The 54674-nt window shown below is 58.4% G+C and carries 57 protein-coding genes and 4 pseudogenes (2 of these 61 cut by a window edge); 27 read left to right on the top strand and 34 right to left on the bottom strand.

Annotation, left to right across the window (positions count from 1 at the left end; genetic code table 11):
- On the top strand, positions 1–662 hold the 3' portion of the coding sequence (locus tag ACZ9EJ_RS26985; protein ID WP_046627001.1) for a LysR family transcriptional regulator. The gene continues 238 nt to the left of window position 1, outside the view; the window shows 662 of its 900 coding nt (coding positions 239–900); the start codon falls outside the window, past its left edge; its stop codon occupies positions 660–662.
- Between the two features lie 18 nt (positions 663–680).
- On the opposite strand, the gene ACZ9EJ_RS26980 is transcribed toward ACZ9EJ_RS26985, so the two are convergent.
- Genes ACZ9EJ_RS26980 through ACZ9EJ_RS26970 form a run of 3 tightly spaced genes read right to left on the bottom strand, consistent with a single transcriptional unit; the run spans position 681 to position 1699 of the window.
- Complete coding sequence (locus ACZ9EJ_RS26980; protein WP_046641782.1) at positions 681–1151, bottom strand: GNAT family N-acetyltransferase; 471 nt, start codon at positions 1149–1151, stop codon at positions 681–683.
- Between the two features lie 37 nt (positions 1152–1188).
- A complete protein-coding gene (locus tag ACZ9EJ_RS26975; protein ID WP_251090788.1) occupies positions 1189–1470 on the bottom strand; it encodes a hypothetical protein in 282 nt (93 codons plus the stop codon).
- Positions 1448–1699 carry a hypothetical protein gene (locus tag ACZ9EJ_RS26970; protein ID WP_046626997.1) on the bottom strand — a complete coding sequence of 84 codons (252 nt, stop codon included), beginning with the start codon at positions 1697–1699 and terminating at the stop codon, positions 1448–1450. Before ACZ9EJ_RS26970 ends, ACZ9EJ_RS26975 begins: the two co-directional genes overlap by 23 nt.
- Positions 1700–2450: 751 nt before the next feature.
- On the opposite strand from ACZ9EJ_RS26970, the gene ACZ9EJ_RS26965 reads away from it, so the two are divergent.
- Positions 2451–2669, top strand: a complete 219-nt coding sequence (locus ACZ9EJ_RS26965) for a hypothetical protein (RefSeq protein WP_080953992.1) — start codon at positions 2451–2453, stop codon at positions 2667–2669.
- Positions 2670–2674: 5 nt separating this feature from the next.
- The gene (locus ACZ9EJ_RS26960) at positions 2675–2878 is read left to right on the top strand and encodes a hypothetical protein (protein ID WP_046626995.1); all 204 of its coding nucleotides are present in this window, start codon (positions 2675–2677) and stop codon (positions 2876–2878) included.
- 269 nt (positions 2879–3147) lie between these two features.
- Here ACZ9EJ_RS26960 and ACZ9EJ_RS26955 read toward each other — a convergent pair whose 3' ends face one another.
- The 3 genes and pseudogenes from ACZ9EJ_RS26955 to ACZ9EJ_RS26945 form a co-directional block, all read right to left on the bottom strand.
- On the bottom strand, positions 3148–3495 hold the full coding sequence (locus ACZ9EJ_RS26955; RefSeq protein WP_046641781.1) for a hypothetical protein: 348 nt from the start codon (positions 3493–3495) through the stop codon (positions 3148–3150).
- A 90-nt stretch (positions 3496–3585) separates the two neighbouring features.
- Positions 3586–3927: pseudogene (locus tag ACZ9EJ_RS26950) on the bottom strand (transposase); the annotation flags it as partial.
- Between the two features lie 179 nt (positions 3928–4106).
- Complete coding sequence (locus ACZ9EJ_RS26945; protein WP_255736673.1) at positions 4107–4232, bottom strand: hypothetical protein; 126 nt, start codon at positions 4230–4232, stop codon at positions 4107–4109.
- A 1498-nt stretch (positions 4233–5730) separates the two neighbouring features.
- Between ACZ9EJ_RS26945 and ACZ9EJ_RS26940 the strand changes: the two are divergent.
- Positions 5731–6057 (top strand): annotated as a pseudogene (locus ACZ9EJ_RS26940) (kinase); the annotation flags it as partial.
- A 28-nt stretch (positions 6058–6085) separates the two neighbouring features.
- Here ACZ9EJ_RS26940 and ACZ9EJ_RS26935 read toward each other — a convergent pair.
- The 5 genes from ACZ9EJ_RS26935 to ACZ9EJ_RS26915 form a co-directional block, all read right to left on the bottom strand.
- Positions 6086–6352 (bottom strand): hypothetical protein, encoded by a 267-nt coding sequence (locus tag ACZ9EJ_RS26935; protein WP_046626981.1) that lies wholly within the window; start codon positions 6350–6352, stop codon positions 6086–6088.
- Positions 6349–7170, bottom strand: coding sequence for a DUF7256 domain-containing protein (locus ACZ9EJ_RS26930; protein ID WP_052753976.1), 822 nt, complete (start codon positions 7168–7170; stop codon positions 6349–6351). The genes ACZ9EJ_RS26935 and ACZ9EJ_RS26930 overlap by 4 nt, the downstream gene beginning before the upstream one ends.
- Positions 7171–7352: 182 nt before the next feature.
- Positions 7353–8726: an ISNCY family transposase gene (locus ACZ9EJ_RS26925; RefSeq protein WP_046626979.1), complete on the bottom strand. Its 1374-nt coding sequence runs from the start codon at positions 8724–8726 to the stop codon at positions 7353–7355.
- Between the two features lie 119 nt (positions 8727–8845).
- Positions 8846–9856: an IS30 family transposase gene (locus tag ACZ9EJ_RS26920; RefSeq protein ID WP_046626977.1), complete on the bottom strand. Its 1011-nt coding sequence runs from the start codon at positions 9854–9856 to the stop codon at positions 8846–8848.
- Positions 9857–10071: 215 nt separating this feature from the next.
- Complete coding sequence (locus ACZ9EJ_RS26915) at positions 10072–10305, bottom strand: hypothetical protein (RefSeq protein WP_255736672.1); 234 nt, start codon at positions 10303–10305, stop codon at positions 10072–10074.
- A 680-nt stretch (positions 10306–10985) separates the two neighbouring features.
- Here ACZ9EJ_RS26915 and ACZ9EJ_RS26910 point away from each other — a divergent pair.
- The 3 genes from ACZ9EJ_RS26910 to ACZ9EJ_RS26900 all read left to right on the top strand — a co-directional run bounded on the left by ACZ9EJ_RS26910 (position 10986) and on the right by ACZ9EJ_RS26900 (position 13416).
- Positions 10986–11204 carry a hypothetical protein gene (locus ACZ9EJ_RS26910; RefSeq protein ID WP_046641861.1) on the top strand — a complete coding sequence of 73 codons (219 nt, stop codon included), beginning with the start codon at positions 10986–10988 and terminating at the stop codon, positions 11202–11204.
- A 153-nt stretch (positions 11205–11357) separates the two neighbouring features.
- On the top strand, positions 11358–12089 hold the full coding sequence (locus tag ACZ9EJ_RS26905) for a carboxylesterase family protein (RefSeq protein WP_046626973.1): 732 nt from the start codon (positions 11358–11360) through the stop codon (positions 12087–12089).
- A gap of 70 nt (positions 12090–12159) precedes the next feature.
- Positions 12160–13416 (top strand): cation:proton antiporter, encoded by a 1257-nt coding sequence (locus tag ACZ9EJ_RS26900; protein ID WP_255742478.1) that lies wholly within the window; start codon positions 12160–12162, stop codon positions 13414–13416.
- A gap of 92 nt (positions 13417–13508) precedes the next feature.
- Here ACZ9EJ_RS26900 and ACZ9EJ_RS26895 read toward each other — a convergent pair whose 3' ends face one another.
- On the bottom strand, positions 13509–14498 hold the full coding sequence (locus tag ACZ9EJ_RS26895; RefSeq protein ID WP_046626969.1) for a Bug family tripartite tricarboxylate transporter substrate binding protein: 990 nt from the start codon (positions 14496–14498) through the stop codon (positions 13509–13511).
- Positions 14499–14648: 150 nt separating this feature from the next.
- Between ACZ9EJ_RS26895 and ACZ9EJ_RS26890 the strand changes: the two genes are divergently transcribed.
- From ACZ9EJ_RS26890 to ACZ9EJ_RS26880, 3 genes and pseudogenes are all read left to right on the top strand, one after another.
- Positions 14649–15593: a cysteine peptidase family C39 domain-containing protein gene (locus tag ACZ9EJ_RS26890; RefSeq protein WP_046641863.1), complete on the top strand. Its 945-nt coding sequence runs from the start codon at positions 14649–14651 to the stop codon at positions 15591–15593.
- Between the two features lie 6 nt (positions 15594–15599).
- Positions 15600–15833 (top strand): annotated as a pseudogene (locus ACZ9EJ_RS26885) (hypothetical protein); the annotation flags it as partial.
- Positions 15834–16439: 606 nt separating this feature from the next.
- A pseudogene (locus ACZ9EJ_RS26880) lies at positions 16440–16814 on the top strand (IS110 family transposase); the annotation flags it as partial.
- A 227-nt stretch (positions 16815–17041) separates the two neighbouring features.
- Here ACZ9EJ_RS26880 and ACZ9EJ_RS26875 read toward each other — a convergent pair.
- The 4 genes from ACZ9EJ_RS26875 to ACZ9EJ_RS26860 form a co-directional block, all read right to left on the bottom strand.
- Positions 17042–18541, bottom strand: a complete 1500-nt coding sequence (locus tag ACZ9EJ_RS26875; protein ID WP_046641865.1) for an HAL/PAL/TAL family ammonia-lyase — start codon at positions 18539–18541, stop codon at positions 17042–17044.
- Complete coding sequence (locus ACZ9EJ_RS26870) at positions 18534–19364, bottom strand: quaternary amine ABC transporter ATP-binding protein (RefSeq protein ID WP_052753975.1); 831 nt, start codon at positions 19362–19364, stop codon at positions 18534–18536. Before ACZ9EJ_RS26870 ends, ACZ9EJ_RS26875 begins: the two co-directional genes overlap by 8 nt.
- Positions 19357–20214 carry an ABC transporter permease gene (locus ACZ9EJ_RS26865; RefSeq protein WP_046626961.1) on the bottom strand — a complete coding sequence of 286 codons (858 nt, stop codon included), beginning with the start codon at positions 20212–20214 and terminating at the stop codon, positions 19357–19359. The genes ACZ9EJ_RS26870 and ACZ9EJ_RS26865 overlap by 8 nt, the downstream gene beginning before the upstream one ends.
- Before the next feature lie 99 nt (positions 20215–20313).
- Positions 20314–21351, bottom strand: a complete 1038-nt coding sequence (locus ACZ9EJ_RS26860; RefSeq protein ID WP_046641866.1) for an ABC transporter substrate-binding protein — start codon at positions 21349–21351, stop codon at positions 20314–20316.
- Positions 21352–22078: 727 nt separating this feature from the next.
- On the opposite strand from ACZ9EJ_RS26860, the gene hutC reads away from it, so the two are divergent.
- Entirely contained in the window at positions 22079–22813 is a 735-nt protein-coding gene (hutC, locus tag ACZ9EJ_RS26855) for a histidine utilization repressor (protein ID WP_046626957.1), read from the top strand.
- Between the two features lie 170 nt (positions 22814–22983).
- Here hutC and ACZ9EJ_RS26850 read toward each other — a convergent pair whose 3' ends face one another.
- The 7 genes from ACZ9EJ_RS26850 to ACZ9EJ_RS26820 all read right to left on the bottom strand — a co-directional run bounded on the left by ACZ9EJ_RS26850 (position 22984) and on the right by ACZ9EJ_RS26820 (position 29080).
- A complete protein-coding gene (locus ACZ9EJ_RS26850; protein ID WP_046626955.1) occupies positions 22984–23238 on the bottom strand; it encodes a hypothetical protein in 255 nt (84 codons plus the stop codon).
- A 436-nt stretch (positions 23239–23674) separates the two neighbouring features.
- Positions 23675–23848: a hypothetical protein gene (locus tag ACZ9EJ_RS26845; RefSeq protein WP_255736670.1), complete on the bottom strand. Its 174-nt coding sequence runs from the start codon at positions 23846–23848 to the stop codon at positions 23675–23677.
- An 849-nt stretch (positions 23849–24697) separates the two neighbouring features.
- Positions 24698–25393 carry a TfuA-like protein gene (locus tag ACZ9EJ_RS26840; RefSeq protein ID WP_046641867.1) on the bottom strand — a complete coding sequence of 232 codons (696 nt, stop codon included), beginning with the start codon at positions 25391–25393 and terminating at the stop codon, positions 24698–24700.
- Entirely contained in the window at positions 25390–26541 is a 1152-nt protein-coding gene (locus ACZ9EJ_RS26835) for a YcaO-like family protein (protein WP_046626949.1), read from the bottom strand. The genes ACZ9EJ_RS26840 and ACZ9EJ_RS26835 overlap by 4 nt, the downstream gene beginning before the upstream one ends.
- Positions 26542–26560: 19 nt before the next feature.
- Positions 26561–26779 (bottom strand): hypothetical protein, encoded by a 219-nt coding sequence (locus tag ACZ9EJ_RS26830; protein ID WP_046626947.1) that lies wholly within the window; start codon positions 26777–26779, stop codon positions 26561–26563.
- A gap of 33 nt (positions 26780–26812) precedes the next feature.
- A complete protein-coding gene (locus tag ACZ9EJ_RS26825) occupies positions 26813–28624 on the bottom strand; it encodes a hypothetical protein (protein WP_046626945.1) in 1812 nt (603 codons plus the stop codon).
- A gap of 12 nt (positions 28625–28636) precedes the next feature.
- The gene (locus ACZ9EJ_RS26820) at positions 28637–29080 is read right to left on the bottom strand and encodes a helix-turn-helix domain-containing protein (RefSeq protein WP_046626943.1); all 444 of its coding nucleotides are present in this window, start codon (positions 29078–29080) and stop codon (positions 28637–28639) included.
- A gap of 1462 nt (positions 29081–30542) precedes the next feature.
- Between ACZ9EJ_RS26820 and ACZ9EJ_RS26815 the strand changes: the two genes are divergently transcribed.
- From ACZ9EJ_RS26815 to ACZ9EJ_RS26790, 6 genes are all read left to right on the top strand, one after another.
- Positions 30543–31454, top strand: coding sequence for a LysR substrate-binding domain-containing protein (locus tag ACZ9EJ_RS26815; RefSeq protein WP_046641868.1), 912 nt, complete (start codon positions 30543–30545; stop codon positions 31452–31454).
- Positions 31455–31897: 443 nt separating this feature from the next.
- Positions 31898–32929: an ABC transporter substrate-binding protein gene (locus tag ACZ9EJ_RS26810; protein ID WP_251090543.1), complete on the top strand. Its 1032-nt coding sequence runs from the start codon at positions 31898–31900 to the stop codon at positions 32927–32929.
- 70 nt (positions 32930–32999) lie between these two features.
- A complete protein-coding gene (locus tag ACZ9EJ_RS26805; RefSeq protein ID WP_046641870.1) occupies positions 33000–34100 on the top strand; it encodes an ABC transporter ATP-binding protein in 1101 nt (366 codons plus the stop codon).
- Entirely contained in the window at positions 34100–35917 is a 1818-nt protein-coding gene (locus tag ACZ9EJ_RS26800) for an ABC transporter permease subunit (RefSeq protein WP_052764682.1), read from the top strand. The genes ACZ9EJ_RS26805 and ACZ9EJ_RS26800 overlap by 1 nt, the downstream gene beginning before the upstream one ends.
- A complete protein-coding gene (locus ACZ9EJ_RS26795; RefSeq protein WP_251090542.1) occupies positions 35904–36992 on the top strand; it encodes a succinylglutamate desuccinylase/aspartoacylase family protein in 1089 nt (362 codons plus the stop codon). The genes ACZ9EJ_RS26800 and ACZ9EJ_RS26795 overlap by 14 nt, the downstream gene beginning before the upstream one ends.
- A gap of 4 nt (positions 36993–36996) precedes the next feature.
- Positions 36997–38160: a threonine synthase gene (locus ACZ9EJ_RS26790; protein WP_046641871.1), complete on the top strand. Its 1164-nt coding sequence runs from the start codon at positions 36997–36999 to the stop codon at positions 38158–38160.
- 73 nt (positions 38161–38233) lie between these two features.
- On the opposite strand, the gene ACZ9EJ_RS26785 is transcribed toward ACZ9EJ_RS26790, so the two are convergent.
- The gene (locus ACZ9EJ_RS26785; RefSeq protein ID WP_046641872.1) at positions 38234–38518 is read right to left on the bottom strand and encodes a DUF6894 family protein; all 285 of its coding nucleotides are present in this window, start codon (positions 38516–38518) and stop codon (positions 38234–38236) included.
- A gap of 188 nt (positions 38519–38706) precedes the next feature.
- On the opposite strand from ACZ9EJ_RS26785, the gene ACZ9EJ_RS26780 reads away from it, so the two are divergent.
- Entirely contained in the window at positions 38707–39174 is a 468-nt protein-coding gene (locus ACZ9EJ_RS26780; protein WP_052764683.1) for a GNAT family N-acetyltransferase, read from the top strand.
- A 167-nt stretch (positions 39175–39341) separates the two neighbouring features.
- Here the strand turns inward: ACZ9EJ_RS26780 and ACZ9EJ_RS26775 are convergent, their stop codons facing one another.
- From ACZ9EJ_RS26775 to ACZ9EJ_RS26765, 3 genes are all read right to left on the bottom strand, one after another.
- Entirely contained in the window at positions 39342–40547 is a 1206-nt protein-coding gene (locus ACZ9EJ_RS26775; protein ID WP_046641873.1) for an ATP-grasp domain-containing protein, read from the bottom strand.
- A gap of 68 nt (positions 40548–40615) precedes the next feature.
- A complete protein-coding gene (locus ACZ9EJ_RS26770) occupies positions 40616–41638 on the bottom strand; it encodes a pyridoxal-phosphate dependent enzyme (protein ID WP_046641874.1) in 1023 nt (340 codons plus the stop codon).
- A gap of 26 nt (positions 41639–41664) precedes the next feature.
- Positions 41665–42546, bottom strand: a complete 882-nt coding sequence (locus ACZ9EJ_RS26765) for a GHMP family kinase ATP-binding protein (protein ID WP_052764684.1) — start codon at positions 42544–42546, stop codon at positions 41665–41667.
- A 41-nt stretch (positions 42547–42587) separates the two neighbouring features.
- Between ACZ9EJ_RS26765 and ACZ9EJ_RS26760 the strand changes: the two genes are divergently transcribed.
- The gene (locus ACZ9EJ_RS26760; RefSeq protein WP_255736667.1) at positions 42588–43637 is read left to right on the top strand and encodes a winged helix-turn-helix transcriptional regulator; all 1050 of its coding nucleotides are present in this window, start codon (positions 42588–42590) and stop codon (positions 43635–43637) included.
- A gap of 283 nt (positions 43638–43920) precedes the next feature.
- Here ACZ9EJ_RS26760 and ACZ9EJ_RS26755 read toward each other — a convergent pair whose 3' ends face one another.
- Positions 43921–44622, bottom strand: coding sequence for an autoinducer binding domain-containing protein (locus tag ACZ9EJ_RS26755; RefSeq protein ID WP_052764685.1), 702 nt, complete (start codon positions 44620–44622; stop codon positions 43921–43923).
- Positions 44623–44715: 93 nt separating this feature from the next.
- Positions 44716–45420: an autoinducer binding domain-containing protein gene (locus tag ACZ9EJ_RS26750; RefSeq protein WP_080955826.1), complete on the bottom strand. Its 705-nt coding sequence runs from the start codon at positions 45418–45420 to the stop codon at positions 44716–44718.
- Between the two features lie 248 nt (positions 45421–45668).
- Here ACZ9EJ_RS26750 and traI point away from each other — a divergent pair, with 248 nt between their 5' ends.
- Together traI and ACZ9EJ_RS26740 are read left to right on the top strand one after the other, a co-directional pair.
- A complete protein-coding gene (gene traI / locus ACZ9EJ_RS26745; RefSeq protein WP_080955830.1) occupies positions 45669–46373 on the top strand; it encodes an acyl-homoserine-lactone synthase in 705 nt (234 codons plus the stop codon).
- 522 nt (positions 46374–46895) lie between these two features.
- Positions 46896–47411, top strand: a complete 516-nt coding sequence (locus ACZ9EJ_RS26740; protein WP_255736666.1) for an HAD family hydrolase — start codon at positions 46896–46898, stop codon at positions 47409–47411.
- An 11-nt stretch (positions 47412–47422) separates the two neighbouring features.
- Here the strand turns inward: ACZ9EJ_RS26740 and ACZ9EJ_RS26735 are convergent, their stop codons facing one another.
- From ACZ9EJ_RS26735 to ACZ9EJ_RS26715, 5 genes are all read right to left on the bottom strand, one after another.
- Positions 47423–49183 carry a relaxase/mobilization nuclease domain-containing protein gene (locus ACZ9EJ_RS26735; RefSeq protein WP_255736665.1) on the bottom strand — a complete coding sequence of 587 codons (1761 nt, stop codon included), beginning with the start codon at positions 49181–49183 and terminating at the stop codon, positions 47423–47425.
- Between the two features lie 229 nt (positions 49184–49412).
- Positions 49413–49787 carry a hypothetical protein gene (locus ACZ9EJ_RS26730; RefSeq protein WP_255736664.1) on the bottom strand — a complete coding sequence of 125 codons (375 nt, stop codon included), beginning with the start codon at positions 49785–49787 and terminating at the stop codon, positions 49413–49415.
- 23 nt (positions 49788–49810) lie between these two features.
- Entirely contained in the window at positions 49811–50113 is a 303-nt protein-coding gene (locus ACZ9EJ_RS26725; protein ID WP_255736663.1) for a hypothetical protein, read from the bottom strand.
- Between the two features lie 99 nt (positions 50114–50212).
- A complete protein-coding gene (locus tag ACZ9EJ_RS26720; protein WP_046641881.1) occupies positions 50213–50962 on the bottom strand; it encodes a ParA family protein in 750 nt (249 codons plus the stop codon).
- A 162-nt stretch (positions 50963–51124) separates the two neighbouring features.
- Complete coding sequence (locus ACZ9EJ_RS26715; protein WP_255749884.1) at positions 51125–51325, bottom strand: hypothetical protein; 201 nt, start codon at positions 51323–51325, stop codon at positions 51125–51127.
- A gap of 306 nt (positions 51326–51631) precedes the next feature.
- Between ACZ9EJ_RS26715 and ACZ9EJ_RS26710 the strand changes: the two genes are divergently transcribed.
- The 6 genes in view from ACZ9EJ_RS26710 to ACZ9EJ_RS26685 are tightly spaced (at most 22 nt apart) and all read left to right on the top strand, a layout consistent with a single transcriptional unit that may run on beyond the window.
- The gene (locus ACZ9EJ_RS26710; protein WP_046641883.1) at positions 51632–52312 is read left to right on the top strand and encodes a hypothetical protein; all 681 of its coding nucleotides are present in this window, start codon (positions 51632–51634) and stop codon (positions 52310–52312) included.
- Positions 52312–52962, top strand: a complete 651-nt coding sequence (locus ACZ9EJ_RS26705) for a thermonuclease family protein (protein ID WP_255736661.1) — start codon at positions 52312–52314, stop codon at positions 52960–52962. The genes ACZ9EJ_RS26710 and ACZ9EJ_RS26705 overlap by 1 nt, the downstream gene beginning before the upstream one ends.
- The gene (locus ACZ9EJ_RS26700; protein WP_046626915.1) at positions 52959–53582 is read left to right on the top strand and encodes a thermonuclease family protein; all 624 of its coding nucleotides are present in this window, start codon (positions 52959–52961) and stop codon (positions 53580–53582) included. Before ACZ9EJ_RS26705 ends, ACZ9EJ_RS26700 begins: the two co-directional genes overlap by 4 nt.
- Positions 53583–53897, top strand: coding sequence for a hypothetical protein (locus ACZ9EJ_RS26695; RefSeq protein WP_046626914.1), 315 nt, complete (start codon positions 53583–53585; stop codon positions 53895–53897).
- Positions 53898–53904: 7 nt separating this feature from the next.
- Entirely contained in the window at positions 53905–54276 is a 372-nt protein-coding gene (locus ACZ9EJ_RS26690; protein ID WP_046641884.1) for an FtsB/FtsL family cell division protein, read from the top strand.
- Between the two features lie 22 nt (positions 54277–54298).
- Positions 54299–54674 carry the 5' portion of a hypothetical protein gene (locus ACZ9EJ_RS26685; RefSeq protein WP_046641885.1) on the top strand. 170 nt of this gene lie beyond the right edge of the window, so only the first 376 of its 546 coding nucleotides appear in the window; the start codon lies at positions 54299–54301; its stop codon lies off the right edge, out of view.

Genomic DNA, 54674 nt, shown 5'->3' with positions numbered 1-54674 from the left:
AGGCAATGGAGGATGCAGCCCTAAAGGTCGCTCGCCTCAAGCCAGGGCCGCGTGTTCTTCGTCTTCAGGTCCCGCCGATCTTCGGTGATCGCTGGCTTCTGCCGCGCTTTGTCCAATTCACTGAGGCCCATCCCGAAATCGAAGTGCAGTTTACGACCTTCGTCTCAAAAACGCAGACGGAAACTCCCGATGGAAGCGTACGTTTTCTCGTGGCCCCGGCACCGGATGAGGAGGGCACATATCTCTTCGGCAATGACATTCGTCTCGTCAGCGCCGCGTCCTACTGGGAAAAGCTTGGAGATCCCGCGACCATCGAAGCCGCAGCGCGGGGTGTCATGCTGGAGCATCCACAGACGCCGTTCCATTGGCCATTCTTCGTGCAGGCAAATGGATTGCTCGGGCTGGAGGTTCGCCACACGATGCGCTTCGGCTATTATACGATGGTTATCCGCGCGGCACTGGCAGGGCAGGGCATGGCACTGATCCCACATGGCCTGATCGTCGAGGAACTCGCTGCGGGCCGCCTCGTCAATCCCGGAGGGCTGGGCTTCCGGAGCGACCATGGATACTGGTTCACCAAGCCTGGCAACATTCCCACTAGCCAGTCGATGCGTCTTTTTGAACAATGGTTGCACGAAGAAGCCCGTTCAACGAAAGATTAGATCGGGATCATCCTGACATCAGGAGGCGAGACGCTTCAGGGCATCGCCATCCAGCCGATAGAAGATCTTGTCAGGTTTTTGCTGTCCGCCAATGCTGTCATAGAAACGCAGCAGGCGCTCATCTTTAGCATCGGCGGTCCAGTCGATCCGCGACAGTCCACGATCTCCTGCCAGGCGTGCGAGGTGGGCGAGCATTTCCTGACCTATTCCACGGCCGCGATAGGCGCTACGCACGTATAGCTCTTTCAGGAAAAGGCCAGCTTGCAGATAGGGGCCGGGATAGATGGCGCTGAAGGCGGCGAATCCCGCCAAAGTCGATGCTTCCATTGCGACAATGATTTCCGCGCCTTTCGGTCGTTCTATCAAGCCCCGCAGAATGTCATCTGCTGAAGGGCAGGGCACGTCGTAATGCGCCTGCATTTCCTGCAGCATTGCCGCAAAGTCCCTTAGAAGTGCCAAATCTCGGCCCAACTCTTGAATGTCCGCCATCTGCTATCTCCAAATTGCCTCAGTGGGCTGAAACCGATCAACGCGCAGGAATGACGCTTCTAGCGTCGAATTCGACGTTTGGCATCTGCCCGTCCAGCATTGCCTTGAGTTCAATCGCCATGCGCTTGGCAACGGGCCCAAGTTCCTCAAGTCGATTGTTGGGAAAGTAGACGGTTGCACCGTTGATTGAATAGGCAACACGCAACCGTTCGTTCATCTGAAAGCTCGATGCAACGCCGCAGGTCCCGAAGTTGCACTCATCAAGGTCAATGGCGACATTGCTACGTTGTGCATTTTTAAAATTGGCGGAGGATTTCATCAGTTGTTCGTGGGTAGCCCGCCGGTATCTTGTCGACGAAGGATCGCCACTGCTTCTGCGGCAGATTGCCAATGAGCACCTTTCCAACCGCTGTCATGAATGCCGTGTTGCGCAGGCCGGGAAAGGAATTGATGAGTTTATTGAGCATCGAATTGGGATTGTGATTGACCATTGGGCCTTCGCGCACCAGCAAAACCTGCTTCGAGCCGAATTTTCCCAGAATGCCCATGCGGTTGAATTTGGCGATCGTGCCGGCGTTAGTGCTGATGACGGCACTGACATGCTCGGGTTCAGGTGAGCGAAAGAAGCCTGACGGACTAACCTTGCCGCAGAGGGCTATGTTGTCGAGTTCAAAGCCCAGCGCTCAGCTGTCACAGCCGAGCGTCGGCATGGTCTTTTTTATGTTTTCGTCCGGAACACGGGGAGCCCTATATACGCTTTGATAACCCGCATGCAGTGGAGCGGCCGGGCGGGCGATTTGTGAAAGCAGATCCGGCATACGATCACTGGCACCGGAATGAGAAAGATAAAGGCACATGCGGCCTATTCCACGGGCGGCCATACCGGAACAAAACCACCAACCATGAGTTAGTCCGCAACAAGGGGATCACTCATGGGTACATATGTTCTCGTTTTCCTATTCTTCGCTGCTATTTTTGCCCTGGCCGTCGTCATTACCTACCTTGCCTGTCCGCCTCTGCCTGACGATTGATGACCCTACAGGTTCGGAACTAATTGCTTGCCGTTGCGTTGCGAGGAAGTCGCGAGGGCAAATCCCCGTCCCTCAATAAATAGTTCGTCGCCCCACGAACACGCTCTCGCAACACCCTCACCCTCGATCCGGCTGCCGGGCGCGGCAATTGATCATTTTGTTGCCGCAGCGCAACCCCTCAGTTCGGAGAGGATCGGGGCCGTTGAATAGCTACTCACGATCCGCTGCTGGAACTTGACTCCCCTTCCGAGGGTGGCAAGGTGGTTTCATGAGTCCTGATCGCTTCAACCAATGCCTGCGCCACATCCGCTGGACGCCCATCAACCTGGCGTCGGCATTGCAGTGTGACCTGTCCTGGATCGAAGCGCTTGAGACAGGAAACGAGGAGGTGCCTGCCGGACTTGCGGCCTGGCTGGAAACACTCGCCCAAGCGCATGAGGCTCTCCCACCACCAACCACCTACCGGCGCCAGAGGTCAAGAGCTTGACTTCAGTGGCCGAGCCCCGCTTCGATATCCGCTTCAGTGCGAGGAAGAACGAAGATGGCACTGACTATTGGAGCGTCTACGACACCTTCACCGGTTTGCCAGCGGTCGTAAACGGGACGACGCTTGATGCGCTTGGAAGGGAAGAGGCCGATGATGTGGCCGACCTCCTGAACGCACAGTACGCAAGGCGCAGGGGCACGACGCATTGAGCTCGACCACCGGTTCGTCTCAGAGCTGGTACGGGCCGCGAATGAGGTCGAGAAGCTAGATCCGGCCGAAGGCCGCCGTTTGCTCAGCCGCGCAGTAAACACTACTCGATACATGAGAGAGCAGGTCGGCATACCGGGAGGCGAGACAGCAGGGGACGTCGTGGTGGACCTTCAAACAGCCGCAGTGGCACTAGGCTTGGGAAAGCGGACCAGTGCCGAAATAGCATCGGCATTGCTCACCGCCGCCGGTGTGATCCGGGATCTGCATATTATGCTGGATACGGGAACAGAAATCCAAATTGAGAAGGACTGACTTGGGTCGTCTCCTCAGTGGTGGTCGACGGAAGAGTCATGGGGCCGGGAAATCCGATAATCGTCGCATCCGGGAAATTGGCAATCTTTACGTCCGGCGGGGTTTCGCTTCGCTCCCGGCTCAAATCGGTCACGATGAGTTCAAATGAAGCGAGCCCGCGGCTGACGGAAACATTTATATTCCGCCCTCTAACTTTGTAATCATTGGTAGTGGCACCGAACGACTTTAGCTCCACATCCTCATCCACGACGATCAGGAGCCCCTTGGGCCTGAGAAGAGGCACGAAACTGACGATCATCTTCATCGCCGCACGCGTGTAGGTGGGCCGACCGTGTCCCTGGGAGTGGTGTAGCTTCGGCGATCGCCATGCTTTCCGGACGGAGCCGGGAATGGGTCAGCTTGCCGCAGCGGGCAGGCTGATGAGCGGATCGTCGCTCATTGCGGCGATGGTCTCAAGGGGCAGGTATCTGGAGCGCTGGACAGCCCACTCGTCGTTCTGTTCGAGCACGATGCGCCGACGAGGCGGACGATGGCGTCATCATTGGGAAGTGCCGACGACCTCGGTGCGCTTGATCTCGCCATTGAGGCGCTCGATGGGGTTGGTGCTGTGAAGCTTGGTCCAGTGCTGCCTGGGAAAGGTCATATAGGCGAGCATGTCGTCTTCAGCGGTGTCCATGAGTTGGGCGAGCTCCGGCACTTTCGGCCTGATCTGGTCGGCGACGTTGCGCCACTGGCTACTGGTTACGACGAGAGAAAATAGCAAAATTGCAGCAAATCCCATCAAAATTCCTCCGGTTCCAAATGAACCGCTGCAGCAACGCGCTTTATTAGCTCTTAAGACAATAGCAACTTCGACCCGCTCTTTATTGGTGTGCGAGGCATCCTACACGGGGATTATTCAGTGGCCGTGTATGTTTACCGGACGGAGCCCGTCAGGATCGGATCAACCCGTTCGAGTTGGTCCCAGGCAAGCGACGCGCCGAACAGCAGAACCGCAATAATCGGGATGACTAAAAGCACCGCACCACCGGGAATACGCATGACAAAACCTCTCTGTGGTTGAGCCCCAGAGTCATGCCCCTGTTTCGTTAGCGAAAGGTTAATCGTGTGCCGCTTTTGCACAGGAGGCGCGACCCACCACGCGTTTTATGGAGTTTGCACAATATCTATGTCTATTGGGAGGGGTATTCGCCGACAACATCAAAACATTCGAAGAGTCGGCCCACAAAGATCGTGAAGCGACCAAGCGCATGTTGCTCACGCTGGTCGCGGATAGCACGAATCCATCGGATCCACGCCGCAGGCGCCGCATTACCGACCGCATCTGGTCGATCCACACATTGTGATCGAGCAACTGCAGGGTCGAATCGCCGATCTTGCAGCAGACCTAGCGCTGCCTACGCCCTTTCCCTATCCGTCTCACGGACGGTCGCAGAGGAATCCAGGCGGCAGGCGGAAGCCGCGATGCGATCCCGCCGCAGATATCGCCAGAGGCCCTCACGGCGAGCCCACCCTCGACGAGACGGCCATTAGGGATATTCCAAGCTCAAATCAGAAAGGTGCGGCGAAATGTCCGGTCGGTGCACCAGCGGCCGCGTATTTATATGAGAGGTTGAGACGCCCCTCACTTGAGGCGGCGCGCGACCGCGGACGTTTTGAACTCGCTGGTATCGCCGGCTCGCCTCAAAACAGTTCACGGCCTCGTGCCTTCTGTCCGTCATCGGAAACCGAAGAATCCCAGAATGAACAGGACGATGACGACTGCTCCGACGATCCATATGATTTGGTTCATCTTGGCACCTCTTGGTGTTTGTCAGATCCGGCTGGATCGCCATCGGAATGCGGTCGTCCCCAACTAGGTTCCACGAAACGTGGAACAAATCATTAGCATCTTCTTTACATCCTCCTTAATCGTGCGGTCGGCCACCCCAAATCAGACTTGTTCCCACCACGTGACGAACGCCCGGCGCGGTCCAATCCGCGACAGGGTTGGCGACGGTCGATGCTGGAAGGTCCGCCAGCGGGGCCACCGATCGGGTGAGGTCTCCGGCTGCAACAGTTTCGGCATCCACATGGATGAACATCTCCCGGCCTAGTTTCTTCGAAATGCCGATGCGACGTGCCGTCTCCCAATCTTAGGCGGCCCGAGCGGAACGCCGGCAGACGCCCCTATTCGTTCCGCGATCTGCGAGGGCGACAGGAGGTTGTCGAGGACGTTTGCGGGAGGTTGGTCGTTCGCCATCCGGCACCCTTTCACGGAGGACGACGTTGCCGCCGGCGCGGTCAGGCTGCAGTTGCCTAGTTCACTTAACTAATCGGCATCATGCCGCCGCTTCAACGATAGAGCACCGCCTTCGCATCGGCGGACGCGGTCACCCACCCTAAAAGGTAGGGTTATTTTGAGCAGCCTGCACTGTATCGGGTACTACCCCGAAAACCGTAAAGTTAAAGCGTGTAACTGACGAGTGGCCGCCTTTGCCAAACCGAGCCTGTCCCCATGTGCCATATGTAGCGCAAACGCGGGTATCCTTGGTCTCAAGACGCGGTCTTCTTCGATTTCGATGACGGAGGCCCCGGATACCTCGCGTACGACCTGTCCGTGTTCCTGTAGGCGAAGGTGTCATTCGGCCGGAAGCTGACACCGATTTGCTACGCGTTCATCGAGGGATATCGAGCGGTGCGGCCGATTGCCCCCTACGACTTCGAGGCAGCACAGCGTTGTGTGATCGTCCGCCATTTCTGGCTGATGGGTGAGTACGCCAGCCGATCGCAAGAATGGGGTAGCAACGCTGTCGGCTGGGTCGCTCGGGAAGCTAAGTTCCTCAAGACCTGGGAGACGGACCGGTTTGTCGACCGTTTATTCTGACATCGGTTGCGCCGGGTTTCGACACGGCTCATTCGAACGCAGGCGGGGTAGGCTCAGTGGCGGACACCCAGTGGACCCAGACACGGACCCCGCGATCCTTCAGCGCCTCGAAGATACGTCTGGTCGGCGTCCTGGCAGTCGTGACCTCGCTGTAAATTTCGTCGTTGAGGACCCTCACTTCCTTTAGCGCGGGCAAGTCGAGCAGAGCCTCAATATGGTTCATCCCGGTGCTGAGATTCAGGGATTTCAGCTTGCGGAATGATACGAGGGTGCGCACGTCGACCTTTCCGATCATCGAGATCGCGGAAAGCTCTTGAGGTTCGGGCAGCGTTCGATCCCCGACAGGTCCTTGACGTCGAAGAGGTCGTCTTCGCCATCCCAGAAATGCCAGGCGTATTCATAGACTGTCCCGCCGCCGTCGAACTCGATTTCCTCCACGGCGGCGAGAAGCTCGTCGGTCAGCGGGTATCTCTCGAGGTAGTCCCGGGCCTCGGGGATGATCTCGTATCCCTCGTCCTCGAGATCGACCGCTCGACCGAGGACGTGCGTGGCCAGTTGTTCGGGCGAGCCAAGATCGATCCGCTTCGCGTCGAGAAGCGAAGACAGGACGACGAGCTTGAGGTTGGGGTCCGCGAAAGGTGCGCCAGCGATGCCTGCTGCCACCGGGTAGGGTGGTTCTGTCGGTTCAGGATATTCGGCTTCAGGGTTGGAGAATACGATTTCGTTGACGGTCTCGAGGGTGAGGCGGACACGTAGCATATAGCCCTCGGGAAACCGTCGCACACCCATGCGCACGCCTCGCATCATCGGCATGTCGTCGCCGATCTCGAGAGAGGGCATGGCGGCGCGCACCTGCTCGATTTTCATCTCCATTGCTATCCCGCCGACCGGGTGCCGGAAGCGATGATTGTAGTTGAGCATGCCGATCAAGCCATGCCGATCGATCCATGCGACTAAGCCGTGACTGTTCTCGAGCAAGTCGATCTTGCCGCCTTTATGTGGGGCAGGTGGCTTCCAGGCGGAACCCATTGCTGCCTCGACCTCCGCCATCGGCATGCCGGGCCTCAGGGCCGCGAGCGCCGCGACATCCACGGTGTCGTTCAATTCCGCCATCACATGCCTCCATGAATGGAAGTTGAAATGTCCGCCGTTGCGCAAAGTTAAAATGTCACTTTGATCCGTCGCACGGCACGACGACCAGCCCCGACCTCACCGGCTGGTCCGGGTTGCAAGGTGAGATCGGGGCGGGTGAAGTGGAACTTTTCGGCTTTCGCTTTGACAGCCCGATTAGTCGGTCATTCTGCGGCATCGAGATTGGAGAGAGCCTGTTTCCGCCGGGCAATGACCGCCGGATCGTTCATGAAATCCGTCCGCTTGCCCGGCTTGCGGCCCCGGGGTTTGTAGCCGATCTTCTCGCTGTTCGTCTTCACGGCCGGCTTCGTCGGCTGCTCCTGACGTTCCTTGATGTAGGCCAGGACATCACCGAGCCGCTTGTTCTCGGTGATCGCCGCATGCGTCACCCGCTGGTCCTTGTCGAACACCCGGTAGGGGAGGGAATGCCCCTTCCAGCGCACATCCAGCCTGCCGTCGGCATAGGCATAGGTCTCGATATAGCGACCGACCAGCCCGCGCGTCACCTCGGTCTCTTCCAGCATGATCCGCTGGCGCTCGTAGGAGAACGTCAACTGGGCACCGACATAACGCTGCTCACGTTTGCACAGGACGTCGCGCAGCCGATCCGGGACAAGGTTCAGCGACCGATGCAGATCATCAGGTCGGGCAGGGATGATGGCAAACTGCCGGTTATAGCGCTCCATGAACCGAGGCAGGAAAGCGTTGCCGTCGTCCATGCCGCAGATGCCCTCCAGGCGCAGATCCTTTATCAAACGGTCCTGCAGCGTCCGGTTCATCCGCTCGACTCGGCCCTTAGCCTGACTCGAGTTTGCGCAAAGAATCTCGATGTTTAGCTCAGAAAGCGCACGGCCGAACTGGGTCATGCCCTGGCCGCCCTTGGCATCCTTCTTCGCCACCCGGAACACCGAATGCTTGTCGGAATAGAAGGCGACTGGAGCACCATGCGCCTCCAGATAGAGCTCGAGCGCCTCGAAATAGCTGAACGCACTTTCCGATCGTACAAACCGCAACTGCATCAGCTTGCCTGTCGCATCATCGATGAACACCAGCAATGAACAGGGGTCGCCGCGATCTTCGAACCAACGATGCTCGGATCCATCGATTTGCACCAGCTCGCCATAGGCCTCGCGCCGCAGCCGCGGCTGATGAAACGTCCGCCGCTGCTTGCGTGACAGCCAAAGTCCAGCGTCTGACATCCAGCTGCGCAACGTCTCGCGCGACACCAGCAATCCATCGCGCTCGGCAAGCTTCTCGGCTGCCAATGTCGGCCCGAAGTCCGCATAACACTCACGAACCAGCGTCACCGCGTAATCCCGAACACCGTCACTGATCCGGTTGTTCGACGGCCGGCCGATCGCCTTGTGCCGGATCGACGCCGCACCGCCAGTCCTGATCCGCTCCAGCAGACGACGCACCTGGCGCTCACTTAGATCGAGCACATGCGCCGCCGACATCATCGTCATCCGGCCGGCGATCACCTTCGACAAAACTTCAATGCGCTGCAGATCGCGTTCGCTCATCGCTATCAATCCCATCTGCAATCTCCCGCGTCCTCAAAACGCGGGGAGTGTGACATTCCAACTTTGCAGAAATAGGACACTTCAACTTTGCGGTGTGAATTCATGCTGAACCGCGACTTGCGGGGCTGCCCAAGCTAACCGGCGTGTCTCATCTGAGCGAGCAGTTTTTTGCGAAAGACTTCGGCTGGCGTTCGATAGCCAAGACATTTGCGCGGTGTCGCATTGAGCCGATTGCAGATCTCGATCAGATCGGCGTCTGTGACCGACAGTGGATCGACCTCTCTCGAAAGCCATTTCCTTACCCTGCCGTTGGTGTTCTCGACCGTGCCCTTCTGCCAGGGTGATTGTGGATCGCAGAACCACGTTTGGGTGCCGATGCTGGCCTGGAGATACGGCCAGTCGGTGAACTCCGTGCCGCGGTCGAAGGTGATCGAACGGCGGGCAAGATGGGGTAGGGCCTTGAGGGCGTGTATGAGGCCGTCCATAACAGGCCGGGACTGCCGATCATTGTTGCGCAGAAAGATCGCAAAGCGGCTGACCCGCTCGACAAGCGACGTCACATTGGCCTTTCCGAACTTCTTGCGGAACTGGATCAGATCGCATTCCCAATGGCCGAACTGCTTGCGATCGGCAACGACGCCTGGGCGGCGCAGGATGTTCAAGTCCGGGCTAAACCTTTGGCCGTGCTTGCGTCTGGCGTGTCGTGGTCTGCGCCTGGCACGATGCTCCGGCAAATGCCGCCACAGCTTGATGGCATGGCCGTCGGCCGAATAGGCGAACTTGTAGATCGTCTCATGGCTCACCGAGATCGGATGACGTTCCAGCCGCATTCGGCCGGCGATCTGCTGCGGTGACCAGCCGTGAACGATCCGCTCGATCACCGATTGTCGAACGTGTGAGAAGCATGCAAGCTTCCGCAGCTTCGCACGACGTTCGCAAGCCATCTCATGCGCCGTCACGCAATAATAGTCGCTGAGATCAGGTATCTGCTTGTCGACGAACATATTGCGTCTAACTTCACGAAAGATCGTCGAACGATGTCGTCCGAGCTTCTCGGCGATGACCGCGACACTGAGGCCAGCCGTCCTCCAGCGAGCAATCTTACGGCGTTCGTCCAATCCAATCTGGGAGTAGGTGCGGTTCATTGCATCTTCCTTGCGAGTGATAACCCATTGGCATCATTCGCAAGTCGCACTTCATCCTTGAACCCACCCCGGCTACACGGTAAGATCGCATAAGGTAAATTATGGAACTTCGGATTAGTTCATTAACGCTATTCGGTTGTAAAAACGGAACGTAGTATGGCCCAAACAGCGGCCTTTTGGCACACGCCGGAAAGTAGCGTGGCACAACACCTGGTCTACGCCGTTCTGGTTGCTTTAGGCTTCAAAGAAGCGATCTCGTCAGCATGCGCAGCAATTGCACCCGGGTTAACATAGAGACCACATTGTTTACTGAAGGCAGCATAGCCAGCGATGATCGTTTCTCCGAGCTGAAGTCCGGGCATGAGCTGTGCACGCAGCTCACCCAACATGGCGTAAAACTGCTCCGGCGCGGCGGCTATGTACGCGTCATGGTCAACGCTCTTCGTCATGCTGAAAGTATGCCTTTCAGCATGTCCAAAGGCAACAAATGGGACGCTCAGGCTCTCGGTACCGCTATCTTGTCGCGATGATCCTAAGGTTATCTTGGAACTCGATACGGCGCGGTGATCGCGGCGGTTGGCCGAGGCTCACAATCCGCGACCTGAGTGCTGCTGAATTCGAAAGCCACTTCCAAAGCGCGTGTTGGAGAAGGCCCGTCGGCTCGACATCCCTTCTCTTGTTTCATGAAAGGCGGTCGTCAATGTTCGCCCGTCGCGGGGAGCAACGTTCTGGGTAAGCACCAATGCTGCCCTGACATGAAAAGCCTTCCGTACCCCGGAACTCTCCGCTCGACCCGTCGTTCTCCATGCAACGCTCAGGAAGGGTTCGAAATGGCTAGCACCTCCGACAAGACAATCGTCACCGCCTCCTCAAACGAAGTCGATGAAAGTGTGGGAACGCAGGCGGGAACATCTCCTGCCTACGAGCAGCGCAAGGAACTTGAAGAGCTGCAGGCCGAGCTTCGGAGTCTGCAAAGGGCAGTCCTTCGCCGTCCAATCACCCCCCGGTCTCCAGCCGTTCCCGGTGCCCCACGTACGATGCGTGAGGAAGTGGAGTATCAGATTCGCCTTCAGCCAATAGCGTCAGTAGCCTTAGCGGCAATCGTCGGATTTGTTTATGGGATTGGAAGATGACGGGGCCATCGACGGAAGCCGCTCGTTTAGCTGAAGAATATGTTCGGCTTGGTGGCAAGCGCCGCGCCAAGCTCGATGACAACATTGTCGACACCAGGCTGTGGGATGACGAACCAGACGAGGCGGCAGCTTTCTGGCGTGACAACATCGACAGTTTGCCGGAAAGCAGACGTCGAGAGGTTGAGACGAACCTCCCGAACATGAACCCGGGGTAGCGACGTCCCCCCGGTTGTCGGCACCATCCTCGAACTCCCACTTGGCCTTGCCGGTCAGCTCGCAGGAGTCCAGGAAGGCAGCCGCTGGTAGGCGAGTGTTCAGGTGCAAGTCCACATGCGACCATTGGTCAACCGCTATAGAGGAGTGAACGGATGACGCGAAGGATTTTGTCTGCAGCATTGGTTGTCACGTTGGGGATGTGCACATTTGGTGCGGCACATGCCGACCAAAGGGCGATGACATCGACAGCGACCGTGAAGAACGACCTCAAGTATCTGATGTACACGCCAGATGGGTATGGGACTTCCAACGCCCCCTACCCGCTCGTCGTATGGCTCCATGGAGGTGACCAGGGTGGGGGCGATATCGACAAGGTCAAATCGAGCGGCATGCCGAAATTGATCGAAGAGGGCAAGCAGTTGCCGTTTCTGATCTTCTCACCTCAAAACCCGAGCGAGGAACTGCTCTATCCCATCGAGAAGGTAGAAGCGGCCCTTGAGGAGGTTATCTCGAAGTACCGCGTTGATCGCTCCCGTATCTACGTCGTCGGCTACAGTCGGGGCGGTTTTGGGGCTTGGGCCATGGCGGAACAGTATCCGGACAAGTTTGCCGCAGTGGTTCCGATTGCAGGGGGTGGCAATCGCCACTACCTGAGCAGGACGAATGAAAAGGCTGCCTTCTGGGTCTTCCACGGGACCGACGACGACGTCATCCCCCTCTCAGATTCCGTCATCATGTACGAACGCCTCAAGGCTCTGAAACGTAATGCTCGGCTTAGTGTCCTGGAAGGCGTGGACCACTCGCACGTCGAACGGGCAACTCTTAACGATCCAGAACTATGGGATTGGTTGTTGAAGCAACGACTTGATGTTGCGCCCAAGTAACCATTTCATGGCCCGCAGGCTTGCGGCCAAAGCGGCCGCACGCGATGCAACGACGAGTTAGGTCAAACGCTTGGAGATTCACGGCTGGGAACCAGACCCCTATGCAATGGCTCTTACGGGCGCTGGGCTTCTCATCGCATTGGTGGCGTGGTTGCCACTGGCTCTCCGCCGACTTCCGCTCTCGCTTCCAATCGTCTGTCTGGCGATTGGTGGCCTGATCTATACCTCCCCGTATGTGACGTTGGACCCATCGCCAGGCGCATACCCCTATGCCACCGAACGTTTGACAGAGTTCGTGGTTCTTGTTGCGTTGATGGGCGCAGGCCTGAAGATTGACCGCCGGTTCTCATTCAGAGGGTGGGGAACGACTGGGCGGCTGTTATTGATCACGATGCCGATGAGCATCATCGCCATAGCATTCATCGGCACAACCCTGCTTGGTTTAGGTGCTGTGGCCGCGCTGCTGCTGGCAGCAAGCCTTGCGCCCACCGATCCTGTTCTTGCGGCCGACATCCAGGTTGCGGGCCCACAGGAAGGGGGTGAAGACACTGTTCGCTTCGCGCTCACGTCCGAGGCGGGCCTGAACGACGGCTTCGCGTTTCCATTTGTGCATCTGGCCATCGTTTTAAGCCTTGCGGCCACAACAGGAGAACCCTGGTTCGCTCGCTGGCTGACCTTGAATGTCCTCTGGGAGACGATTGCTGGCATTTGCTGTGGATGGCTCGTCGGCCGTGTGTTTGGTTGGGTAACCTTCAGGATGCCCGGCGATACGTTGGCAAAGACAGGCGACGGATTGGTAGCCATAGCGGCTACCTTCGTGTCGTATGGCGTGTCCGAGCTGCTGCACTGCTATGGCTTCTTCGCGGTCTTCGTTACCGCGTTGACACTGCGTAACTCCCATCGCGACCACGACTTCCAGCGCGACATGCACGACATCACCGAGCAGATCGAGCGCATCGCGATGATGCTCCTGCTGCTCGCTTTTGGCGGCGCAATCGTCAACGGCTTGCTGTCAAATGTCGGCTGGACAGAGATCGTAGCCGTCGTGCTGATATTGCTGGTCGTTAGACCCGTAACCGGCTTGCTTGCCCTTATTGGAGTCCGCGCGACACTCACCGAGAAGATCACCATCGCCTTCTTCGGCATTCGGGGTGTCGGTTCATTCTATTATCTCGCCTATGGGCTCAATCACGGGCAGTTTGAGGGCGGCGACCGGTTGTGGGTTATCCTGTCGCTCGTCGTTTTCGTCTCGATCCTAATGCACGGGCTCACTGTGACACCAGCGATGCGTTGGCTGGATCGGCGACACGGCCGGGAAGCTGACTGAAGTTCGGTCGGCCCTGCAAACCAGTAACACAGCGACGGAATGAAAAGGGGCGGATCGCGGAAATGCCGCCCCCTCCCCGCAACTAAAGAGTTTCAATCCATCTGGATGTTGGCATTTTTCACAATCGGTCCCCACTTGGCTAGCTCGGCACTCACATGTTTTCCTAAATCCTCGGGAGAGGACCCGACGATGGTCGCGCTGAACTCATTCATTCGCGCGATGACCGAGGGGTCCTTGAGCGCTTTGTTGGCAGCCTCGTTTAGCTTCGCCACGACATCCGTCGGCGTCTTGGCAGGTGCGAACAGTGCGTTCCAGGTGTAGGTCTCGTAGCCCGGAATGGTTTCTGCAACAGTCGGAACGTCAGGGAAAGAGGGGGCTCTCTTTGCCGTGGTGACGCCAAGAGCGCGAAGGGTACCCGACTTCAAGTGGCCCGACGACGATGGCAGGTTGTCGAACATGATCGATATCTGATTGCCAATGAGGTCGTTCAGCGCAGGCCCAGCGCCTTTGTAGGGGACGTGCTGCATCTTTACGCCTGCCATGCTGTTGAAAAGCTCCCCGGAAAGATGAAGCGGCGTTCCGTTCCCGGAGGAGGCGTATGAATATTTGTCCGGCTCTTTTTTCAACAGGGCGATCAACTCCGCTACATTGTTGACCGGCAGCTTGGGATTCACGACGAGAACGTTCGGCACGACCACCAGCAGCGAGATGGGTGCAAAGTCCTTCTCGGCGTCATAGGGTTTTCTTTTTAGGATGAGCGGATTAAGCGCGTGCGTCGCCACCGTTCCCATCAGGATGGTGTATCCATCGGGCTCAGCACGAGCCACGCGGTCCGCACCTAGATTGCCACCGGCCCCTGCAACGTTTTCGACGACAACCTGCTGATTGAGGTCATCGCTCATCTTCTGAGCGATGACGCGTGCCACCACGTCAGTTGAGCCACCAGCGGCAAAAGGGACGACTAACGTGATGGTTCTATCAGGGAATGATTGGGCCTCGGCGGCTGTTCCAGCAGACAGGAAGGCAAACGCCCCTGCCGCTGCTGCAATTGCCACACTCTTGAAAAAGTCGATGTGTTTCATGGAACCTCCTCTTTCGTCCGGATAAGTAACTAGGCGGATGACACAAGCAGTCAACTGGACCCTGATGCCCAGCTGTTCAGTGACACTTGACAAATTTTGTGAAAATGCCGCTCTTGTCTTGCCTCTCGTACTCATCTCGGAGGCAACTTCATGAAATACATCCCCTACGTCGGCTCCGGGCCGTATTGCTACGCCAACTCTTTTGCAATGATGCTGGGTGCGGACGCGCCGTCGACCGCAGCCATAGAGTTCGCGACCAGCAGTCCCTTCGGGATGCAGCTAGTTGGCGGCACGATGCCTTTCTTCGATCCCTTCGGATGGACCCCTGAAGCCGGTTTTGATGCCGCTCTGGACGCGATGGGCTGGACCTCAGTCGTCACGAAGAGCAACAGCAAACAGGACGCGCTCGCCCAGCTCAAGTCGGCGCTCCCCGATGGCCCGGTCTGGGTCGGACCTGTAGAGATGGGTCACTTTCGGCATCAGCCCGGCATGAACGGTCCCATCGGAGCGGACCATTACGTCGTCGTGCTCGCGGTCGATGACGAAGGAGTGAGAATGCATGATCCACACGGGTTCCCCTTCTCGACCCTGCCGCTGGATGATTTCCTCACGGCGTGGAGAGCCGAAACCATCGACTATGGCGATCCCTACACGATGCGGACCCACTTCCGCCGCGTGCGAGTGGTTCGGGAAGATGACGTAATCCGGGCCTCACTGCCCGCTGCACTGCGATGGCTCTCGATGGAACACCCGCAACATGTACCGGAGGGCACAATTGGCAACGAGGATGCCGCTCAGCGTCTTGCGAGCATGATCGAGGGCGGATGCAGCGACAACTTACGGGGCCACCTGATCCATTTCGCGGTGCGAGTGGGCGCGAGGCGACTAGCCGATGCAGCAACATGTCTTGCTCGGATCGGTGAAGGCGACGCGGCGGGAATAACTTCCGATCAGGCCCTGTTGATCGGGTCGCTCCAATTTCCCCTGGTGGCTGGTCGTGATGCGGAAGCGGCCGCGATCTTGAGGAAACTCGCACCGACATATTCCCGTTTGTTGTCTACGATAGATGACTCTTGTTCTGGAGGCATAGCGTGACAAATCGGCCGCGAGATCATCACCTTCGAAAAATGGGCCGAGGAAACAATCGGATGATGCTCGTATCCGGTTTGGGTCGTGAATAGCCGCGTGGAGCTGCAAGGACTGTCTCCGATAGTCTTTGAACAATATTACTCCGCCAACCTGAACCTCGTGCTTCGCTCGATCAGACTCGACCCGTCGGGACATCCCATTAGTGAAGTCCGATTTGACCGGTTCCAGATTGGTTGGAGCAACTGACACCTGGTGGCCGTAGGATAGGACTGCGTCGCCGGATGTTCGAGACATGCGGCGCCTTTTCCAGCGACGCGATCCGAGAAGAGAGCACCCCTATCTGGTCCAGATACAGTCGAGCGGTCTCCTTCTACGGTGCTCAATCATGTGAGACAGTACTGCTGCTCCACCTCCCTGACACCTTCAGACCGAGGACTGTTTCCACGCAGCCCTCGGCCAAGGCGATAAGGTGCCCACGTCGTGGTTACGAGCCGGGATCGACGCACGACGATGAGGCCAGTCCTGACGCCGGGATGATATCCGCTGATCGTCGTAGATTGCAGTGGCGATCCCACCGCCCTAACTACAAAGGATCTGCTTAAAGCAAATAGAAGTAGCCGAGCGACAACAGACCTGCGGTCCAAGCTGCGGTTATCAGAAGCAAAAAACTGAGAAAGATTTTTTCCATACACCGGACATGTTGCACCTGCTAAGCAAATCAAGCTCGTTCGGACCTTAGTCCCGCCTGGCGGAGATCCAATGGCGGTACATTCCTGATGTGCGCTCTTTAAAATTCGAGTTTGTTTTTTGTATCATTGCTCCTGTCGTTCAATCGGATGAGAGGATCAAGATTTGGATAATCATCTAACTGTAGGACTCGATCTGGCAAAGCAGGTCTTTCAAGTGCACGGCACGGATTCGCAAGGCGCGACGATCTTCACGCGGAAGATTCGGCGTCATGACCTGCTTGCTTTCTTTGAAAAACTTGATCCGTGCCTGGTTGGTGTGGAGGCTTGTGGAAGCGCCCATTATTGGGCTCGAGAGATTGGCTCCCTTGGACACGAGGTCCGTATACTGCCGGTACCGCGGGTCAAGCCGTTTGTTATCCGTGGAAAGACTGACGCCACAGACGCAGCGGCGATCAATACAGCACTGAAGCAGCCAGATGTCAGACCTGTGCCTGTCAAAACCGCGCAGCAACAGGCGTATGCGATGCTCTTGCGAACAGGGCCGTCTGGGTCTGCGCTGGACGAGGCATCCCTGCCCTATACGGTGCTCGACAGGGACTAGAGGGGACGCATGCAGCGATCACCGACAACGAGCGGTTCGGTTGCCGACGGCTCGACACATTGACCTTGCTCGTTCCGGGAATTACGTGGGCTTGGGACCCAAGCGCTATCGAGAACCCCCATGAGTTCACAGCTTGGCATTGCCCAACGGTATGCTCGTAGTGCTTAACCCTTCAGGCTGACCGAGGTCGTGTCCATCATGCTGCGGATCTTTGCGACGACGCTATTCAATGGCCGATCATCGCAATAGAAGGGCACTTCGCTCCGAGCCCGGGCGTAAAGCGCCGCCGTTCGCGCAGCTTTCGGCGCCGATCCGGGTTGCTGGTCATAGGCCTGGGCAGCTGCCATCACTTCGATTGCGAGAATGGTCTGCAGATTGTCGAGTATCGCCAGCGCCTTGTCCGCGGCCGGCGTGGCATGCGTCAGAATGTCCTCCTGCAGCGCAGACGTGATGCCGCCACCAAGACTTGCCGGCGCAGCCAGGCGACGGTTTTCCGCCACCAGCGCGGCTGCCGTATACTGAATGATCATGAAACCGGAACACACGCCGCTTTCGGCCGCGAGGAATGGCGGCAGGCCGCTTACCAGAGGGTTTACCAACCGGTCAATCCGCCGCTCGGATATCGCGGCGAGTTCGGCCGCTGCAGTCGCCACGCTGTCCATCGCTAGTCCCAAGCCGGCGCCTACGGCATGAGCCTGCGAATGAACCTGCGGTGCTTGGGGTGAGCCGGAAACGATGGGATTGTCCGTAACACTTGAAAGCTCTCGATCGACGACGTCGGCTGCCTGCCACAAGGCGTCTCGGACTGCACCATGGATCTGTGGTACGGCGCGCAGGCTCAAAGGGTCCTGGGTTCGCGTTCCGGCCGATTGCGCCAGAAGCTGACTTCCAGCGAGCAGATCGCGTAGGTTTTGCCCCACCTGTTGCAGTCCAGCAGAGCGGCGCAGCGAAAGCGGCATTTCAGCAAATGGATCGACTTGCGCACCGAGGTTCTCGTAGGTCATCGCCGCAGCTGCATCCGCCCAGTCGAGCAGATGGAAAAAGCGCGAGAGCGCCAGCGCGCCAAGCCCAGTCGCACAGGGCGTGCCATTGACAAGGCTCAGGCCTTCTTTCGCCTTCAGCGCAATCGGGTCCAGGCCGAGCCGCTGCAGCGCATCGCGTCCTGAGATCAATTCATCGACGTGCCTGCATTCACCCTCGCCGATCAGCACAAGACCGATCGCCGCGGCATGTGTGAGATAACCGACCGAACCTCGCGAAGGGATGACGGGTAGGAAATCTGCATTCAGCAATGCAAGGAGCGCCTCGACGACTTCAATGCTGATGCCGGAAAAGCCGTGGGCGAAATTTGCAATCTGCGCGGCCATCACAGCACGTGTCTCCGCCCTGCCGAGCGGCTCGCCGATGCCGCAGGAATGGCTCAGCAGAATGTTTCGAGACAAGGCCTGCTGGTCGTCACGATCGATGATGACATCGCAAAGGGCGCCGACGCCGGTATTGATGCCATAGCCTCGGATCTCCTGCTCGACCAGGGCGTCTACGATTGCGCGCGCCTTCGAAAGGCGCTGCCAGGCTTCGCGGGAAAGAGCCAGTTGCGCTCCATTGGCAATTGCCGCGACGTCTTTCCAGGTCAAAGGTCGATCGAGAACGATAGCGTCAGCCATGATGAGGCACCTCTGCGCGGGTGCGACGCTGCACGAAACGAGCGACATAGTCATCTGCGGGCGCATTCAGGATCTGGCCCGGGGTTCCTACCTGCACAAGCCGGCCGTCCTTGAGAATGGCAATCTCGGCGCCGATACGCAGTGCTTCATCAAGGTCGTGGGTAATGAAGACGATGGTCTTGGAGAGGTTTTTTTCCAGTTGTAGGAGCTGATCCTGCATATCGGTGCGGATCAGCGGGTCCAAGGCTGAAAAGGCCTCGTCCATCAAGATCACATCCGTGTCTGCAGCGAGCGCGCGGGCCAGACCGACCCGTTGCTTCATGCCGCCCGACAACTGGTGCGGGTATTTGTTTTCATATCCGAGAAGGCCCACGGTCTCGATCCATTTCATGCCGATCGGATGGGCGGCTGCCTTGCTCAACCCCCGCACCCGCTGCCCGTAAACGACATTTTGGAGCACGGTCCGATGCGGCATCAGGCCGAAGCTCTGGAACACCATGCTGACACGGCGGGTGCGGAATTCCCTGAGGTCGCGGGGATTGAGATCCAGCACATTGCGGCCATCCACGAGGATCTGCCCGCTGGTCGGCTCGATCAGGCGATTGATATGCCGCACCAAGGTCGACTTTCCCGAACCGGAAAGGCCCATGATAACAAAGATGCGCGACGCGCCAATCTTCAGACTTATATCGTTCAGACCAATACTGCAGCCGGTGCTTTCAAGGATTTCGCCCTTCTCGGCACCGTCGCGTGCCATGGCCAGGGCCTCGCGTGACTTTCGGCCAAAGATCTTGAAAACGTTGCGGATCTCTATCTCAGCCATTTTGGCCGTCCTCCAGCTTGGACCGGCCGAAGCCTTGGGTGATACGGTCGAGCACGATTGCCAAGATAACGATACCCAACCCGGCCTCGAGCCCCTTGCCGACATCGAGCGTCTGAATGCCATTCAATACCTGCTCGCCAAGGCCGCGCGCGCCGATCATCGAGGCCACCACGACCATGGAGAGGGCCATCATGATTGTCTGGTTGAGACCCGCCATGATCGTCGGCGTCGCAAGCGGCAGTTCGACGCCGAACAGGATCTGCCGCGGGCTTCCGCCAAAGGCGGTCGCCGCTTCGACAACTTCGCTGTCGACCTGGCGGATGCCGAGATCGGTCAATCGGATCAGCGGCGGAACGGCATAGACGATGGTGGCGAGCACGGCCGGTACCTTGCCAAGCCCGAAAAGCATGATCGCAGGAATGAGGTAGACGAAGCTCGGCATGGTTTGCATCACATCGAGAACCGGGAGCGTGATGCCACGCATGAGCCGGCTCTTGGCCAGCCATATGCCCATCGGTATGCCAATGGCGACCGAGATCAGCGTCGCCATCAACATCAGAGCGAGCGTCTGCATGGCCAGATCCCACATGCCGAGCGCTCCGATCACAAACAGCATCACCGCCACGACGACGACAAGCGCGGCCTTGCGGGTTGCCTGCCAGGTCAGCGCCATGAAAGCGATAATCACCAGCCACCAAGGCAAGCCGCGCACGATCCATTCGATGAACAGGATGGCCTGCAGGATCGTCTGTGATACCGCCTTGAAGACAAAGCCGTAATTAACCACCAGCGACTGCACCGCCATGTTGATCGGCCCGCGGATGGAGATATGGAAACTGTCGGGAAACATCGCTCAAGTCCTTGAAATGTCGAGCCGGCCCCGCTGATGCTCGCGGCATCGATGCGGTGCATGATATGGCCGCGCAGCCACACGCGCGGCCATTTGGGACTATTTCAGCGAGGCTTCGATCTTCGCCTTGGCGGCGGCCGAAACCCACGCGCCCCAAACATTACCCTTGGTCTTCAGGAATTGGTTGGCGGCAGTAACCGCATCAGCTTTTTGATCAACCATGTAGGCGAGGCTCGCATTTACCTCTTCGAGTGGGAAGGTCGCCTTTGCGAGGATCTCGATAATTTCGGGCGCCTCCTTGGCAAAGGCGCTGTTGACGCCGTAGGCGACTTCGACCGCCGGAAATGCGCAGCCGGCTTCGCGCTTGCCATTGGCGCTTGTCAAATCCTTCCAGCAGGTCTCGTTGTAAGCGGGTTCCTCAAGCTTGATGAGCTTGAACTTGCCCATGACGGCTGTCGGGCTCCAATAGTAAAAAAGCACCGGCTCCCCCTGCAGGTAAGCAGAACTGATGGCCGCATCGAGTGCAGTGCCCGTGCCCGGGCGGAAGTTCACATAGGCACCGGTGAGCTTGTAAGCTTCGAGCTTGGCGGTGTTGACGCCTTCGCAGGTCCAGCCGGACGGGCAGTTGAGGAAGCGACCCTTGGAGGGTTCTTCCGGATCCTTGAACAGTTCGGCGATCTTCGGATCGGAAAGCTGCGAGACGCTCTTCAGGTCGGGCGCAAGCGGTTTGATGCGACGTGCCGGGTCTCCCTTGACGAGATATTCCGGCACGAACCAGCCTTCGGAAGCACCGACAAACGTCTTGCCGACCGAAATGACCTTGCCCGCAGCGGTGGCGTTGTTCCAAACATCGGAGCGACCGATCCATTCCTCGGCGAAAATCTGCACGTCATTGTTGGCGGTAGCTTGCTCCAGTGTGACCGAATTGCCGGGGATCGCGTCCACCTTGCAACCATAACCCTTGGACAGGATCGCTTTCATCACTTCGGTGATCAGGGCGCCGCTCTCCCAATCGATGCCGGCGAACGTGACGGTCTTGCCATCGGCGCAGTAGGAAGCAGCGTTGGCACCGGAGACGGAGCCTCCGAGCGCCAATCCGGCAGCCAGGAGGGTGTATTTCAGTTTGGCACTCAGCATGGAATTCCCCTTTTTTGTTTGCTCATGAGTTGGTGCTGGTTTGAAGAGTTTAATTCAGTTGCAGGAGAACCTCCCGGAACGCATTGTCGATTGCCTCCTCATATCCATGCCGACCCTCGCGCACCGCCGATTGTCCCTCGCCATCAGATCGCGAACCGCGTTCTGGTTACCGAAAAGCCCGGGCCGCTGGAGAGCCGGTCGCGTCGATGATCGCGCAATATCTGCCGGTATTTCACACGATGCAGTTCCTCGTGAACCAAACGTCTCGGGTCATTCACTGTACAACCTGATTGCAACAGCCTACATCGCATCCGGACCATCCCCCCAGGTCAGCCTATGCTGTCACGCCAAGTCCCGACACTGTCATCTTGTCAATCTCGCCGTCTCCGCGGCGAGGACCATCGCCTGCGTGAAAGCATAGAAATGAAGGATTCGGGATGTGCACCACCAGGCTGGGCTCCTTCAACAAGGCCAGATTTTACTCGGCGGCGCAAAGCGGTCCCTTGCCGTTGAGGGTCGAAATCCTGTCGAACTCCCAAAAACTGCTGAGCAAAATCTACCCTGCGCAAGAGGGTCTGCGATGGCGTCATTTGCCTAACCTTGCAAAGTTGTATAGGGAACATGTCAGAATTTTCGGAACCGGACAAGTGGGATGTCCTAAAATTGTGCTTTATTTCCGGTGCATATTTTGTATGCACTCCACATAGTCAGCGAGGAAGAACCAAGCATGTCCGAGGCCGAGCCAACCCTTCAAGCGCCAAGCCAGCGTGACATGCCGATCTACGAGCGGCTAAAAGCCGAGATAAAGCGCCGGATCGACACCGGGGAATGGCCCGCTGATCACCGCGTGCCGTCTGAAAATGAAATGGCTCAGACGCTGAACGTTAGCCGCATGACGGCCAATCGCGCGTTGAGAGAGCTTGCCATGGAAGGCGTTCTCGTCAGGGTCCAAGGGCGCGGATCTTTCGTGGCCCACAAGAAGCGAAGCGCGCCGTTTCTGGGCGTTCGCAATATCGCCGACGAAATTGCCGAGCGAGGCTCGACCCACAGGTCTCAGGTCATTCTGGCCCAGACCGAGGTCTGTGGACATGAGCTCGCGGAAGCCATGAAGATCGAGGTCGGCATGCCGACCTTCCATTCGGTCATCCTTCATCATGAAGATGACGTGCCGATCCAATTGGAAGATCGCTTCGTCAACCCAGCCGTGGCGCCGGATTATCTCGAGCAGAATTTTCGGGAAATGACACCCAATGCCTATCTGACCCGCATCGCACCGATCTCGCATACGGAACAATTCGTTGAGGCGGTACCTCCACAGCCATGGGAATGCAAGCATCTCGCGATTGCCCGATCGGAGGCCTGCCTGCTGATCCGCCGGCGCACCTGGTCAGCCGGCCGGGTCGTCACCTCGGTGCGGCTTCTCTACCCCGGCAGCCGTTACCGGTTGGAAAGTAGCTCATAAGCTCGTCGAAAATCTCGTCCGGCCCTCCAGTCGGTTGACGGGCTCGGAGCGGCGGCGCCCGAAGCCCGCTGATGGCGCGAGCATCTCCATGCATCCGGCTTCGTTGCGGTCCCGCCTCCTTCAAGGAGCAGGCCTGGGCATATTCGCAACGACGAGGATCGTCGGGCAAGTTATAGAAATCTATCCGTGAGGTTAAACGAAGCGCAGTCTTGTGAAACAAAAGAACCAAGGACGATCCTGCGCCGATCGAGACTAAGGGCGGTGGCGCGCAACGCCGCTTGCAGGACGGAGGGATCGGCGTGGACCAGACCTTCGAAGCGACTCTGGTCGCCCTCCCGGATTTCCGCGACCGTATATTCGACCCGACCCAGCGGAATGGGGCCGTTGGAAAGCTCGCCTTTGATACCTTCATAGATCGTCATCATTCTGCCGATCTCCCTATGGTAAGGAAGCGTATATGTTGCTTTGCAAAATAACCAGCAAAGAATGGTGCGTTGCGACAGAAATATGACAATGCATTCGGAGGTTCTGTTGGAATCCTCGCGGTCATTCGGCGACGGCCTTTTAGGGAGGACGCACAGGATATTGTCACAGGGGTCGCATGAACCGCGCGCATCTGGAGTGGCGGGTCAGCGTCAGGATCGACAGGCTCACTCAGCCAGAATTGGCGGAAGACTGTGTTTTGAACGCAACGTCAAAAGTCACGCCAGGGTCCTGAAGAAGAGAAGCTGTTTGCGCTGCGCAGCAATCCTGTCCGGAACTTTATGCGATCCCCAGCGGGGAGCGCTGCCGGGGTGAGCGAGCGCGAAACCCAACCACAGAAACACCTGAAACACCATTTCGGCAACGACGCCCGGAGCGTCAGTGCTTTTGGGGGGATGGATTAGTCACTCTATAACCGTGACGAGCAAGTTCTTCCTCGGCTTCGACAAGGGCCATTTCCAGGAAATACCCGATCATGGTCAGTTTCGGATGGCGCTTGACCAGTGCGACAAGCCCGCGCAGGTGCTCAACAACCTTTTTCAAATCATCCATGACTGTCCTCGTTCATCTATGCGAAAACTATCAAGGACTGCATTTAATTCAACCATACGTTTTGAAGGGTTGTACCATTTTGATGTGCGGCAGCTGTGTGCGTCGGATGCTACGACCGACATCGAGCAATCGTTACCCGTTTTTCTGTTGGTCAAGCCCAGGGCCGGGCCGGGACTGCTGGAGTCCCGGCGGCCATCAAAGCCCACGCCACCGGGAGGTCTCTGGCTGGCACGTAAGATGCGGATCATCACCTGATCCTGCTTCAATCGACTTCAACAGAGCAGCGCCGCGGAATCGGGAATGGAGAGCGAGCTTCCTGATCTGGCGTGTTTTCAACACGCTCTGATTGATTGGGATGATGGCGGGAGTTGTGATGATGGCGGGAGTTATGTAAAAGTCACCGGGCCGCAGAGCCGCCCCCCGCGGTTACCCCCCCCCTGCGGAAAGGGCTCGACGTGCTCTTCATACCGCTCGTCGAGCCCTTCGTGCCGCCCCCACGACAGGGTTTGGCGAGTTCAACCATTACCGGCTCTGGATCGTGGTCTCGCCTATTGATAGGTTTGACCCGGTGTTTTCGGTGAATGATCGGTCTCCCCAACATCGACGCCAGTGAGCTCCCTCGTGATCGCTTCGAGTGTTACGGTAAGCCCCGCCTCTACCTCGATCGACCTTAGGCCTTTTGCGGCCTCTCTCGCGTAGATTACCAGTCTCGCCAGGGCGACGAGTTCTGCTTCTTTATCGATTTGGACATTCGAGCACGTCATGCATATCCCCCTTGTGTGGGCAATCTAAACCTTTCGATGGTCGTCGGGCGTGACATCGGCGTGACACAACGCATGGCTGATGACGTCAGCCATCACGCCAGAGAGAGGTTCGGTGAAATTCAAAGGAGGCGGGGGAAGGATCCATGGCGGATTTTCGCATGGCATCGATCATGGCGAGGGCGTCGGCCCTTTTCTGATCAACATAGTGATGCGCGAGAATTCGCGCCAATTCATCAGCGCGGGCAGACATGATCTCCCGGCAGTTCGCGACGATCGCGTTCCAGTTGCGGCCCTTGAAGAACAAAGACCGACCGCTGTCCTTGAGGCGCTGCGCCTCCTGTTCGCTGATGAGACCATGCGCGCAACACCTGGCGACTGTCGCATCGACATTGACCATCGGGACGGTAATGGCGACAAATCCGAGTTCTTGCGGTCCGTGCAGCAGAGCGACATCCGCATCGTCGATCAGCGTTTCGTTCGCATAGCCCTTGAAGATCTCTCCCACGCCAATCATACCGAAGGCGTGACACTCCGCGGCCCGCAAGGCACCCATGCTCGCCGCGCCGAAGACCGCCACCCCTTTCGAGAGAGCGTAGAGAATTTCCTTGTGCCAGACGGGGGCGACATATTCGAAGGCGCCGTCGATCACGCCGATCGCTTGCGCACCCTTATCGATCGCTCGACGCACATCTCCCTGCATCGCCGGCGGCGCTACGATCATGTCATCTGCAACGAAACGCCTTGCATCCGGCAGGCTTGGACCGACGAAGACAAATTTCATGAGGCAAACGATGCTGTCATCGCCCTGTCGCCAAATCTTTGCCGCCGCTCTCCTTCAGGATTTTCCAGTCCAGGCGTCAATATCTTGACGACTGCGAAGGCCAGAGCCGGGGCGCTCAGCCGGACAGCGATTGCTTGAGTGACGCCTGCCTGCTTCAAATTCATCAAGATTCCTGCGAGATCCATTGGGCCGGGCAAGGGCATGGCGCGTGAAGGATCAGCATAAAACAGTCTTCGCAACCGCTCCGGCAACGGTCGCCGATAGGTCTCATGAAAAACGTCGTCACGGGCGCCACTGATATAAGTGACCCGGGACTGCGCGGCTTCCGTCAGCGCCCGTATGGCTGCGCGTTCGGGAGACGGATGAGCACCGCAGCCGAACGTCACATCGATAAATCGCGGCGCGCGGGAGGCGAGTGTGGTTTTGGCCGCAAGGAAGGCGCCGATACATGGTATGCCGACATCGCTGGTCATATCGAACATGCGCAACATGATGCCTGCGGCCTCGATCTTCGCGATCAGTGACCTGACATTCTCGCCGCCAAATGCCTCGGGCTTCAGACATCTTGAGTGCTGGCCCGCCTCGGGAAGAACCTGCCACAAGACATGAGCGTCGCGTTCGATACGCTCAAGAAGACCGTGAAAGACGGCTTCGTCATAGGTGTTGCCGGATGAAAGGCCGTCCGAAGACTGCCAGTATCTGCAGTTCAACAGGGTCCGATCGAGTGATACCGCTTCGACCGGAACGTGGACGCGGTCAAGACTAAAGAGGTCTTCTCCCACCGCAAATGCCATCGTATCGGTTGCTCGTGGAGGGGGCTGCTGTCTGCCAAGCAACGGAATGAGCAAATCGACACGCTCGCCGGCGTCGAAAAGAGCCGACGCTGACGTAATCTTGTGTGACAGGAACGGATCGCAAGCGACAGCCCGCTCGATAGCCTCCATGACCGCGGATGTTCTCGCATCGGCATCGGTAAGTCCTTTGCCTTGAGCAACTACGATCGACTTGGCGTTTGGTGTATAGGCGCACCAGACCGGAATCCCGATATGATCAAGTCCGGTCTGGCGGCCAATACGGGTTATCCCAAGCGTCTTGAGAAAGGGACGTACCCGCTCATAGGTCTCCTCAGGCGAGCAGATGCGGTCCATCGCTTACGCCGTCGGCAGCTTAGCCATCGAAGACACCGGAGAAAGCCTGCTCAGAAGAAGAGACTGCAATCGCCAAATTGACGTCTTTGACAATTGTTCCTCCCGCATTTCTAAGATCGTTTGCCGCGGCCAGCGGCCCGGAAACGGGCGGCTGCATCGGCAGGACCGTTCCCGCGTCAATGTCCGCCAGATAAAGCTGATCGTCTCCGGGCAGCCCGATTATCACAACTCTTGCCATATGTTACCCCCTTGGTTTCTGGCACTAAAAAATCTAAAATCCGGCTTTTACCAGGCCCTCCCGGTAGAGTTCCTTCTGCCATTGCTCTTTGACCGGCAGCACGGAGAGCCATTTGTCGAGATCGAATTGCGGGTTGAGTTCCTGAGCCTTGCGGCGATGGGCGCGTGCTTTCGCGGTATCGCCGGCCATGGCATAACTTGCCGCCAGCAACCTGCGGGCCGACGAGGAGTCGCCCATTCGGTCGATGTAGCCGATCGCCTGATGAAACTCCCCCAGGAAATAGCTGGCGCCGGCCGCAATCCAGAAATAGTCGTCCGGGCATATCGGATTGAGACGGATCGCATTGCTGATCTTTGCCAACCCATCGGCGGGCTTTGATGCATGAACCAGGGCGTCGGCATAGCCACATATCGCGTCTGCAAGGTGAGGGCTCAGTCCTTCCGCGCGGTCGAATGCCTCCAGGCTTCCGTCAAGATCGCCAAGATAGAGCTTCGACAACCCAAGCTCCCGATACGCCGATGCCAATTCCGGCTCAAGTGCCACTGCCTTTTTTGCCGTTTCTTCCGCCTGAACCAGCAGTTCGCTATCGCCCCGCGCCGTCAACACCCATTCCCAGGAGTAGGTACGGGATAGCCCTGCCAATGCCGGCGCGAACCCCCCTCTCAGCTTCAGGGTCTCTCGAAAGGCATTTCGAGCCCGGCGCACGTCGGGGAGCGTGAACTTGTTGAGATGCTGGACGCTTGCAAGATAGGACCGATAGACGTCCGGATGAGCACGGTAGTCAGCAAGCGCGATTTCGGTGCGCTGGAGATGGCTGCCAATCGCCGTCACGATCATCTGCGCCACTTGCCTGCGGTGTGAGGCAAGTGAACTGGCTTTAAGGCGGAAGCGCTCCGCCCATAAAACGCTGTCGGAGGGCAGGAAGATCATTTGCACGAAGAGACCCTCGCCGCTGATGTTCGTATCAAGGACGTAGGAGATGGAATGTTTCTGCAACTGAGCCATTTTGTCCGAATCCCGTCGAATACGGGCAGCCGTATAGGGAGCCACGACCGCCACCGTCCTCAAGGCGCACAGGCTAATCGTAATATCCTCCATCAGCGCGCGGGCTGGATAAGCCGCCTCTTCCTCCGCCTCCTGGGGAGGTAGCAAGACCAGCCGCGGAAGGTCGATAGGCATCGAAGGGCCGACTGAACTCTCCATCGGAACCGCGCACTCGGCCCGACCGATCGCTCGTCCAAGCGTGCCCGCCCGGTCATCATGACGATGCGCCGCAAGCAGCACTTCGCGAACAGCGGCATCGCCCGGATCGTGCTCGAGGAGCTGTTTTGCACTATCCTTGATCTTCGCCCAATCGGATTGGTCGACCGTCGTGGCCTGGGCTTCGAAGAATGCTGCCCGGAAGCGCTCCCATTGGGCCGACCGTTGATTCCCGACCCATGACTTGAGCCCAACAGGTAAATTCGTTTCATCGATAAACTGCCGCGTCAGCAGTTTTGACATCGCGTTCAATCGCGGTAACGCTTCAAGATCACTCGAGAAGACGGCGAAATCCGCGACAATGGGCTCTGCGGACAGACGTATAGTCGACGCCGTGAAATCGAGCGGAACAGGCCAGCCATCTGCGACCATTTTGCGGACGCGCTCGATCATCTTGCGGATGTTGATTTTCACGGCGACTTGATCGCCTGTCCAAAGCAGACGGGCCAGATAGTCCCTCGGCAGTTCGAGCTCGCCGCTGGCCAGCATATAGACGAGGCCAAACAGTGCCTTCTGTGGCAGTGGCAGTGTCCCTCGTTCGTCGTCGGCAAGCCGAAGGCCCCCGAATGTCACAAGCCGAAGCATCGGAACGATCCGCTAACGCGTTGCACCTGGATCCGCGTGATCGCGATCCAGATCTGAGGGCCTTCTTAAGGATTTTACCAGTTGAACGATGTTTTGGCGCAGCTTGGGATTTGCCACCTTTTGGAATGCCAGATTGAGCTCCATCCCCTCACGGGTTGCGAGAAAAGAGGTTACCGCGTCTTCTTCCTGAACGAAAGATTTCCCATTGCCTGAGACCGAAGTGTCGGGCGCATCGGCGAAGAAATGGGCAACCGGCACATTCAGTATGGTTGCGATATGCAGGAGCCGGCTGGCACCCACCCGATTTGCGCCTTTTTCGTATTTCTGAACCTGCTGGAAGGTAATCCCCAGCCCGTCCGCAAGTTTTTCCTGGGAGATCTTGAGCATGGTGCGCCTCAGCCGGATTCTTGATCCAACGTGTACATCGATCGGATTTGGTTTCTTCTTTTCCATCATTGTACCCTCAGTTACGAACATAGTGATATGAACCGGCGCCCCGCGCAACTATGACCTGTTGAATGAACTATGCACTACCGCCGAGATGAACGTCCAGAGGGCCGACCGTAGTTTCACGCTTCATTTCGAAATGCGCGCGGATGAGGTGCCGAGCCTGATCCACGCTTCGCAAACCCGCCATCTGTTGGAGAGGATCATGGCCCCGGAGGCTGACGTGGCAAAACTGAAGGAAAGATGACGCCTTCCTTTGGACGCGGTCAGTGTTCCCTATGGACAGGGTCCCTTTTCCGATTCCCGCAATCCCGCATGGCTGGAGGGTCCTTCAGGCCACACCCGTAAGGGGCCGAGATTTGGGCTCCCAGCGGCGATGGGGCTCAAGGCCCGAAAAGACTGGGCTTAAAAGTGTCGGTGCTGCTCGGCGTTGCGCGTCTCCGTGATTTGAGAAGCGTAGATGCTTTGAGCAAGCCCTCCTAAAAACGGCGCGCCTTGGGCGGCAGGCTTCGGATTGGAACTGTGTTGCCGGTTATGACGACTGCCTGGTCTACTCGGTAGCACTATATTCGACCGGGCAGTAAACCTTGCAGGAGAGGCAAGAGGGGGGCGTGATAGCCCTGCTCCTGATCGTCTTTTCGGTCGGCTACTTCATCGCCAAGCGGTGGCGCCCTCGCAGTTGATGGGCGGTCCGACCGCGAACAGGACTTAAATAAGGATCTCCATGCCCGGGGACCCAACGTTTTACCAGCTGGCAGCTTCGCACGCCGCGGACCCCCACCGCCGGCATTGGCATCGACGGGCAAGGGTCGACGAACCCGGATGCTGCGATGCACAAATTATATTGCGTTGCTTTATCTGCCTGCCATAATGGGTTCGAGAATGAACCCATCTTTTGCAGGAGTGACAAGAATGTATGTAGCATTCCGCGTGAATAGGACAGATGGCCAGCGGAAACTCGTTGAGCACCTTGCCCGGTTTAATCTCGTGCCACCTCAAAACTGCACCGTAACCTTCCGCCAGCAGCATGCGGTGGTATCCTCCCAATATTCTTACGCGTTGGGTACAGCTTTGACTGCGTGGCGCCACTAAGTGGGGAAACGCTTGCCCGCCATTCTCGGATCGATGGGTGCTCGTCAAATTTGAGCGAAGGGGCGATCACCTCGCTCACCGCCCAGTGTTTCGTTGCGCGGCCGGGCATCTTCTGCCATAAATTCATTGCTGTCTTCGGCAAGGGACCGCGCGAACTTACGCCCGCGCATTTCGCCTTTGGGTAACGTCCGGACCGAGATGGCACCTCGCCCTGCCCGCGCCGGACGGTTTCGGGGCCGCTTTTGGCTGGGAATTTTCAGGCAACATCTGGCTTTGCTTCCGTTGAGATACGCGGGTTCCTTTTGTTCGTTGACTCGGACCTGGACATCGCCGTCGCCGCCCAACCGGGGCTGTCATCCCGATACGGGGGTGATCGGCGATGAACCTCAGGCAGATCGAAGTTTTTCAGGCGGTTATGCGCACCGGCAGTATCACGGCAGGCGCCGAATTGCTCAACCTCTCCCAACCGGCCGTCAGCCGTCAGATCGAGCGGCTGGAGCAGGTCTCGAAACTCAAGCTCTTCAGCCGTGTCGGCCGCGGCATTCAGCCAACCCCCGAGGGCATGGCGTTTTATGAAGAGGTGAAGCGTGCATTCGTGGGGTTGGAGAACCTTCGCCACATCGCCGATACGATCAGCAATTTCAACACCGGCCATCTGCGCATCACATCGATTTCCGCGCTCGGGTTCGGTTTTTTGCCACGGGTGATCACGCGCTTTTCGAAACAGCATCCGAACGTCGATGTTTCGCTGCAGGTTCGCAGCGCCGGCGCGGTCAGAGGCGTAACGGCCACCCAGGAGTTCGATCTTGGATTTCTGCCTGGTCCCCTGAATGACGGCGACCAGCATCTGGAACATTTCACCAATGTTGACGCGATGTGCATCCTGCCTTCCGACCACCCTCTGGCAGACAAATCCGAAATCGTACCAGGCGACCTTTCCGGTGTGCCGTTCATCGGGTTCGTGAAGGATGACGTCACCCGGCGGCAGGTCGATCAAATCTTCGCCGATGCGGGTGTCAAACCGAAGCTGCATATCGAAACCCAGTATGCCGCGACCGTCTGCAACTTCGTCGCCAACGGCGCCGGTGTGTCGGTCGTCAGCCCATTTGCCGCGCTCGACTTTGCGGGCCATGGGCTCGTCATGCGCAACTTCCGCCCAGCGGTCAAACTGCAATATCTGATGGCAAGGCCCAGCTTGCGACCTCAGTCCGCGGTGACCAGCAGGTTTCTTGCGGTTTTAAGAGAGGAACGGGACAGCGTCCTCGCGCAGATCAGCATGGCCGCGGTGTAGATCGACGCTCCCCAGAGATCTCACGGATAGAGTTCCTGGACCGGTCCGCCCACCGGAGAGCAGACGTGGATTTCCTCCATCATCTTGATTTTTTGGTTTTCTCTTCCTGACTTGTGAGCTCGATGGGCGGAGCCGTCTTGAGCTGCGTGTGCTCATATTACACCCGCGCATGAATTGCGATCATATTTCGATTGGACGCTGACCTCGGGATCCGCTGAATTCGCAATAGTTCGGCACGCAACCGTTTCATTCCGATCGGCGCATTCGGATCGCGCTATCGCCGCTTCAAGCCTTGGTCTTCAGCGCGAGAAAACGGCTCCGCCGACTGTGGATCTCGATTGCCAACAATCCATCCCGCCAGACGATGGACGAACCAAAAGGGGAAGGCAGATATGCAGTCAAAAACTCAAAAAAGGATGGCGGCCCTCGATCGCAGGGGCTTCATGGCGGCGTCGGGCACCGCGCTGCTGGCCGCGCCATTCATACGAACCGCCTCGGCCAAAAGCCGTACCCTGACCATCCGTGACCCGGGCGGCCCGGTCGGAGAAGCCTACAGGAAAGCATTCTTTGAACCGTTCAGCAAGCGGGCCGGGATTGACGTTGTCGGCGTCCAATCCTCTCACGGCCCGACCGGTGAGATCAAGGCGATGGTCGAGGCGGGCAACTATGCCTGGGACGGCGCGCTGCTGGACATGAGCGATGTCGCTGTCCTCACGGACCGCCAGTATCTCGAAACGGTTTCGGGACCGGGAGGTCTTGGACCGAATGCCTCGCAGATCCCTGCCGACCTGCGCAACGACTTCCTGATCGGAGCAATGGGTTATGCCACGGTCCTTGCCTATCGCACGGACACGATGGGCCGACAGCCACCCAAAAACCTCGCGGACTTCTGGAATACCGCCGCAATTCCCGGGGTGCGTTCGCTTCGCAAACATCCCAACGGAACACTTGAACCGGCGCTGTTGGCTGACGGGGTCGAAAAGGCGCATCTTTACCCGCTCGACCTCGATCGGGCGTTCAGGAGCCTCGACAGGATCAAGAACGATATCGCGGTGTGGTGGACAGGTGGGGCGCAGACCTCCCAGATGCTCAAGACCGGCGAGGTGGACTGCCTCCTGACCTGGAATGCGCGGGCGCAGGTCGCAATCGACGATGGCGCCCCGGTTAACATCGTCTGGAAGGACGGAATGTTCTCGTTTGCCGGCTTCGCCATTCTCAAAGGCGGCCCGAATGTCGAACTGATGCGCGAGTTCGTGGAATTCGCTTCAGCGGGCGAGCGTCAGGCAGAGTTCGTCAAGCACTCGACGAGCGGCCCATGCAATCCGAAGGCCTTCGACTTCATCGAGCCCAAGCTTGCCAAGATCCTTCCCACAAACCCCAGCTACTTCGCGGAAATGTTCGTCATGGACGCGAGATGGTGGGGCAGCAACAACGCCATCGCTCAAGAACGCTACGAGAACTGGCTGGTCGGGTAACGCCCGGCCAGGCTTCACGATGGCTCCAACGCGGGCATCGGTCAAATCTCATATCCGGGAGGTATTTGCATTGAAAGAACACATCAACAAGCTGGCGATCCGGGGACTTACAAAAAGATACGGATCGGCCACCGCCCTCAGTCACGTCGATCTTGATCTGGCGGATGGTGAATTTCTGACCATGCTGGGCCCGTCCGGCTCCGGCAAGACGACGCTCCTGTGGGCGGTCGCAGGCCTCAATCAGCCTGACGACGGCAAGATATGGATCGATGGTCGCGAGGCGACGTATCTGCCCGCGTCAGGTCGCGACATCGGCATGGTCTTTCAAAACTACGCGCTGTTTCCCCACATGACGGTGGCCGAGAATATCTCGTTTCCGCTCGAGATGCGGAAAATGCTTGCCGGTGAGCGCTTGCCGGCAATCAGGCGGGCGCTTGAAATGGTGAAACTGGAGCATGTCGGAGACCGCTATTGCAATCAGCTTTCGGGCGGACAGCAGCAACGTATCGCCCTGGCGCGTGCGTTCGTCGCCAATCCGTCGATCGTTCTCATGGATGAGCCGCTTGGGGCGCTCGACAAGAAATTGCGCGACCATCTGCAATTGGAGATCAAGCGGCTGCATGCGCAGCTGGGAATGACAGTTCTTTACGTGACGCACGATCAGGAGGAAGCAATGGTCATGTCGGACCGCATCTGCCTGATGAACCGCGGACGGATCGAGCAGATTGGCGCACCTGACGAGCTCTACTTCCGGCCCAAAAGCCTGTTTGCGGCAGACTTTCTCGGTGAGTCGAATCTCATCAGCGGCAGGATCATCGCTGAAGAAGCGGGATGTCTTGTCCTGGAGCTGCCGGGAATCGGGACGATCCGGAGCCGGCGCACATCGGCAGACGTGCATGGCCCCGAGGTCGTCCACTTCACGCGGCCGGAATCCATCGAGATCCTTCCCGAGGCGGAGACCAGGGCAAACCAATTGCGTGGTCAGGTGACTGAAGTTGTCGTTTCAGGGGCGATCACCAAATTGTTCATCCGCGTCGGAGAGACTTCCACATTGCAGATTTCGCAGCTGACCCGCGGTTTGCGAGGTGTTTGCAAAGGCGAGCTGCTCACCATCGGTTGGGACGATGACGTCGGCAGGGTCTTCTCTGACGACAAGCGGGAGGCTGCGTGATGGCGAGAGTTGATTTTGTCGCCGGAACCGCCCCACCGCTGCGCATCTGGCCGACATGGAACAAGCTCTATTGGCAGACCGGACCCGTGGCGGTGTTTCTGCTATCGCTGTTCGTCATTCCTGTCGTGATGCTTCTGGGCTTAAGCTTCCTGGATGATCGCAGCCTGCCGTCGCTTGAACATTACCAACGGCTGATCGAAGTGCCCCTCTATGGCAAGGTGCTGCTCACGACCATCAAGGTGGCTTTCTACACCACGCTGCTTTGTGTCGTTGGCGCCTATCCGGTGGCCTATCTCCTGTCGATCTCACGTGGATCAACCCGTAACTGGCTGATTATTCTGGTCTTGATGCCGTTTTGGACGAGCTTCCTCGTGAGGGCGTTCGCATGGATCGTGCTTCTCGGTCGCAAGGGCGCTGTTAATCAGATCTTGCTTGCCATGGGGATTGTCGATGCCCCGCTCCAGTTGATCTACAACTTCGCCGGCGTGATGATCGGCATGACCCATGCTCTGATGCCGTTGGCGATCTTGACGCTTCTGGCGGTGATGGAGGGTATCGACCCGAACCTGCCCAAGGCTGCTGCGACGATGGGGGCAAAGGGTGGGACACGCTTCTGGCGGATCTACTTCCCCTTGACCATGCCTGGCGTCGCGTCCGCGGCGCTTCTGGTCTTCATCACGTCACTCGGCTTTTTCATCACCCCAGCCCTTTTGGGTGGCCCTCACGACACGATGATTGTCCAGCTCATCATATTCCAGATCAGGGAAGTCCTGAACTGGCAATTTGCCGGAGCCATCGGCGTTCTGCTCGTCATAACCTTCATGGCGATCTTTCTCGTCTACGACCGGATATTCGGCCTGTCGGTTATCGGAGGGAGCGCCCAATCACGCGTGCCAGCCAAGAGATCGTCCATAAGACGGTGGGCGGTCCTTGCTGGAAACGCCATCACTTCCGTGTTGGCCAATCTTACCGATGCGGCCATCTACGCATTGACGATCCTGAAACAAGAAGAGACAAACCGAGGTCGCAGAACGCGCATCGGACTCTACGCAGCTTGTACGTTCGTCCTGGCCTTTCTCGCGCTTCCCACCCTTTTCGTTCTGCCGGTCTCGTTCACCTCCGAGGCCTTCCTCACCTGGCCTCCAAAGCTTTTCTCGCTGCAATGGTATCAATTGGTGCTGGACTCGCCGGTATGGCTCGGCGCGGCTGCGAGATCCTTCATGGTTGCGCTCGTCGCTGCCACCATCGCAATGCTGTTTGCCGTGCCCTGTGCCTTCGCATTGGCGCGCGACAATTTTGCCGCAAAGCCTGCCCTGTTTGGGCTGGTTGTTGCGCCGATGATCGTACCGAACATCTTCATCGCCGTTGGCCTGTTCTTTCTCTTTTCTCGGATTGGAATTGCCGGCACCACGTTTGCGGTCGTGCTTGGGCACACGGTCATTGTGATCCCATATATCGTCATCACCGTGCTTGCCGTCATCAAGGGTTACGATCGCAATCTCGACTATGCGGCCGCCACGATGGGTGCAAGCGGCATGCAGACCTTCCACCGCGTGACATTTCCCCTGATCCGCTCCGGCATCATCGCGTCGTTCATGTTCGCATTCATCATTTCCTTTGACGAGTTGACGATCGCTCTGTTTGTCACCGGCGGCCGCATCACCACCCTGCCCAAGCTCATGTACGAGGATGCCCTCCTGTCGGTGAGCCCGCGTCTGGCCGCCGTAGCGAGCCTCCTGCTGGTTTTCATGAGCATCATGATCGTGGTTTCGGAATTGATCCGACGCAAGGGAGGATACCGCCGTGGTCAGAATTGAGCCCTCCACCAACAGCCAAACAGGACAAGCCGGATCGGCGAACCGGACGGATCGAATCGTCGGGAATGGGGTTGAAACGCCGATCTCAACGCTTCTCGACTTTGACAAGGACGGCAAGCAGGACGGGTCCCTTCACCTTTACCATTCACGGGAAACCAACGGCTATGGCTACATTCCGATCCCGGCGATTTCGCTCAAGAATGGCACTGGTCCGACGGCCCTGTTGGTCGGCGGCAATCACGGCAACGAATATGAAGGGATCGTTGCGCTGATGAACCTTGCCCGCGATCTTCAGGCGGAATGGGTGCAAGGTCAGATCATCATCCTGCCATCGCTGAATTTTCCCGCGGTGATGGCAGGGACAAGGTCCTCCCCGCTTGATGGATCGAACCTCAATCGCTGCTTTCCCGGCGACGCCTTTGGCAGTCCGACGCAAGTGATCGCGCATTATGTCAGCACGGTACTTTTGCCCCGCGCCGATCTGGTGCTCGACCTGCACGCCGGTGGACGTTCCTCGGAGTTTATCCCCTGCGCGCTGTTGCGCGAGGATGAAAATGGGCAACAGCCCGCCGAATTGCGGCGCCTGGCCGAATGGTTCGGCGCGCCCGTCAGCTTCTTTAGCAAGGGCAAGGGCGGAGGGGGCAGTCTGACCCTTTCGGGCGAATGTACGAGACAAGGCATAGCCTGCCTAACGGTCGAACTCGGCGGAGGTGAAATGCTGTCCCTGCAAGGGCTCCAGCTTGCCAGCGAGGGGACAAAGAGGATCCTGAAACAAGTCGGCATCCTGCCCTCGATCAACGTGACAACACCAAACGCGACGCGCTGGATGGAAAAGAGTTCAAACAGTCGCCTGCATGCTCCTGTCGCCGGAATATTCGAACATCGCATCCAGCTGGGCGAATATGTTTCCACCGGCAAGCTCGCGGGGCTCATTCATTTCCCGGACTTCCCCCTTTGCGAACCCAAGGAAGTGCGTTTCGAAACATCTGGCTATGTCTTGTCCCGCCATATACCCGCCTTGGTTGGTAGAGGCGACGAGCTGTGCACCTTCCTCAATGACGAAGCCAGGTCATAAGGCAATGATCAGGCAAGAAAATGAGAGCAGACCGGTTTGCGTCGTCGAGCCAAATCCTTCTCTGTCCGGCATGCAGTGCGTCAAATGCCAAAGGACTTGGCCGATCGGCGACTATTTTTACGGTTGTCCGGCCTGCGCTGCGGCAGGGGCGCCCGCGAGCGTTGCACCGATTTTTGAGAGTTTTTTGGAATTGAGGGGCGCCGGAGAAATTGCAACCTGGCTTGCCTATCCGGGTCATCCCCGCCTCGGTGAGGGAAATACCCCTCTCCTCGAACTGACCGAGACCGCGGCAAAGAACAAGGTCAGATGGCTGGGAATAAAGAACGAGGGCGCAAATCCCACCGGCTCGCACAAGGACAGAATGAGCGCGGCCGTCGTTCGCAGAGCCCTCGATATCGGCGCCCGCACGCTCGCGGTCGCTTCAAGTGGAAATGCCGGCGCCTCGCTCGCGGCATATGCGGCCCATGCTGGTCTCAAATGCGTGGTGGTCACCACCGCAGCCATGGCGTCAGGCTGGCGAAAAGCCATCGAGCTGCACGGCGCCGAGGTTATCGTGGCGCCGAACTCCGCAGCGCGATGGGAGCTGGTTTCTGTCCACGCCAAGTCAGGTGAATGGTATCCGGCCAGCAATTTTACAATCCCGGCCGTCGGCAGCAACCTGTTCGCCGTGGACGGGTACAGGGCGATCGCGCTTGAACTCTTTCTGGCTTTGGGTGCGGAACAGCCAAGCGATATCATCGTGCCGGTGTCCCGGGGGGATCTGCTGTGGGGACTGACAAAGGGGTATGCCGACCTTTTCGGCGCCGGTCTCGTGAGAGACATTCCGCGAATTCACGCCGCTGAACCGTTTCCCCGAATCGCGCGGGTCATGGCGGGGGAAGACTATGTGGGACAGTTTGATGGGCAGTCGCCGTTTCTCTCTCTGGGTGGAACAACCGTCACCTATCAGGCGATCGCTGCGCTGCTCAGCTCGCGAGGAGCGGTCGCCGGGCCGTCGGCCGATCAAACGATCGCCGCGCAGCGCGAACTGGCGCAAGCAGGCCTCTTCGTGGAAAGTTCGAGCGCGATTGCGCTTGCCGGACTCAAGATCCTGCGCGAGCAGTCTGTCATTACACAGGATGCGTCAGTTGTGCTGATCCTGACGTCACACGGCTATAAAGAGAGCTGATAAAATCTCCAGTAGGAGACGTTCACGGCGGTTGTTCGAGACGGTGCCACAGCACCATCATGTCGCAGGCTCACTACATCAAACGCCCCATGTCATATGGCGCGTCCGTTGCATAAAGACGCAAGGCGGACGGCAAAATCGCTTGCAGCGCACCCGCAAGAGAGATCCGCGAAAGGACGCTGCCCACCGCATCTGTAATGGTGACTGCGGTCAGCGTGAGAGGTTCCTCTGACCTGAGATGGTCGGCGATGGTGGAGCGAATTGCCTCGGTGGCAGGACGGATCGCGGCTTCAAGGCCGCTACAGTCCACCCCCGCGGTGTCGGCTACTCTGCCCGCCAGGCTGCAACCTCCCGCCATGCGCGGGACCAACGACCGTGATCATCGAGCGCACCCCGACACGGCCGGTTCCCGAAATATCCCTTCATAATTCAAGGCTGGCTTCGTAAAACTTCTCGATATCGCCGAATTAATTCACACGAACTTTGCACTGATTAGGTCCCTGCCCTGCTAAGATCAACCGGCGAAAGTCGATCCAGGGTGTGGGCATGGCGGTCCGTAAGATCAAGCATGGTGATGTAGCAAGCGTCCTGGCCTTGATGCAGAGGCACGCGGACGTCGAGGGCTATGGTGATATTTTCGCCATTGACGAGCAGGCACTAAGCCGGCTGGTCGTCGACCGGGCGCCGCCGGCCTGTAACATCCTGGTCAGCGAAAACCCGGAGGGGAAAATCGTCGGGTTCGCGCTTTATTTTGTTCTGGAATTCACGTTTAGAAACAGGCCCATGTTGTATCTGAGCGACTTGATGGTCGATGAAGCCCATCGTCGACAGGGGATCGCGCGGGAATTGATGGGGGCCATGTCCAGAGAAGCCGCGATCCTGGATTGCTTCCGTATCAAATGGGGTGTTTCGAGTACCAACCCGGAGGCGATGGCGTTCTACGAGAGTCTTGGTGCCATTCGGGAAAGAGGCAAATTTTACTACGTGCTCGACGAGGTGGCATTTAGGCAGTGATCATGCGCAAGGCCCTGCTCTGGGAACGTCAATGCAATTCGGCATCGAACCTGCCGTCGCCTCCCCGTGGTCTTGGCGTCCCGCCATAGTTCTCGGACGCACCGTGACGGTCCGCGCGAAGAGGATTGTGGTCGAGGCTCGGCTTGGGCCATCTGCCCTTACCTGAGTCAAGAAGCCTCTATACCGTATTGCAAATGTGCCATGGCATTCGCGAGACTGGCTTCGATCTGGTTTTGGGTTTCGCCGACCGCGATGACATGGCCGATCCGGTCCCGATAGTCGCCATGCCGGCGGACTTCATCCCCTTCTGCCATGTAGAGTTCAACCTCCGAGACCGACGAGATCGCGCGGGCGGCATACAGATCCGACGCCCATCGGACGACCCCCTCGGCGCCTGGATGGAGGAATCGGATGGATGCCCGCCGGCGTCTTTGCGGAGTCAGATCGATCTTTGCACCGGTGACCAGCTTGATCGTCTCGGAGACCACGTCGATGCCGGTGGCCAGCCTTGTCAGTTCGGGGATCATGTCCCCACCCATCCGGGGGTTGACCTCGATGATGACCGGCCCTCGCTCGTCCAGGCGCAACTCCGTATGCGCCGGCCCCCAATGAAGGTGCATCGCGTCAAGTGCGGATACGACCGTGTCGGCAATCGAAGCCTCGTCGACCTGGCGCAAAAGCGCCGGGAAATCGTGGCCCACCTCGACGAAATACGGCAATTCCCCCAGATGTTTCCTGGTGATGCCGAGCACGACATCTCCAACTGTCTCAACGGAATATTCAGGTCCCACAATGAATTCCTCGATCAGGATCTCCCGGACCGTTCCCTCGCTGCCGGTCGAGAGCAGATGGGCCACCTGCTCTCCAACATCTCCACTGTCCAGACAAAGGCGCACACCGGTGCTTCCACTTCCAATGACTGGCTTCACGATCACCGGAAATCCGATCCGGGTCGCTGCTTCGACAGCGGAGGGAATACTGTGGACCAGTTCATAGGCCGGCGTCAGGAAGCCGGCATTCTTGAGCGTACCGCGCTGGAGGAATTTGTTCTGGCAGTTGTCGATCGCTTGGTGATCGCCGCCGGGGAGTCCCAACCGGTGGCAAAGACGAGCGGCCATTGCCGCGTAAGCACCCGAAGTGGACAATATCCCGGCAATTGGTGCCTGTGACTGGAGTTCATCACAAACCAGAGCCATCTCCGCAATATCGCAGGTATCGGCAATGATCGTGTCGATGGCCTCGCCGGCCAGATTTCGATAGCGATCACTTCCGCTTGTCACCAAAACCGGGCAAAGCCCCTGGTGGCGGGCCGCTCGAACGAAGAGATGTCCGGTGGTGCTGCTTTCCAGGAAAACCAGTTTTCCGTCTGGCATCGTGTTGCCTCCTTCTGTGATCTTCCGCGGCTGTTGACCCGCCGCGACATCCGCCGGGAACCATTGTTCTACGGCACAACCTCGCTACGGGCTCGCCTGCCCCAGGCGAAGCGTGTCCAGCTGGTAAATTTCGAGCCCGGTTCCGTTGTCGTTGCGGGACATTCGGTCCTGCTGTCGATCCAGTCAGGACTGTTTGCAGCCAGCCAGTCGTCGTCATAGGCGGTATCGATGTATCGATGGCCTTCGTCGGGCATCAACACCACGGTATTTTTGTCCCGATGGCGGCCACTCCACCAGGCGGCGACCTTGAACGCTGCCCCGCTTGTCGGGCCCATGAACAGGGCGTGACGGTGGTGCAAATCGCGGGTTCCCCGAAATGTCTCGGCAGCGGAAAGCCAGTGGACCTCATCCACTTGGGTATGGTCGATACTCTTCGGAACCATGCTGCCGCCCAGCCCACGGATCAAGCGCGACGCATCCGGCTGCCCGAAGAGGACGCTGTTCATCGTGTCGACCCCAATCACGAAGAGGTCCGGAAACAACATGCGCAGATAACGAGCCGTGCCGCAGAGCGAGCCGCCTGACCCGACGGTTCCGACGAGGCAATCGACGCGGCCGATCCGTTCGACCAGCTTTGCGGCGACCCTGGCGTAGGACAGCGGGTTGTCCGGATTGTCATACTGGCAAGGCCAAAATCGGGAGCCGTTTTCGGCAAGCAGCAGGCGCAGGCGGTCGAGCCGGGCCTGCTGCAAGCCCCTTTGGGGCTGCGGATCCGTGATGATCTCGAGGCGGGCGCCAAGCTCCAGTAGCCGCCTTTGTAGTTTCGGATCGATTGCCCAGTCACAGACAATGATCAGCCCATTGCCGGACTGTGCAGTCAACATTGCGAGCGCCAGTGCGAAAGTGCCGGAAGATGTCTCGCAGATACAGCTTCCGGCTGTTAACTCCCCGCGTTCGAAAGCCTGTTCGAGGATAAATCTGGCTGGCAGGAGCTTCATCAGGAAGAACGCCGCGCCGTACAGGTTGCTGTCGATCTGTACCAGTCGAGGATCTTCGAAATCCTCGAGATTTCGAAAATGGGAATATGCCATATTGCTCTCCCCTGGGGGTCGAATGTTTACGCGTTGAAGATCCGGAATTGGAAGTCGGCTGCGCCGAGAGCGGAAATCGCACGATCGATCTTCTGCGACGTTTCCGGCCCTCGGGGGTCGAACATCAGACCCACGACGGTTCCGCTATGGGCGACCTGGACGCCGAAGGCTCCACATCGGCTGGCGATCTCCTGAAGCGCGCGAAGACCTGGTTTCGGCAGGAACCTCTCATTCAGGTTGGCGCTTGCGGTTGCAACCCTGCCGATGAGATCCAGGTCTCCAAGCCTGATGGCCCTCCTGAGGAGGCTGCGTAGGGACTTGAAGGCCTCGGCTTCGAACGTGTCATAGCGGGCCGGCACGAAATCGAGTGTCGGGACCGTCTTCAACGGCTCGGTATCGACACTGATGATGTCGATCGGAGGAACGGGTCGGTGGAATGGCTCGATCACGATCCCTTCCCGCTGGGCGAACAATACGGCGCTCTGAGTAAAGAGGGTCGAGTCACAGGCCGTCTCCGCCTCGACGGCGACGCGCATGATCTCTTCCTGGGTCCAACTGAGACCAAGGTAGTCGATGGCTGCGTGGATGGCCGCCAGCACATCGGCGGTCGACGAACCAAGGCCTCGGCCGACGGGTATGTCAGACGCAATGACAAGGTGTCCACCGCAACGTTCAATTCCTGCCCGGCGCATGGTGAGTTCGGCAGCCCTGCGCGCTTTTTCGCGGGAGCAGGGAGAGACCGTTACTTGGTCATGTGAGTTGGGAAAAAACACCGCCTCTGACCTCAGATGACGGCAGGGAAGCGAAACCAGTCCCCGATGTTTATGACTTCTCTCGTCTTCGAATATACCCTGCAGGATCTCACCGTGATGAGCCCAGGCCTCTCCAAATCCTCGCGCCTTCGGCATTTTCGACCTCCCATGCTCCCGCGAATGACGGACGAACCGTTTTGATCCTGTCACTGTGCGGGGAAAAACTCTACACGAGCATTGTTAAGTTTATGCAATTATTTGTTGAGTTCTTTGCAAAAGACGGGACTTGCATCATGCAAGATCTGTGCGATCCAGCTCGCCGCTATCTCCGCTTGCGGATGTCGCGAACGAACCGCCAGGGATCAGTCGATGGACGACTGGGTGCCGTTTGGCTTGTCCCGCGAACTGCTCGCAATTCTGCGACTTGCAGCCTGCCAAACACGGCACATAATTGCGCGCAAACGCTTTTCCTGCATTGGGCTAGCCAGGTCGCTTGGCCGGGAGATATCCAGTATTCCGGTCATATCCTGATGCAGCTTTTCGAGGATGGACGGTTGTCTCCGACTCTGATGCTGGTTTCCCCCAGTTTGGACTTTCTTCTTTTCATGAAGCATATGCTGGAAACAGACGGTTTCGCCGTGGTACTGGCCAAAGATCCCGACGAGGTCGTCGAACGGGCCGAAATGATCAAGCCGCAGGCGGTGATCGCCGAGTGCCGTGCCTCAAGCACGATGTGTCGTGACCTGTGTACACGGCTGAAGACCGCACAGTCGACGCGCGCGATAGCCTTCATACCTTTGATCGAACAGGGTGCGGAGGCGCTTTACCTCGAGATGATCCAGGCAGGGGCTGACAGGCCGTTCCATCGCCCGTTCGAACCAATCAAGCTTCTCGAATATCTCCGTACACTGTCTGCCGACGGGCAGCGCTCGGACCAGCAGGGAATCCTGAAGTCAGGTGGGATCGAACTCAATGTCCGGACCCGCAGGGTTCAGCGCGATGGCAGGATCGTCCAGCTGGGTGCCCTGGAGTTCAATCTCCTGCAAATTTTCCTGCAAAGTCCGGGCCGGGTCTTTCGCCGCGAGGAGTTGATCGCACTCGGTTGGCCCGCCAATACATTCGTTGACGATCGTACCGTCGATGTCCGGATCGGGCTGCTGAGGAAATCACTGCGCGCAAACGGCGGAACAGACGTTATCCGTACGGTCCGCGGCATCGGCTACGCATTCGATGCCGAACAGGACTGACGCTTGATAGGCTTGCGGCGGATCTTTCCGCTCCACTATGACATTTGGCTGGAAAGCAATGCCGGAGCTAACCCAGCTCGGGCAGCGGCACAAAGGGACGCCCCCGGTGAAGGAAAATCTGACCCGCACATGGCCGGCCTCGAGTACTGCCTGGAGATCCCGTTGAACACAAACGGCCCGCATCCCAAGATCGGGGAGGCCCTCATACCGTTCCCGTCCATCATCATGGACCGCCTTCGGAGGGCGGTGGCTGCTGGCGACCAGGCGGTGTTGTTCCGTATGGTCACGGAATAAGCTTCAACCGCGTCGCGTTGACGGCGGCTTGTGCACTCGTACCGGCATCGAGCTTCTTACGTGCATTGGACATGTGAAAACACACGTTGGAATACTTCATCCCTTCGATGATCGCGATGTCTCGAAGCGACTTTCCCTGGGCATACCAGGTCAAACAGGCGACTTCTTGAGGTTTCAGTTTAACAAGCATTTTTCCGCTTGCCCGACCACGGACCCGCAATCGAGCGTGAATATGCCCGACGGTCGCGGCTGCAAAAACGGGGTCGATTTCCAAACTGATCGTTGAAGCATCGTGGCGAGAGGCTACCGTGAGCATTGCCATTCCCCCGAAACCGATTGAAATCGGGAATGACAAGCCTGACCGGATGTCAAACGCCGCCGCCCGGCTAAAAAAATCCCGGGCCCATTGATCTTGGTCCTGGTAGTTGCTGGCGGACCACCGGAACGGACGCATTGTCCGCCTTGCCGTGTTTACGACCGGGTCGATGGAAAAATATGAGTTAGCGAGATAGTCCGATTGCCAGGCATCAGGATAATTCGACCTCGCGAAGATCTTCCGCGAGCCCAATCCGAGATAGGCATAAAAATCGAATCCGGACTCGCGAGTCAACGCAGCAAGGAAGGGCTCGAAGTCCGAATTTGTCTCGGCGGCTTCCAGCGCATCATTCAGCGCCTGCAACAATCGAGTCATGACGGTCCCGTATTGATTTTTGACAGGCTTGATCCGGTGCTGCACAAACCCGCAAAGCTCGCAATCGATTACGGCTGCGCGGGATATTTCGGATCAGACCAGATTCAAGGTTGTCGCGATGGCGGTAGCCTGCTGCAGCGTCATGGCGTCCAACCGCGTTCGTGCTTCGTCAAGATGGAAACGAACAGAGGTCTTGGCTAGCCTGAGCAGCATTGCGATCTCCTCCATCGTTTTTCCTTCCGCAGACCACTTCAAACATAGTGCTTGCCGAGGCGTTAGTCTCGGAGAGGCCGTCGAGGTGGGAACTGCGTCAAGTAAAGTTAGATAGGCATGCACGAGCGTCGCGGCTGCCGCCGCCTTGATAGGATCATCGAGATCTTCGATAGCAAGGCGCGCCTGCCCTGAAGCGAATGTCAGGATCGCGGTTGATCCGAACCCCACCGAAACCGGGATGGAAATTCCCGACCTGATGCCGAGTTCCGCGGCTTCTTCGAAAAACCGTAGGACTTGACGCGATGGTTTGGCTTGGGGCGCCGTGCCGGACCATGCGAACATTTGCTTTTTTGACATTGAGTTTTGGATCACCGGATCTATCCGATAATAGGAGCATTCGAAATAGCGTTTTTGCCAGATCTGTGGATAGTTCGAGAGAGCATAGGTTTTTGCGCCGCTGAGGCGCAGATAACAAAAATATTGAAATCCCCATCGCGCCGTTACTCGGCGCAGCACGCGTGAGACGTCACGCTGATCGCTGGAAAGGGACACTTCCTCTATAAGGCCATCCAATTTATCGCTCATCGGGCCACCTCGCGGTGCTAATCTCGGATTTGACTGGATACATCACACCAGCGGTTACATCTCCGAGCGCAGATCCTGACCGGGAAAATTGAGGGTCTTCACGCGTATTTGATGACATATGATCACTTTTAAGCGCTGACGTCGGCGCGCATCCGCTCCTTCGGAAGCTTGAAACCCCTCAAAAAAGAGAGCTTACCAAAAAAAAGCGATCAAGGCTCAATGTGGTTTTCGAACTTCGCGAGGCCGTCATGAAGATCATTCTCCTGCAGACGTCAAACCACCATGTCGAGCAAAGCCTCCTTCAAAAAATGTTCGCGCTTCGTGCCCGCGTCTTCCAAAGCCGTTTAAAGTGGGATGTCTCTGTAGTTGCCGGCGAGGAGCGTGACGAGTTCGATGAACTGGATCCCCACTACCTGCTCGCGGTTGGAGAGCATGATGAAGTACTGGGTACTGCTCGCCTCCTGCCCGCAACAGGGCCAACAATGCTGGAGAGGAAGTTTCCAATTCTCTTGGCGCCGGGACGATTCGCACCGCATAGCCGCATGGTGGAAAGCTCCCGATTTTGCGTCGATACGCATTCACCTGGCCGGGCGATGGGCCTACTACATGACGCGACCCTAAGCCTGTTCGCGGGGATCATCGAGTGGTCGATCAAACACGGTTATGAAGAAATCGTCACGGCGACGGATCTGCGCTTTGAACGGCTGCTGCGGCATGCGGGGTGGCCGATGAAGCGGCTTGGAGAGCCGCAGCTGATAGGCAACGTTGCAAGCATCGGGGGGATCCTGAAGGCTGATAGTCAAAGTTTGGAGCGAGTCCGGCCGGCAACTTATGAGCTGATCGAAGCGAAAGGCTTTTTTTCCGGTCCAGAAGAAGATGGGTACGCAGAACGGGTGGTCGCGGCGTTCGACACAAATCCCGGTTCCGGTGGCTTCGATTGGACTGCAAGATGATTGATCGCCCACATCTCATGCAGGCGCATCGGATTTTCTCGATGAGAAAGACAACAAGATAGAGGTCACTCTGGTTTTCTATACATGCTGTTGGCGCTCGCTCATCCGGGTCAAGGCATAGCAGACCGCGGCGGCGAAGCGCGATTTGCCGGAGATGGGGGCCGGTTCGATTGCCAGCCACCGGGCCGACCGCGGCGGCGGGCGCTTAGCGTGGTTTAAGGGCCGGCATTTTCAGTCGGCCTTGATGATCGTACGCAGGTTCTCAATTACGAAAGCTGGGTACCGAAACCTCAAAAACGGTCGACTATAAAGTCCATAACACACTCGAATTTACTAAGAGGCAAAGCTACCTAAGGCTTTGATAGTCAGCTTATGAGCACTGACGCGCACGACGTCTACTGCATATTTCGAGAAATCGGCTCTACAAGCCTTGTCATTTTCCAGAGAAATGGTCTCCTCCTGAGGCGCCCCCCCCGCTCGAGGGAACTTATGTTGGGGGACATTAACACCGGATTCGTTGAAATGTTGAAACAGGTCAGAGCGCTGAACCTCCGTTTCGGCTTTATATCGGACCAAAGCGGCATGGCTGCTGGTACCCATGGAAAGTCAGAAGCTGCTGCCCTGATCAGAATACTCGACCAGTTGCTGGCTGTTGGTGGAACGATGCCAGATTTCTGGATGGCAGGAGCATCGCCGCGACCGAATGATACTCGATTGAACGCGAGGAATCATCCGCGGCAGAGGCCGGAAGCCGACATGATCCTCCGAGCGCTAGACCGGTACGGGGTCGATACCAGCGAAGCCGTGTTCGTCGGTAGCTCTGCAGCTATTTTCGCCGCAAGCAATGCAGGTGTCACGGGGATCCATTGTTCCGGTTGGGGAAGTGACCGAACCTCTTGCGCGCAAATTGCGATCGAACCCCGACGCTCATCTCCCCATGAAATCACGGAGGTCCAACAGCTTCGCGCCGCGATCGAACAGATATTGGGGGTGCGTCATCGCACCGGAAACCACTGCATTGTCGCCCAATCAGAGTGACTGCCGCTGCGTCAGCGGCTGCGATCTCTGTCCTTTTGTTGTGGCGGGCGAAGCTTGATCGATTTCGGGATCTCGCGATTTCTCTGTTGCGTTTTCTGACGCTCGCGATCGCAATGGTCGCTTTCCAGCCTATCATGCTCGGCGTTGGATCGGGCGATACGCGATACGTCGAGAGACCGGTTGTTCGAACTTTTGTTGACGACGCCCTGCTCCGCAATATGATCTCGCCCGGCGGCCGACTTCGTTTCCAGGCTGTCCGAACTGCCTTTGTCCTTGCCAGCCTCGGCGCGATCACGGTTCTTTGCGACGCGGGCGTCGAGCTGTAGCGCGACGACCTTTCCGATGATCTTCGTCGCTTGCTCGAAGATCAGCCGATCGGATGGATTGGCGATTTTCGCGGCAAGACTCACGGCGGTGTTCGCCAGCGTTTGTTTCGCCGCCGTCGCCTGCGCGGCGCTGATTGGTGTCGATCGCAGCATATGCTCTTCGCCTTTCTCTCTCGTGGGATCACGGCCATTATGGACGGCTGTCTCAAGCCGCCGGTATTCGCGTTGCAGTCCAATTGATAAATCCTGGCTCAGCTCGCGCGCCGTGCTTGGCGCGGATCGATCTTTCGCAATTCCGTCCAGCATCTTGACAACAAGTCCGACCGAGCGGCGGCTCTGCTCGAGTCGTCTCCTGGCGTCCTCCAGTCTCGGCGCAGTCGGCGTGTCCCGGACCCTGGCCAACACCTTATCGATCACGTTGCTCGGGGCCGTGGCTCCCATCCGGCGGAACATCTCCCATTCCCAACGCTTGACGGGGGGAGGCCCGACACGCTCGATACGCTTCTGACGGTCGATCGGGATTCCGCGCTCGCGGGCTTTCTGCGCGAAGCGGAGCCGCCACTCGGTGAAGTCGCGGATATTGGGATTGAGCATCTTTCCGCCACCGTTGCGCAGCGCGACGATCACATGCAGATGCGGATGCTTCTCAAGGTCATGGCGATTGTGGACGGCATAGGCATAGCGGTGGCCGGCGAATTGCTCTTTTAAGAAGTCACGGCCGGCATGGACGAGTTGATCACGGTCGACATTCGCCGGCCCCGACAGCAACAGGTGCATGAAATCCCGCGGCTGGCGGGTCTGCATGAGGGCGCCGACGACCTTCCCCTCCGCCGTCAATTGCTTGTGATCGCTGGTGGTAACCTCGCGCCGCTCGGCGCCGTTCAGGTATCGTCCACTCTTGCCGGGACGCTCCTCGATATGCGTTGTCGTCGAAAGCGTCACCTCCGCACCCCTGCGCTGCATGGAGTGGAGGGTTGCGGTGAGACCCTTCGGGCCGGAGGAGAACTCGGCCGGATAGCGCGAGATCGGCGTGACCCCCTCTCGCCGCAAGGCCTCGTCCAGGCGGACATCGATGGCACGCGCGGCATCAATCTCGCCCGGGATGCGGTTGCGGCCGCTTCGATCCGACCTGTCCTTCTTTTCGTGGGCAATCACCAGCGCGAAATGCAGCCGTGTCTGCCCCTTCACGCCCTTGCTCACGCTGAAGGCGTAGGTCCGCCCCGTGTCACCGGCCTGATGGAAACCATCCTCTGCGAGCGAACCGAGGGCGCGGGCTATGTCTTCCCGACCGGTGCTTTCAAGCTCGTAGGTCAGGCGAAGAACGTCCTTGCTGCCCTTGCGGCTTCCGAACTCTCTCTCCCATGAGCGCACGGCTCCATTGAGGTCGGAGACTTCGCGTCCGTCCTGGTCGCGCGCCTTCTCTTCCTTGCTCTGGTAGGAAAGCACGTTGCGAGCGGAACTCGCGCCGGCGCCATAGGACAGGACCTTGACGACGACTGCGTTGTTGCCCGCCGCGCGGCTGAGTGCCGATGCGGCGCCGGGATGCCTCGCGGAAGGTGGGCCGGTTTTCGCGATCGACTGCCTTTTCCCGCCACCGCCACCGCCGCCGCCGCCGCGCCGTCGCAGTTCATCTTCGATAAGGTCGAAATAGCCAGGTAGCCGACGGCCTTCCGGCCTAGACCTCGAGCGACTTCTGGAAGGCTCGTTCATCATGTTTCCTGATCAGGTCAACGATATAACAGGATGGCCGAACGAAGGCGGCGTCACGGATCGCATCGAGGGAGAACATGACCTCGTCCAGCTTCTGCGTGATCGCGTTAGCGCTGCCAGCATGTCTGCCATACTCGCCGAGAAACGCCTCATTGCGAAAGGCAAGTTCGCGCAGGAACTGGTGCATGTTTGCCAGTTGACGATCGTGTTCGTCGAGCATCGCCGGAACGTGCATGATCTCCCGGGTGACGATCAGCTTGGCGACGACGTTAATGGAGATCTCGAGCCGCGCGGCAAGGGCCTCGACATTGCGCAGCACGTGATCGGGCAGGCGGAACATGATGGGCGGCTTTCGCATCCGATCTATAGCCCCCTGGCCTTCAGTGCCTCGATGATGAGCCTGTGCGTCGCCGACAACATTTGCTCGTGGCGTTCCAACGAGACCCGGAAGATTTTTGTCAGCACCTCGTCATCAAGATAAAGGGATATGCGTTTTCGCTTCCCTGCGGCACCGACCGCGGAGGCGCGTGCCTTGGGCGCCGATCGCTCACTGCGTTGATGCTTGCCCGGGCTGCGGGTTTCCGAGCGCAAGGTGTTAGGAACTTCTCCCCGCCCCTGAGGAACGTCATCGGGCATGAGCGTATCAAGGTCGATGCTGGTGGGCATGTACGAGGTCGCGGCCTCCTCCACGTCCTTCCCCTTTTCTTCCCGTGATCGGGCCAGGGCGAGAATGTTTCCGGCCGGCGTTCTTTCCCTCGACATCGTTTATGCTGCCTCCGCCTGGAGCAGGCCGATGAACTCGTTGTTGATCCTCTTCACCAGATCAATCGCATCAAGCACACTTTCCGAGGCACGTCGCTTGGCCGAGGGCGTCAGCGAGGGATTATTCCCGATGGCGGAAAGTTTGGAATAGAGCGAGCCGTAACCGGCGCCGACATCGCTTAAATAGTTGCTTTTCCGGACAACTGTCTCGACCATCGGGATATTCCCGCTTGTCAGGATCGCGTGGACCTCGGGCAAGGACCGGTTGTGCCTGAGGGCGATCATGTCCACGTAGTTCCAGATCGCTGCATAAGGGATCGGTCCCTGATCCCGTTTCCTCGAGATTTCCTTCAGGATTGTCGCCACCTTGATGGCTGACGTCGCGGCGGTCGGCTCGGGGATGACCGGAATGAGAATGGCGTCGCACTCGTGATACACTTCGACAGCGCGCTGATGCACGTAGCCGCCTACATCGTAGATTCGAATATCCGCCTCCGGAGCATTGTCGAGCCGACCCCGAAACCTGTCTCCCGGGGCAACGCGCAAATAAAGCAACGTTCCGTCGGTCGGCAGCAACCCCCGCTTCATGGAGACATTGTACCAGCGCGTCGACGACTCCTGCTCGTCGCAATCGATCAGCAGCGTTCTGTGCCCTTGCTGGGCGAACTCCGCTGCAAGATTGACGTTGAGGGTCGATTTCCCGGCGCCGCCCTTGAAGGTCGAAATGGCAAGCGAGAGAGGTTTGACTGTCATGGAATTCCTCAACCGTTTGGGTCGGACAACCGGCGTCGCGACCAGAGATCGGGCCGAGTGACATGGATGAACAGCCGCTATACGCCGAGACAGGGCGTTGTCGTCGCACCAACGCCCTTGGCAGACGCGCCCGAAATCCAGCGTTCGGGCACGAAGTTTCGCTCAGAGCTGTCCGCGCTGTCGCGCCGCGATCAGGTCATCGTTCAGCCGCACCGTTTCGCGGTCATGGGTCGCATCGACAAGCACATCCCTCGCCGGCCAATACCGCGGGATCGGCAGGACAAGGAGCATGAAGAGGCAGATCGTCGCAGCCTTGAACCAGAAAGAGCTGGAATAGAAATCGGCCGCCCATTGCCAAAGCACCTCAGTTGTTCCTGACGGCCAGAACCCATACGAAAGCGTCAATGCAAGCGCGTAGCCCAGAAAACCCGCGACCAGAGCGCAGGCCGCTGGAACCGGCAAAAAGTTCGCGATAAAGATCAAGAACCACGCCGCCCGGAATGGAAAGGTGAAGGCCCTGACCGCCAGTCGATGCACCACCATCTGCCTGTCTCCACATGCAAATTGAGCGTCTGGACGACATTACTTTCATCTTGGCACATTTTCAATACTTGCACTACAGTACAAGTTTGTGCATGATCAGGCAAGCAACAGCTGACGGATGCGAGCATGAAAAATGGCGCATGGCGACCCTATCGCCCCCTCAGAGGGACCCTTCTCGCGTCCTTGATCACTCTGCCGATAGCCGCGCGGGCCGGCACGCCGGCGGAGTTCGTCAGCTATTGCCAGAACGCTTATGCGCGAGGGCAAGACCTGCCCCCCGGGCCGCGGACGCCAGCCGATACGATGTCGATCGCAAAACGGCTTGATCTGCAAAGCGTCAGCCCGGAAGCCGCGCTGAGCGCCAGCGCATTTCTCGTTGCCGATAGGGCAGTTGTTAGTTTGGCCGGGATGCAAAGCTGCCTTTCTGCCGACCGATTAGAATATGCGGATGTGGTCGCGACATGCGCCATGATCTCGCTTGCCGGATTAACTGCTGTTGTTGGCGAGGCAAAAGCAAGTGCCGGCAACGCGTTCCCGTGCCATGAGCTGACGTGGAATCCTGGTCGACCGACCGTGCGCTTCGCGGAATGCTTTTTCATGGAGGAGGGCGCGGTGCGGTCGCTCTCGGAAACGCTCATTATCAGGGGAGTAGCGTTTGCCTCTCGCGACGGCTCGGGGCGACCCCGCTTTCCGGAATATGCCCGAGCCGAAGAAGCCGCGCGCAACGCAAGAGCCGGGATCTGGGCCAACGCCCATTTCGCGCATCCCTGCGGTGAACGCTACCACGCCAATCCAACAAAACTCTGATGCGGATCTGGGCACTCATGGTGATTTCGACGATCGCAGTTTCCGGCCTTTATGTTGGCATCACCATCATGCCAATGCTTGGCGGCGTCAAAATTCCACGCGCTCAAGAGGTCTCGCCTCCGGTCGTTCCTGTTCAGACATCGCACGCCGAACGTCCGGCGACCGGTGATGGGGCGCGCGCACCGTCCCAATTCCTGCCGTTCCCTGCGGAAGCGCAATTCGAGACCGGCGATACTTGGATCTCCGGCGGGCGACGGTATCGGCTCTATGGACTGCAGGCGTGCCTGCGCGGCACCAGCATCACAATTTCCGGCGGTGCTGTCCGGGATTGCGGAGAACTCAACGTGATCATGACACAGGCCCTGATCAGGGACACGCGACCCGTCTGCACGAATATTAAGGACATCGACGGGAACAATGCGGTCGTCGCGTGCCAAACGACGGCAGGCCAACATCGCTACGATCTGGCAACCTATATGATCGCTCAAGGATGGGGATTTGCCGCGGTCGATGGTGCCGGGCATTTGATCGTTCCCGGATATAGGGTTGCCGAGGAAAGCGCGCGTTCCGTGCGCGCGGGCCTCTGGGCCTATTCCGACTTGCCGGACCCTGTCTCAATACTCGCGCAGCAGGCGGGGGTACCGCGATGAAAGGTGCCACCGTCTCGATGATATTGCTTGCCGTAACCCCGACGGCATCACCGGCCCAGGGCCGACCGACCGACGTGCCACGCCAGATTTACGGCAAGGTGCAGGTTGTCGATAGCGTCACATTCCAATTCATCAACAGCCGTCAGGTTGTCCGGCTCGCTGGATACGAAGCCCCTCGCCTGGAGCAGACGGCGACGAGCGACGACGTGACGTGGCCGGCGGGGCAGGTCTCGCGCGCTTGGATGATCCTTCGAACGCTTGGCCAGAACGTCAATTGCACGCCGATCGGTCGCGACACCAACAAGGTCCTGATCGCCCATTGTTTTGTCGGCGAGACCAATCTGGCGGCGGCCGCCATTGCGGAGGGCATCGGCTACGCGTTCAACTACCGCAATGAACCTCAGGTGCCTGCGTATTTCGATATCGAGAGAAAAGCCCGCGGGCTCGGGTTTGGCGTCTGGTCGTCGCCCGACTTGCTGCCGCCGTGGCTTTACACCGTATCTATCCCGAATGACGCACAATCCGACAGCCGTTCGCCAGAGTCCGCGGTGGGCCTGCCCCTTCCCTTGCCGGCCACCCCGGACGGCCCGTTGTCTTTCTCAGACACGCATGGAGGTTGAATGAAACGCTCTACCGAATCCCTGGCCGCTGCGGCGCTCCTGTTTGTCGTGCCCCCGATCGCGGCCTGCGCGCAAGACGGCGCCACCAAAACGCAGATCGAACGACGCGATCCGGACTTTTGCGGCGCGGGCGGCGCCGGTTGCGATCCGGCGGAGGTGCAACAATGGAAGGCGGTCGGCAACAGACTTGCCGACCTGTCCTCGGCCGATCTCAGCCAATACGCCTATGCTTGCGCGAAACACCCTGAATGGAAGAAGGAGTGCGAAACCGATGCCATCGCTATCCTGAAGCGTCTCGGAATCGAGGGATATTGAGGTCGCGATGAGTAGGTTTCACGATGGTGCCGGTTTCGCCACCGCAATCTCTCTTCTCGTTGGAACTGGGGGCGGTTACGCGATCAACGAGTTGCTGCGAACCGGTCAGATAATCGAACTCGAACAAGAGATCGCCCGGCTGAAGACCGAGGTACAGCAGAGGTTGGAGGTAGGGCTTCCAAACGACGAGGAGGCAAGAGCTGCGATCGCCAGGTCTGGCCGCTCGATCCGGATGTCCGAATGTATACCTCGCCCGGCTGTGCCCGACGTTACCTGCACCGGCATCATCACCACGGCGAGCGGCTCGTTTGCAGGCACGAAGCGGCCCGGTGTCCTGTCGTTTGCGAGGATCGATGGTGCCTGGACGCAGATCCAATAGATGATACGGACGTAGGTGAACAATGAGAGCGATCATGATCTTTGTCGCAGGTTTGACCGGCACGGCCGGAGGGCTAACAGCCGGGCCGGCCGAAGCCGAAGGCGCCTCCTGGGGATGTCAGGTCTTGTTATGCGCGGCATCGAAGAGCCCGTCCTGGCATGGCGTCCCCTATTGCGTCCCGCCCATGACAAGGCTCATCGCCGCGATGTCGAGGCCCGGATTTTCGTGGCCCATTTGCCATGAGGCCAACGCGGGAAAGCCAGGGCGGAAAATCTACGAGGATTGCCCCACGGGAACCACGGTCGGCTACAGCTCGCAAGGCGACAACGGCGGCCGCGGCGAGCCCGACCAGTGCATCAAGACAGTCGATGTTTGCCGGTCGCCGAGCCGGCTCGAAA

It is taken from the genome of Neorhizobium sp. USDA 3394 (assembly GCF_056280385.1).
This window is presented reverse-complemented; position numbering and strand designations above follow the sequence as displayed.

Excerpts from the sequence above, each read along its gene's own strand:
- ACZ9EJ_RS26785 (WP_046641872.1), bottom strand. The coding sequence starts at position 38,518 with ATGGCGGGAGGTTGCAGCCTGGCGGGCAGAGTAGCCGACACCGCGGGG.
- ACZ9EJ_RS26860 (WP_046641866.1), bottom strand. The coding sequence starts at position 21,351 with ATGCTGAGTGCCAAACTGAAATACACCCTCCTGGCTGCCGGATTGGCG.
- ACZ9EJ_RS26825 (WP_046626945.1), bottom strand. The coding sequence starts at position 28,624 with ATGCTTCGGCTTGTGACATTCGGGGGCCTTCGGCTTGCCGACGACGAA.
- ACZ9EJ_RS26920 (WP_046626977.1), bottom strand. The coding sequence starts at position 9,856 with ATGAACCGCACCTACTCCCAGATTGGATTGGACGAACGCCGTAAGATT.
- ACZ9EJ_RS26690 (WP_046641884.1), top strand. The coding sequence starts at position 53,905 with ATGAGTAGGTTTCACGATGGTGCCGGTTTCGCCACCGCAATCTCTCTT.
- ACZ9EJ_RS26850 (WP_046626955.1), bottom strand. The coding sequence starts at position 23,238 with ATGATGACGATCTATGAAGGTATCAAAGGCGAGCTTTCCAACGGCCCC.
- ACZ9EJ_RS26720 (WP_046641881.1), bottom strand. The coding sequence starts at position 50,962 with ATGACAGTCAAACCTCTCTCGCTTGCCATTTCGACCTTCAAGGGCGGC.
- ACZ9EJ_RS26770 (WP_046641874.1), bottom strand. The coding sequence starts at position 41,638 with ATGGCATATTCCCATTTTCGAAATCTCGAGGATTTCGAAGATCCTCGA.
- ACZ9EJ_RS26710 (WP_046641883.1), top strand. The coding sequence starts at position 51,632 with ATGAAAAATGGCGCATGGCGACCCTATCGCCCCCTCAGAGGGACCCTT.
- ACZ9EJ_RS26820 (WP_046626943.1), bottom strand. The coding sequence starts at position 29,080 with ATGATGGAAAAGAAGAAACCAAATCCGATCGATGTACACGTTGGATCA.
- ACZ9EJ_RS26845 (WP_255736670.1), bottom strand. The coding sequence starts at position 23,848 with ATGGATGATTTGAAAAAGGTTGTTGAGCACCTGCGCGGGCTTGTCGCA.
- ACZ9EJ_RS26915 (WP_255736672.1), bottom strand. The coding sequence starts at position 10,305 with ATGACGAAGAGCGTTGACCATGACGCGTACATAGCCGCCGCGCCGGAG.
- ACZ9EJ_RS26725 (WP_255736663.1), bottom strand. The coding sequence starts at position 50,113 with ATGCCCACCAGCATCGACCTTGATACGCTCATGCCCGATGACGTTCCT.
- ACZ9EJ_RS26775 (WP_046641873.1), bottom strand. The coding sequence starts at position 40,547 with ATGCCAGACGGAAAACTGGTTTTCCTGGAAAGCAGCACCACCGGACAT.
- ACZ9EJ_RS26815 (WP_046641868.1), top strand. The coding sequence starts at position 30,543 with ATGAACCTCAGGCAGATCGAAGTTTTTCAGGCGGTTATGCGCACCGGC.
- ACZ9EJ_RS26970 (WP_046626997.1), bottom strand. The coding sequence starts at position 1,699 with ATGGGCATTCTGGGAAAATTCGGCTCGAAGCAGGTTTTGCTGGTGCGC.
- ACZ9EJ_RS26895 (WP_046626969.1), bottom strand. The coding sequence starts at position 14,498 with ATGAAACACATCGACTTTTTCAAGAGTGTGGCAATTGCAGCAGCGGCA.
- hutC (WP_046626957.1), top strand. The coding sequence starts at position 22,079 with ATGTCCGAGGCCGAGCCAACCCTTCAAGCGCCAAGCCAGCGTGACATG.
- ACZ9EJ_RS26945 (WP_255736673.1), bottom strand. The coding sequence starts at position 4,232 with ATGCGTATTCCCGGTGGTGCGGTGCTTTTAGTCATCCCGATTATTGCG.
- ACZ9EJ_RS26870 (WP_052753975.1), bottom strand. The coding sequence starts at position 19,364 with ATGGCTGAGATAGAGATCCGCAACGTTTTCAAGATCTTTGGCCGAAAG.
- ACZ9EJ_RS26780 (WP_052764683.1), top strand. The coding sequence starts at position 38,707 with ATGGCGGTCCGTAAGATCAAGCATGGTGATGTAGCAAGCGTCCTGGCC.
- ACZ9EJ_RS26695 (WP_046626914.1), top strand. The coding sequence starts at position 53,583 with ATGAAACGCTCTACCGAATCCCTGGCCGCTGCGGCGCTCCTGTTTGTC.
- ACZ9EJ_RS26965 (WP_080953992.1), top strand. The coding sequence starts at position 2,451 with ATGAGTCCTGATCGCTTCAACCAATGCCTGCGCCACATCCGCTGGACG.
- ACZ9EJ_RS26830 (WP_046626947.1), bottom strand. The coding sequence starts at position 26,779 with ATGGCAAGAGTTGTGATAATCGGGCTGCCCGGAGACGATCAGCTTTAT.
- ACZ9EJ_RS26835 (WP_046626949.1), bottom strand. The coding sequence starts at position 26,541 with ATGGACCGCATCTGCTCGCCTGAGGAGACCTATGAGCGGGTACGTCCC.
- ACZ9EJ_RS26910 (WP_046641861.1), top strand. The coding sequence starts at position 10,986 with ATGACGGGGCCATCGACGGAAGCCGCTCGTTTAGCTGAAGAATATGTT.
- ACZ9EJ_RS26975 (WP_251090788.1), bottom strand. The coding sequence starts at position 1,470 with ATGAAATCCTCCGCCAATTTTAAAAATGCACAACGTAGCAATGTCGCC.
- ACZ9EJ_RS26755 (WP_052764685.1), bottom strand. The coding sequence starts at position 44,622 with ATGACTCGATTGTTGCAGGCGCTGAATGATGCGCTGGAAGCCGCCGAG.
- ACZ9EJ_RS26740 (WP_255736666.1), top strand. The coding sequence starts at position 46,896 with ATGTTGAAACAGGTCAGAGCGCTGAACCTCCGTTTCGGCTTTATATCG.
- ACZ9EJ_RS26800 (WP_052764682.1), top strand. The coding sequence starts at position 34,100 with ATGGCGAGAGTTGATTTTGTCGCCGGAACCGCCCCACCGCTGCGCATC.
- ACZ9EJ_RS26840 (WP_046641867.1), bottom strand. The coding sequence starts at position 25,393 with ATGAAATTTGTCTTCGTCGGTCCAAGCCTGCCGGATGCAAGGCGTTTC.
- ACZ9EJ_RS26955 (WP_046641781.1), bottom strand. The coding sequence starts at position 3,495 with ATGAAGATGATCGTCAGTTTCGTGCCTCTTCTCAGGCCCAAGGGGCTC.
- ACZ9EJ_RS26930 (WP_052753976.1), bottom strand. The coding sequence starts at position 7,170 with ATGGCGGAATTGAACGACACCGTGGATGTCGCGGCGCTCGCGGCCCTG.
- traI (WP_080955830.1), top strand. The coding sequence starts at position 45,669 with ATGAAGATCATTCTCCTGCAGACGTCAAACCACCATGTCGAGCAAAGC.
- ACZ9EJ_RS26750 (WP_080955826.1), bottom strand. The coding sequence starts at position 45,420 with ATGAGCGATAAATTGGATGGCCTTATAGAGGAAGTGTCCCTTTCCAGC.
- ACZ9EJ_RS26875 (WP_046641865.1), bottom strand. The coding sequence starts at position 18,541 with ATGGCTGACGCTATCGTTCTCGATCGACCTTTGACCTGGAAAGACGTC.
- ACZ9EJ_RS26905 (WP_046626973.1), top strand. The coding sequence starts at position 11,358 with ATGACGCGAAGGATTTTGTCTGCAGCATTGGTTGTCACGTTGGGGATG.
- ACZ9EJ_RS26925 (WP_046626979.1), bottom strand. The coding sequence starts at position 8,726 with ATGGGATTGATAGCGATGAGCGAACGCGATCTGCAGCGCATTGAAGTT.
- ACZ9EJ_RS26890 (WP_046641863.1), top strand. The coding sequence starts at position 14,649 with ATGAAATACATCCCCTACGTCGGCTCCGGGCCGTATTGCTACGCCAAC.
- ACZ9EJ_RS26765 (WP_052764684.1), bottom strand. The coding sequence starts at position 42,546 with ATGCCGAAGGCGCGAGGATTTGGAGAGGCCTGGGCTCATCACGGTGAG.
- ACZ9EJ_RS26935 (WP_046626981.1), bottom strand. The coding sequence starts at position 6,352 with ATGATCGGAAAGGTCGACGTGCGCACCCTCGTATCATTCCGCAAGCTG.
- ACZ9EJ_RS26810 (WP_251090543.1), top strand. The coding sequence starts at position 31,898 with ATGGCGGCGTCGGGCACCGCGCTGCTGGCCGCGCCATTCATACGAACC.
- ACZ9EJ_RS26790 (WP_046641871.1), top strand. The coding sequence starts at position 36,997 with ATGATCAGGCAAGAAAATGAGAGCAGACCGGTTTGCGTCGTCGAGCCA.
- ACZ9EJ_RS26730 (WP_255736664.1), bottom strand. The coding sequence starts at position 49,787 with ATGTTCCGCCTGCCCGATCACGTGCTGCGCAATGTCGAGGCCCTTGCC.
- ACZ9EJ_RS26705 (WP_255736661.1), top strand. The coding sequence starts at position 52,312 with ATGCGGATCTGGGCACTCATGGTGATTTCGACGATCGCAGTTTCCGGC.
- ACZ9EJ_RS26980 (WP_046641782.1), bottom strand. The coding sequence starts at position 1,151 with ATGGCGGACATTCAAGAGTTGGGCCGAGATTTGGCACTTCTAAGGGAC.
- ACZ9EJ_RS26865 (WP_046626961.1), bottom strand. The coding sequence starts at position 20,214 with ATGTTTCCCGACAGTTTCCATATCTCCATCCGCGGGCCGATCAACATG.
- ACZ9EJ_RS26700 (WP_046626915.1), top strand. The coding sequence starts at position 52,959 with ATGAAAGGTGCCACCGTCTCGATGATATTGCTTGCCGTAACCCCGACG.